Genomic DNA, 57,671 nt, shown 5'->3' on the forward strand with positions numbered 1-57,671 from the left:
CCCCGGCCGGCCGCCAGCTCGTGGAAGCGGTCTTTCGTCTGTACCGAAATGGCGTCGCCGCGGTGGACTACGTTATATTTCACTATGGGCTCTCCCCTTCACCTTGTGGGGTTTCTCTAAACACATAGTCTCATCATAATCAATTCCGCCTCAAGACACAATGGGACAAGTCATGCCAATTGGGGAATCGGGACCCGTGAATTTGGGCGAACGCTACCGCTCGGGGGGCCCGAGCATGCGGGAGACGCCCCGGAACACAGGTCGCACAAAAGCGTACAGCAGCCTAATCACCAGGAGCGCCAGCAGCAAGAGCCATGGAAGCACAAGCGGCGAGGCTATGAACCACGGCGCCAGCTCGCCAGCTAATTCATGCCCGCCGACCAAGTCTCCGCTAATCCCTCCTGCTTGATTTCCAGTGTCTCCGGCAACGTGACCCGCAACCTTCTCCGCACCCACTGGGAATCCCAGAGAGACGCTCACGTTCAGCATCGTGTGCCGCAGGGGCTGAAGCGGCGTCCACAGCATGTAGACGAGCAAGGTGGCGAGAATCGCATGAATAGCCCGCGAAGCGACAAAGGGGCCGTAGCGCAAATTCGTGCGGTTCAGGAGGCTGACGATTTGCGCATGGACGCAGAGGCCGCCCCACGACAAGATGAACGCGGCCGCCGCCACCTTGTGCGGCAAGAGCACGTGTGCGCCGGCGTCGGCCGCCGAACGGGCTCCGAGCGTCACCTCGGCCAAGCCGTTTATGAACGGCTGGGCGAGCTCGCGAGGGAGACCGACGCCGCGCAGCAGCCAGGCGATCGCATCGGCAAGACGGCTCATTACGTGCGTGATGCTCATCATCTCCAGGATGACGCAAAAGAACACGACCAAGCCGCCGACTACGAGAATGAGCCGCAGCGATGACTGCACCGCATCCGTCAGCATAATGCCGAAGGCGCGCCCGTCGCGAATGCGGGCTTGATGCATAGCGGCCAGCGCCCGCCAGGTCAGGCCCGGCCCGGCCTTGCCCTTGAGCGGCTGCAGTGGCGCTACGAACGACTGCCGGCTGCCGTGGAACCGCATCAGGAAACCGATGACGAGCGAAGCGCCATAATGGGCGACCCCGAGGATGACGGCCAAGCTTACATCGTGGAAAAACCCGACGGACACGGCGCCGATCAGGAAGATCGGGTCCGACGAGGTGGTGAACGCGACGAGCCGTTCGCCCTCGTCGCGCGTGACGAGCCGCTGGTCCCACAGCTGGGAGGTCAACCGGGCGCCGACCGGATAGCCGGAGGCGAACCCCATCGCCAAGACGAAGCCGCCTATGCCGGGCACACGGAACAGAGGGCGCATCAGCGGATCGAGTAGGGTGCCGAAGAAATGCACGATCCCGAAGCCGAGCATCAGCTCCGAGATGACGAAGAACGGGAACAAGGCCGGGAACAGGATGTCCCACCAGATGGAGACGCCTTCCATCGCCGCCTTCCACCCCTCGCCGGGATAGATCAGCATCAGACCGAATAGGGCGGCGAACAGAGCCGCGACGAGCGTTGTCGACCAGTGCCGTAGCGTTAGCATGGAATGTCCTCCCGGAAAAACGAAATCGTTGGACTACCTCCTTAACATATATGTGGGCAAGCCCGGCGTCATGCGGACAAACGGTCAATGAAAACGAATACAAAATATTGGGCATTTGCTGAATTTTCGGTTCATTTGTGGTACAATATAAGTAGCTCCTCTCGACGGAAGTCGAAGAAGCGGATTCATCGTTTGAGGCAGGTTTTTATGCCGATTCAGCAGCCCTTTTTCAAGAAGGTAACCCGTTCTGAATCTGTAAAAAAAAGCCGACGGAGTGATGCCTATGATGAGCGTGGTAGCGGGGTTAATCGTATGTGCCTTCGTTTTTGTCATTAAGGAAACATTGATGAGCTCAGCGGAGGAGGATATGGAGAACTAAGGATGATCGCCTATCCGGCCATCACATGCATGCGGTGCTGTCTTTTCGCGAGAAAGGATAGCATCGTTTTATTTTTCTATTGTATAATGATGGGTAGAACAGACTAACAGGCAGGAGCAAGGAACTATGACATCCGAACAGCATGACTTAACGATATATGAAGCGATAGGCGGCGCGGAAGGCGTGCGCAAGCTGGTCGAGGCGTTTTACCCCGAGGTGAAGGCGCATCCTGGCATCGGACCGCTCTTCCCCGAGGACATCACCCCGGTCATGGAGAAGCAATATATGTTCCTGACCCAATTCTTCGGGGGACCCTCGCTATACTCGGATCAATTCGGCCACCCCATGATGCGGGCCCGGCACATGCCGTTCCCGATCACCCCGGAGCGGGCGGAAGCGTGGCTCTCCTGCATGGAGAAGGCGCTTCGAACCATCGGACTCGAGGAGGACCTGCAGAAGGTCGTGCTGACGCGGCTGAGCGGGCCGGCGCATCATTTTGTGAATACGTACTAGAGGCGCCCGGCGTCGTCAATCTGTACGTGAAAGGAAGGCTTCTTTCGTGGAAATCGCCCCCCTGTATCAGATCAAGGTCAAGTGCATTTGCTGCGAGCAAGAGTTCCAAACCTCGCGCGTGCGGCCCAGCTTCAAGAAATCCAAAGGGACGGATACGGATTTTTGCGTCCATTACAAGGAGATCAATCCGGAGTATTATGTCGTGCGGGTGTGCCCGTACTGCGGGTTCTCGTCGACCGAGAACTTCTCGGATCGGATGACGCCGAAGCAGAAGGAAGAGTACTACGACCGCTTCGGCAAAAATTGGTCCGCCCGCGAGTTCGGCGGGGATCGGGATTGGGCGACGGCGATGCAAACGTTCAAGCTCGCGCTCCTGTCCGCTCAGGTGAAAAACGAACGGAGCCGGATCATTGCGGGCCTGCTGCATCATATCGCCTGGTTGTACCGGGAGAAGGGCGACAGGGAGCAGGAGAACCGCTTCCTCGAGCATGCGCTCGACGCCTACGTGCGCGTGTTCGAAGGCGAAGAGGACAACATGAACAACGCCCGCCTCATGTACTTGATGGGTGAGCTGAACCGGAGGTTGAAGCGGTATGGCGAAGCGATTCGCTGGTTCGGCCGCGTTATCAACGACAAGAAGATTATGGACGCGGCTATGATTCGCGCTTGCCGCGAACAGTGGGTCGTGACCCGCGAAGACATGCTGGCCGACAAGATGGAGCTGCCGGACGAAATGAAGGAAAAGCCCAAAGGATGATTGCATCCTTTGGGCTTTTCCTTCACCGGGCCGAGGTAGCGGTCTCGGCCGGCAGCTCATAGAACGTGTAGCGGTTTTTCCCGCTGCGCTTGGAGGCGTAGAGCGCCTGATCCGCCTTCGACAGCAGGCGCATCAGGTCGTCGCCCGGCGTGCCGGCGATCGAGACGCCGATAGAGATCGAGATTGTCCCGCTCGGCTGGCATTCCCGGCCCTCGAACGGATACTCCTCCACCGCGCGGCAGAGCCGCTGGGCGAGGAAGGCGATCATACGGAAGTCGGTGGAGTGGCACATCACGACGAATTCCTCGCCGCCGTAGCGGGCCACGTAATCCTGCTCGCCGACGGACTGGCGCAGCAGCTGGCCGACTTCCCGCAGGAGACGGTCGCCCTGCAGATGGCCAAGCGTGTCGTTGTAGTTCTTGAAGTTGTCGATGTCGATCATGAGCACGCTGATGGGCCGCTTTTGCAGCATGCTGGAGGCGATCTCCGTGAATCCGCGCAGATTCGGGAGCATCGTCAGCCGGTCCTGGTTGGCCTCGAGCTCCAGCTGGCGGTGCTGCAGCCACCGGTTGTGCTCGTCGTTGTACATTAGGATGAGCACGGCGACACACGTGACGCTGATGCAGAGCATATAGGCATTCATGGCTATGAAGCCCCACATAGGGATGGTGGAGACCAGGGAGCCGGCCGTCAGCTTGAAGACGAACAAGATCAAACAAGCCTGCAAACCGCGGACGAGGGAGATGTGCGCGTTCGCCATCAGTTCGTCCTTCCGGTGCAGCAATCCGCTGATCAGCGCAGGCAAGAGCAAGCCGTCCAGCAGCTCATAGGCCAAGTAAGGGCCGTGCAGCCAGAGGGCGTAAAGTGCAGGCAAGATGGCGGACAGCAGCGCTAGCGGCCAGCCGAAGCGCAGCCCCGTCATCATGATGGGAATGAAGCGCAAATCTTTTATAATCAAGTCGGTTGGCAAAGGGATCAGCATCATCAGGATCGACGATAAGCCGGTCAGAACCGGGACGGCCAGCCATTCCATCGCCCCGTCGAGGATGCGGTTCCGTATTTTCAACGCGATATAACTTAATGTAACGAGCGTGCAAGCGTTCGTGACCGGGATCACATAATCATCCATAAGTTCATTCGCTCCTGAAACGAGGACCTAACTGTGTTCGCAAAAGGATGATATTCGACACGATGGGTCTTTTTTCCTCTTTTTCTTTTCCCGGCCGGGACAAAAGACACGGGCAGTGGGTCTCTCGCTATGGAGCAGCCTGCCGCAGAGGGCGGTCTGCCAGCAAATAATCCGCATCCGCATCGATCGCGGTGATCTTCTCATGGCAGCAGGGGAAGACGATCAACCATTTGCGACCGTCTCGAATCGTTTGCAGGTGCTTGGTCTTCAGGGGCAGCAGGACATTGGATTGGCCGCAGAACGGGCATTCATGGACGTAGATGTCGCCCCGGACCGTCTCGTAAGGCCACGTGTTCCGGAAGGGGATCATGATTCCGGCTTCCCTTCCGGGTCGGGCGACTGCAGCTCGGGCTTCGCCTGCTCGCGGACGGCCTGCTCCTCCTGGGCCAGCTCGGCCAGCTTCCGCATCAGAATATGCTGCGGCATATGCATCAGATGCTCTATCGGCATATGGAGCCGCTTGGCCAGCTTGACGGCCGTTTCCGCGGAGATAGGCAATGGTTTCATACGATTAGGCCTCCAATCATAAAACTACAGAATACTATAGTTATACACTACTTTAGAGGGAAGTCCAACTTCAGTTCACGTACCGCAATATTTGAAATCGAACGGAAGTGTGGTTTAATGAAAAGGTACATAAGCCGCACAAGGAAAGGTGAGATTCTATGAAGCAACCGCTCAGTCTCGTATGGGACCTGGATGTGATTTTCCCGGGAGGTAGCGGCTCCCCGTCGTTCGCGCAGTTCCTCGACCGGCTCGAGCAACAGATGACGGAGTTTCTCGCCGGCCTGGAGCAGCTGCCTCAGCCGATCGAGGATCCGGAGCGTACGCTGGCTGGGATCGCGGAGTCGCTGCAAACGATCCTGCTGGGCATTCGGGAAGCCGATTCCTTCGTCTCCTGCCTCACGGCAGAAAATCAAAACGATAAAAAAGCGATTCAGCTGAACGGCCGCGTCGCCATGATGGGCGCTCAATTCAGCTCGGTTATGACCCGTTTCGAGCAAGTGCTGCTGAACATTCCGAACGAGGCGTGGACGGACTTGCTGCAGCGGGACGCGTTCCGCCCCGTAGCGTATCCGCTCGAGGAGCGCCGCCAGCTGGCGCAGGAGAAGCTGCCTCCGGAGCAAGAGACATTGCTGAACGACTTGGCCGTGGACGGGTATCACGGTTGGGGGGAGCTGTACAATACGGCGGTCAGCAAGTTCAAAATTCCGTTCGAAGAGGGCGGGAAGACGGTCGAGCTGTCGGCCGGGCAAGCCCACAACAAGCTGTCCAACCCGGATCGCGCCGTGAGAGCGGACGTATTCCGGAAGTGGGAGGACAAGTGGGGCGAGCTGGGCGATTTTTGCGCGGATGCGCTGAACCGACTGGCCGGCTTCCGCCTCCAGACATACAAGCATCGGGGCTGGGGCGCCGTCCTGAAGGAGCCTCTCGACATCAACCGCATGAGCGACCGCACGCTGCAAGTGATGTGGGACGTGATTGAGCGCAATAAGCCGGTCTTCGTCGACTATCTGAAGCGCAAGGCGCAGCTGCTCGGCCTGGAATCGCTCGCTTGGTACGATGTCGAAGCGCCGCTCGGCTCGACGACGAAGCCATATCCGTTCGACGAAGCGGCCACCCTGATCGTGGAGCAGTTCCGCAAATTCAGTCCGAAGATGGCCGACTTCGCCGCCATGGCGTTCGAGAAGCGCTGGATCGAGGCGGAAGACCGGAGCGGCAAGCGTCCCGGAGGGTTTTGCACTTCGTTCCCGATCAGCGAACAGACGCGGATCTTCATGACGTACGCCAATACGGCCGACAACGTCTCGACGCTCGCTCACGAGCTCGGTCATGCGTACCACCAGCACGTCATGAACGACATTCCGGCGCTCGCCCAGGAATATGCGATGAACGTGGCGGAGACCGCCTCGACGTTCGCCGAGATGATCGTCTCCGATGCGGCCGTGAAGCAGGCCGCGAACGAGGAGGAGCGGCTGTCGCTCCTGGAGGACAAGATCGGGCGCTCGATCGCGTTCTTCATGAACATTCACGCCCGGTTCCTGTTCGAGACCGAGTTCTATGAGAAGCGGCGCGCCGGGCTGCTCAGCGTCGAAGAGCTGAACGAGCTTATGGTCAGCGCCCAGCGGCGGGCGTTCAAGGACACGCTGAGCGAGTACCATCCTCACTTCTGGGCGTCCAAGCTGCATTTCTATATCACGTCTGTGCCATTCTACAATTTCCCGTACACGTTCGGCTACCTCTTCAGCGCCGGCATCTACGCGCACGCACTCAAGGAAGGCGCGGGGTTCGAGGACGCGTACATCGCCCTGCTCCGGGATACGGGCAGCATGACGGTGGAGCAGCTCGCGCAGAAGCACCTCGGCGTCGACCTGACCGCGCCGGACTTCTGGCAGAACGCCGTCGACCTGGCGGTCGCCGACGTGCAGGAGTTCCTGAAGCTGACGGAATCGAAGGTATAGGCATCTAAAGTTTCCATACGTATAAGGAAAGGCAGCCGAGACATTCGGCTGCCTTTTTGCTACTACGGCACATGGGAGAATGGAATTGACATCGCACGAATGAGGGGACACGCTTAATCGACGCTCGTTCCACTTCCTCCTGAACTTTGATTAAATGAATTTTTTTCATCTATTTTGATTGAAGGGCTCCAGAGGCGTACATCAGCTCAGGTCCGACGCATATAGGCGCGTACCGTGAGAGGAGCGAATATTAACACGATGACAGCCGCACCGATAAGGGAGATCGTGAGATCCCAGCCTACGGTACCCGAATTGGTTAAATCCCGAACGGCGGTAATGAGGTGCGAGATCGGATTGATCTTCACAAACCACTGGAGCCAGTGGGGCATGGTGTCGACCGGTACGAACGCATTGGACAGGAACGTGAGCGGGAACAAAACGAGCATCGAGATCCCCTGCACACTCGAGGCGGTACGGGCGATTACTCCGAAGAAAGCGAAGATCCAGCTGATGGCCCAGGAGCAAACAATCACAAGAACCGCTGCGAGGAGGACTTGATCCAGACCTCCGTCCGGTCGATACCCCATGATATAGCCCATCGTAAAGGTGAGCGTAGTGGCAATGGCATACCGAATCGTGTCGGCCAGGAGGGCGCCCGCCAATGGCGCGATCCGGGCGATAGGCAGGGACTTGAAGCGGTCAAATACCCCTTTATCCATATCCTCGCGCAGCTGGACACCCGTGACGATGGAGGTCGTAATGACAGTCTGTACAAGGATTCCGGGAATGATGACCGGCAGATAGTTTTGTACATCACCGGAGATGGCGCCGCCGAAGATGTAAGTGAACATCAGGGTGAAGATGATCGGTTGCAGGGTCACGTCGAACAATTGCTCCGGGGTGCGGCGTATCTTCAGAAGCCCTCGATAGGCCATCGTTAACGAATGGCGTACCGCTTGGCCGAAGCTTGTATGGTTTTTCAATTTGCGTCGAATGGGGGTCTTCGTCATGGCATGACTCATAGAGCAGCCTCCTTTACTAGGTTCGATGCATCGGAGGCCTGTGTCGCGTTGTCCTTCACACCATGACCGGTGATCGTTAAAAACACTTCGTCGAGGGTCGGTTTCTGCACACTGATCTCTGACAAGGGAATGCCCGCTTCGCGCAGGGCGATCAGCAGATCGGTGACCCGGTCCGCATTCGCCATCGGCGCATTGAGCTTCCCGGCTTCCGACGACACATTGGACGGAACCTGGAGCACACGTTCGATGATCTGCCGGGCAACCGCGAGATCCTGCATGTTGTGGATCCTCAGGTGCAAGGAGGAAGTACCGACTGACGCCTTCAATTCATCCACGGTTCCTTCGGCCACGACATGTCCGCGATCGATCACCGCAATCCGGTCAGCCAATTGGTCGGCCTCATCGAGGTACTGTGTCGTAAGGACGACGGTAGACCCCGTCTTGACCAGCCGGCGGATCGTATCCCACATCTGTCCGCGGGTGCGCGGGTCGAGTCCGGTCGTCGGTTCATCCAGGAAGATCAGCGGAGGCTGGGCAATGAGGCTCGCCGCCAGATCCAGCCGGCGACGCATGCCGCCGGAGAAGTTTTTGAGGGGCCGCTTCGCCGCCTCGGTCAAGCCGAATTCCTCCAGAAGCTGCGCGGCCTTTTGCCGAGATTCTGCGCGTCCTAGCCCGAGCAGCCGGGAGAAGATCACCAGGTTCTCCGTCGCACTGAGCGACTCATCGACCGAGGCGTACTGACCGGTCACGCCGATCAACTGACGGACAATCTGCGATTCCTTTTCCACGTCGTAGCCGAAGATTTTGGCCGAACCTGCGTCGGGTCGAAGCAAGGTCGCCAGCATCCGGATGGTAGTCGTCTTGCCTGCTCCGTTCGGACCTAGCACCCCGTAGATTGTCCCGGCGCGGACATTTAGATTCACGCCATCTACGGCCCGATTGTCGCCGAACACTTTGACAAGTCCGTGCGCTTCCACAGCCCATTCCCTCGAGTGAGGCTCTCGTTCATTTCTGTTTCGATTACTCATGGTCATTCCTCCTAGTCGTTCTACAAAAGGAATGGTACCTTTCCAATATGAACTGAATGTGAACAATAGGAACAAGAAGGCCAGGACGTCACCGCTGCGGGGTGAGTTCCTGGCCTTTCGTTAACACAATTCGTTCTTATTTGCTTATTGAAGCCGGAAAATCTGGATCGTGCGCTGCAGCTGGCCGACCGATTGGGCCAATTGCTCGGATTGTCCGACCATCGCTTCCACGGCGGCGATCTGCTCGTTCATGGCTGAGGAGACCTTCTCCGTGCCGGCGGCGGACTGGATCGTGATGGCGGCGATGTTGTCCATCGTCGTCGAGATCATTCTCGCGCTGTCTAGCATCCGCTCGCTCTCGGAGGCGAACTGCCCGATCTGCTCGGTAATGAACTGGATGCTGTCTACGATCCGCGCGAACACCGCCTCGGTCTCCCGGATGAGGCTCGTCTGCGTCTGCACGATCCGCTCGTTCTCGTTGATCTGCTTCAGCGCATTGTCGATCCCTTGTCCGATGCTGCGGACCAGCGTGAACACCGCCTTCGTCGACGTCGCCGACTCCTCGGCGAGCTTGCGCACCTCCTGGGCGACGACGGCGAAGCCTTTGCCCTGCTCGCCCGCGCGGGCCGCCTCGATAGAGGCGTTCAGCGAGAGCAGGTTCGTCTGCTCGGCGATCTCGGAGATCGTCTGGGTAATCTTCGAGATGCCGTTCGCTTCCTTGGCCAGCTGATCGATCGTCTGGGCCAGCGTGGAGGTCGCTTCCACGTTCCGCTCCATACCGGCGCTCTGGCTCTCCACCGCCGTGCGGCCCTGGTGGATCAAGACCAGCATCGACTCCGACTTCGTGTTCATTTCTTTGGTTGAATCCGTGTATGTAGACACCTTCAGCTCGATTTCCTTAATGGCAGTAGCCATGCGCTCGATCTCTGCGGCGATCTGCTGGGAGCCGGAGGCCAGCTCGCTCGCGCTGTAGGTCACTTGCCCCATCACTTGCTTCAAATTCTGGTTCTTGCTGCTGCTGTCCCGCGAATTCTCGGCGACGCTGCGTGCGATGCCCGTCGTTTCGTTCAGAATATCGCGAAGCTTGTCGATCATCTTGTTGAAGGACCGGCCGAGCTCGCCCAGCGCGTCGTTGCTCGTCGCGTCGACCTTAATGGAGAAGTCGCCCTTCGAGATGTTAAGCGCCACCCGGGACATGTTGTCGATCGGGTCTGTAAGCGCTCTCTCCAACCAGCTGATGAAAGGATAGCTGGCCCCGATCAAGAGCACCGCGACAATGACGGACAAGAGGCCGGGCGCGAGCACCAAGAGAGCGGCGGCGAATACGGCCACAAGCGTGTAGCAGCCGATCTGCAGCTTATGTTTGAACGATAAGGCCTGAAACCAAGACATGATATGACCCCTTTTCCAGAAGTAGGATGCGAACCGGAATAGGTAAATTATAGCATGTCGAAAGAAATCGGTCTACGTAGGAGTAGGTCTTGTCCGTTAGGCCTCAAGTCCCTACCAACCGGGATAGGAAAATGCCTATAATGGAAGTAGAGTTGCCCCCTAAAACTTGTCTGGAGATACGAATGGTATCTCGAAACGGTTTTTTCATTCCATGCCGAACGGTGTCATCCCCGCGATCAAGATGGACCGCCCCGTTTAGGTCAGAAATGAGGGATTCCCAATATGCCCACATTAGCGAATTGCAAGGGCTGCGGCAAGCTCTACGTGCAGCAGAGAGCGGAATATTGCCACGACTGCCAGGCGCAGAACAATCGGTATTTTATGAAAATACGGGAGTTTCTTAAATCCAATCCGAAGAGCACGGTGATGGAGATCAACGCCAAAACCGGCATTCCGGTGTCCAAAATACTGGAGCTGCGCAACTCCGAATTTGTCCCGTTCGGTTCTTAGATTGACCGGCATACATAGCCCGAGATAGGCCCAACGTCCCCCTTTGGACGGATGGGCCTTTTGTATGAACTTTACAGGGGAGATAGTCATAATATGTAAAACTATGTGGAATAAGGAAGAATCCGTTTCTATACTTGGCCTTAGACTTCAAGATCCGACATCCGTCTCTATCATTCTACGAAAGGAGGTCGTACATGGTCATACCGCAATTACCCCTAGCCCGGCAGTTGGACATCGTGTTTCAACAACTCCGCAATGAGCTGTCCTTGCACCCTTCCGGGACCGTCTTTATCCAAATCCGCAACAACCTTATCGGCAAATTCGGCGTTCGCCATCTTCCGTTCGAAGCGAAGGACGGCAAGTTCGAGCAGCAGCATCAAAAGGGACTGTCCGGTACGCAAATTTCCTCGTTCCTGCGAGTGGCCAAAGAATCATTGGCGTACAAGGCCCATTGGACGCACGGCGAGATCTACATGGACTATACCGTCCGCCAGAGCATGCTATGTGCCAGCGTCATGTTCGAGTCGAATTACAATATGGCTCATCTGATGCCTGTCGATTAACCATTCATCCGTATTTCTTCCGTTATTGCACTCATTAGATTTCTGAAAAAAGGTTGTCCCGGCAATTGCATGCTTGCAATTGCAGAGGACAACCTTTTCTTATAACACAGAATTTATTTCTTACTGCGCGGCTTGATTGCGCTGCTTGGTGGGGAGTGCTGTGTCCCGCGTGATCGAGAAGCGGGGGAGCTTGAGCAACACGGCGATGATCAGCAGCACGGCGCCCGTGATGGCGAAGACGACCGGAATCGGTACCTGCGTGGCGGTGAAGCCTCCGATAAGCGGACCGAGCAGCAGACCCATCTGGTTGGACGACTGGTTCAGGCTGAACGCGCGGCTGCGGAACGCCGGGTCCGTCCGCTCGGCGATGAACGCGTTGAGCGCCGGATATACGGCGGCGAAGAACAGGCCGTAGCCGAAGCGAAGCGAGCCGAAGCCGATCAGGCTGTGGAAGAACATCTGCAGAATATTCCCGATCCCGCCGCCCAGGAGGCCGATGAACAATACTTTCTCATAGCCGACCCTAGTGCCGTACTTGCCCCACCAAGGCGCTGCGATCAATGTGGCGACCCCGACCGAGGAGAAGATGATGCCGGAGTACAAGGAAGCGGACGACGCGTCCGAGCCGATCTTCTGCACGTAAATCGTGAGCAGCGGCTCCAGCACCATGACGGACGTCGTCGTGACGAACACGACTACGAAGGCGATCATCAGGCTGCGGTTGGAGGCCGCTTCCTTCAGATCCTTCACGACCGAGGACCGTTTCGCCGTCGTTTTGTTGAAGGAAGGCTCCTTCACCCAGAACAGGCAAATCAGGAACGCGATGAACACCATGGTTCCCGCCAGTGCGAACGTATCGCGGGGTCCGACAACATGGCTCACGATGCCTCCGATCAGCGGACCGATAATCGACGCCGCGGCGCTCGACGTGGAGATTACCCCTAGCGCATACCCCATCTGCTTTTCCGGGGTGTTGGTGGCGATCAGCGCGATCGCGGAAGGGATATAGCCGGCGAGCAGCCCTTCCAGGATGCGGGCGCCGATCAATTGATAAGGACCCTCGACGAGGAAATATAAAAAGTAGCAGCACGACAGGCAAATGCCGGCCCGGAGCATCATCGGCTTGCGCCCGTACTTGTCCGCGAGCGAGCCCCAGAAGGGGGCGATCAAAGCGCCGGCCAGGAAGGTAACCGCGAAGGTTACGCCGGTCCAAGCTTCCAGGTGGCTCGTCACGCCAAGATCCTCTTCCAGGAAAATCGACATGAACGGTACCGAGACGGAGTAAGCCATGCTGACCAGAAACGTGCCGATCCACAATACAATCAAATTCCGTTTCCATGAAAAAGCCAAAATCAAGCACTTCCCTGCGTTAGTTTAAAGGACAATTCCCCTTGCCCATCATACCACTTCGCGCCTTCCGTGCCCGATAAAGGATTGTTATGGTCCGATAGAAAGTGTTGATGGAGGCGGATACATGCAAGCGCCGGCAGGGAAGCGGTCCGAACCGCATGGAACGTGGGAAAATAGGGAAATGTATTAACCGATCTCAAACTTACGTTCAGGCGGACTTTCTACTATGCGCAACATGTTTACCATCTATAAAACCGATTGGCGGAATCTCTTCAAAGCCCCGATGAGCCTGCTGCTGCTCGCGGCGCTCGCCGTCCTGCCTTCCTTATACGCGTGGATCAATCTGGAGGCGATGTGGGATCCGTACGGCAACACCTCGGGCATCCGGGTTGCCGTGACTAGTCAAGACATCGGGGCGACCGTGCGGGGTCAGGCGTTCAATATCGGCGAGGAGGTGGTCGCGAGTCTTCGCGACAACCGGCAGCTGGGATGGACGATCGTCGATGCGGACGAAGCGCGGCGCGGGGTCGAGGAGGGCGATTACTATGCCAGCTTGCTCATACCGGCTTCGTTCTCCAGCCAAATGGCCACGGTCGTAGAAGGCTCGCTGCAGAAGCCGGAGCTGCTCTATACGGTGAACGAAAAGATCAGCGCCATCGCGCCCAAAATTACGGCCAAAGGTGCGGCCGGCGTCACGGAAACGATCAGCCAGTCGTTCATCCGCACCGTCAGCGAGACGGTGCTGAACCGGCTGAAGGAGCTGGGGTACGCCTACGAGCAGCAGCTTCCCAAAATCCGCATGCTCGAAGCCAAGGTGCTGGACCTCGAGCAGCATCTCGGCCAGCTCGAGGCGATCGGGCGCGACACGGTCGCCCTGGAGCAAAAGCTGCCGGAGCTGAAGGCGAAGGGCGACCGGCTCGTGCAGCTGGAAGCGCGCCTGCCGGAGCTCGATCAGGCCGGCGGCACGATCCTGAAGCTGGAGGAGCGTTGGCCGCGCATCGAGGAGGCTGCCCGTGAGGCGCTGGCTGTTCGCGACCGGCTGCCGGACTTCCAGCAGGCGGCGGCTCTCGCGGCGGCGATGGAGGAGACGCTCGGCCGGGTAGAGGCCGCGCTCGCCGGGCCCCTCGCCCTGGTCGGGCAGGCGGACACCGCCGTACGGGACGTGCTGCAGGCGCTGCCGAGCCTCGAGGCGCTCGCCGCGACGGGCGGCGCGTACGCCGACCGGCTGCCGCCGTTCCTGGCGCAGCAGGAGGCCGCCTTCCAGGCGCTGCCGCCGGTGCTGCGGCTGAACGCGCAGCTCGCGCGGCAGGCCGCGGAGGCGGTCGCGCTCGCCGCGGCCGCACTGCCGCCGGCGGGCGGCGCCTCCGGCGCCCCGGCCGCGCTGGCGGCGCCTGCCGCGGCGGCGACGGCGCTGGCCGCGAGCGCGGAGCGGCTCGGCCCGGCCGCCGACGCGCTCGGCCACGCGCGCGAGCTGCTCGCGGCGCTGCGCGCCGATGCGGCCGCCGGCGCGCTCGAGCCGGCGCTGCGCCGCTTGGCGGCGGCCGAGGCCGCGCTGCGCGAGCAGGGCGAGGCCGCCCGCGCCGTAGCCGCGCCGCTCGCGCGGGGGGCCGCCCCCGCGAGCGGCGCGCAGGCGCGCTTGGACGCCGCGTCGCGCGAGGCGTCCCGCACGCTCTCGGCCGTGTCGGAGGACTTCGACACGGCGGTTGCGCCCGCCCTGGCGGGCGGGCTGCAGGCGGCGCAAGCGGCGGCGCGCGACGCTTCCGGCAGCCTGCAACAGCTGAAACCGCAGCTGCCGGAGCTGCAGGCGCTCGCTCAGAGCGCCCGGGGGGCGGTCGAATACGCCCGGTCCCGGTTCGGCGCGATGCAGGCGGAGCTGCCGCAAATTCACAGCCGAGTGCAGGGCGCGGCGCGACGGCTGCAGGACAAGCTGGGCGCATTCGTGAACGTGATGAACGAGGCTGGGCCGTTCCTGCAGAACGACCTTCCCTGCGTCGGGCAGAGAGTGCACGAGGCCGCCGACTTCGTCCGGAACGACTGGCCGACGACCGAGCAGGAGCTGCGGCGCCTCGCCGACCTGTACCGCACGAAGCTGCCCGACGTGGAGAACGCGGTCCATCAGGCGGCCGACTTCGTGCGCACCGATTTTCCCGCCTTCGAGACGGCGGTGCGCAACGCGGCCGATGCCGTGCGCCGTTACCAAGGCGATGCGTCGATCGCGGAGCTGCTCGCTTTTCTGCATCGGGACATCCAGCAGGAGAGCGACTTTCTGGCGAATCCGGTCGTACTGAAGGAGCAGACGCTGTACCCGATTCCGAACTACGGGTCGGCGATGTCGCCTTTTTATACGACGCTGGCTTTATGGGTGGGCGCAATGCTGCTCGTCTCTCTGTTGAAGATGGAGGTGGACGAGGGAGCAGAGGCGTCGCTTGCTCCTGCGCCCAGGGCTTACAAAAGCCACGAGGTGTATTTTGGCCGGATGGGGATTTTCCTGACGGTGGGGCTGCTGCAGGCGTTGATCGTGACGCTCGGAAATTATTTTATTCTAGGCACTTATGTCGTGCATAAAGGCTGGTTCCTGCTGTTCGCTCTGCTCATCAGCTTCGTGTTCGTGACGATTACGTACACGCTGGTCTCCGTATTCGGCAATATCGGGAAAGGGCTCGCGATCGTCTTCCTTGTCCTGCAGTTCTCCAGCTCGGGCGGGACGTTCCCGGTCACCACCGCGTCGCCGTTTTTCCAAAAGCTGAATCCGTTCGTGCCGTTCACTTATGCGGTGAGCGCTCTGCGGGAAGCAGTGGGCGGCATACTGGCGAAAACCGTCGTGCGGGACATCAGCTTCCTGCTGTTAAGCGTGATCGTATGCTACATCGCAGCGCTGGTGCTGAAGGAGCCGCTCTCCCGCTATACGCGGCGTATGGCCGAGGCGGCGGAGAAGTCGAAGCTGTTCTAGCCGGATGGGGACGTGGCGTAAAGCCGTGCAAAAAAAGGATTGACAGTTGGCATCGTATCCTCTACTATGTAAATGAATGAACCATTCATTCACTAATATGAACTGCATATACAGGAGGAATCCATCCATGAATAATTCCATGCAAAACGTTAAGACCCCATCCACCGAGAAGTGGACAGTGAACGGCAAATATGTGATCATTACAGGTGCAACCAGCGGCATCGGGCTTTCGGCGGCGAAGGAGCTGGCGGCCCGCGGGGCGGATTTGGGCTTGATTGCCCGCAACCGGGCGAAGGCGGAGCAAGTGGCGTCCGAGCTACGCTCGATTGGGGGCGGGCGTACGAGAGTAGATATTTTCCTCGCCGACATGTCTTCGCTCGCTTCCGTCCGTCAAGTAGCGGAAATCATTTTAGCCCAATGCCCGAGAATCGATATTCTGATCAACAACGCCGGCGCCATGTTCGATACGCGTCAAACGACTGTGGACGGGCTCGAGATGACATGGGCGGTCAACCAGGTGGCTCCGTTCCTGCTGACCCACCTGCTCTTGGATCGGCTGCAGGCGAGCGGAACGGCTCGCATTATCAACACCGCCTCCCACGGCCACAAGATGGCGAAGCAAGGGATCCGGTTCGACGATCCGGGCGCCGAAGGTCTGTATCGGTTTCCTCAGTCCCTGATGGGCGGGGCCACGATCCGCTATGCGGAGACGAAGCTGGCGAACATTATGTTCACCTCGGAGCTCGCGCAACGGCTGGAAGGCACTGGAGTCCACACGTATTGCTTCGATCCGGGTCTTGTGGCGACGAATTTTAACCAAAACAACGGCCTGATGGCCCGGCTGACCATGGCGGCCATGAAGCTGTTCTCCCGCACGCCGGAGAAAGGGGCCGAGACGCTCGTGTGGCTGTCCGATTCCGATGCCGTGACCGGACAGAGCGGCCTTTATTATACGGATATGAACGTCTCGACGCCCTCTTCGCCTGCACGGGACCGGGACGCCGCCCGGCGGCTGTGGGACCTGAACGTACGGCAAGCTTCGATTTCATCTTGATTTAAATAGGGAGAGTGTATGGCATGACCGAGTCGTTGGACGCTGCCTTAGATGAACGCCGGGAGCAGATTAAGAAAGCCGCCTTGAAAGTATTCGCGGAGCGAGGCATCTCCGGTGCGAAGATGAGCTTGATCGCCGAGGAGGCCGGCATCAGTCAAGGCTTGTCCTACAGATATTTTCGTTCGAAGGAGGAGCTGTTCACGCTGCTTGTGCAGGAAGCCGTCGAAGAGTCACAATCCGCCATTCGGAGCTTGCGCGAGCAGCCGGGCACGGCTGTGGAACGGCTTGCTCATTTCACCCGAAGGATGATGGACGAGAGTCACCGGCACATATTCCTGCTGCTGCAGCACGCTCAGCGGTCGGACGACGTGCCGGAGCCGGCCAAAGTCTGGGTGAACCGTTATTCGCCTCAGGATGTGCTGGAACAATTGGTGCCGATTTTCATCGAGGGCCAGCAGGCCGGGGACTTCCGGGAAGGCGACCCTCGGGCGCATTTGCTGCTTTATTTTTCCGTCGTCACCGGATTAATGCTGCAGGAAGCGCCGACCGCACAAGGCTGGCTGCCCGAGGTGGACAATTTGCTGCGGTTGATTCGGCGGCTGTAAGATTTGCTTGTTTGTTCGCCCGTCCGGAGGTAAGATGAGGGAAAACGAGACGGTTGCGCGTGGTTCGGTGCTTTGCATTCGGGTGTTAGGCCCGGGGCTTTGGCCCTGTCGCAACGGATCGCGATGGATCGGCGGTGGATGGCCCCATGCAAGCGCAAGTATCGGCAGGCAATGTGCATTATCGGATTCCTTTATTTTGTTTCGTGACGATGCTGTTCTGGTTTTCCATGTACACGTGCGTCCCGATCCTGACCGCTTATGTAATGGATTTGGGGGCTTCGAGCAAAATGGCGGGGCTTATCGTCGGGATGTACGGACTGAGCCAGATGCTGCTGCGTATTCCCGTGGGCGTCGTGTCGGACCGGATTCACAAGCGTAAAATGTTCATCATCCTCGGCATGGTGTTCTCCATCTTCGCCGGCGCGGGTATTCTACTGACCCAGCACTTAACCTGGATCTTGCTGCTGCGCGTGCTGGCCGGTGCGGCGGCGGCGACTTGGGTCGATTTCACGATCTTGTTCGCGAGCTACTATCCGCGTCACGAGACGACTCAAGCGATGGGGACAATCTCGTTCTACAACAACATCGGCCAGATGCTCGGCATTCTCAGTGGCGGCTGGATGGCCGATCTGTACGGCTGGGAGTCGGCTTTCCTGATCGGCGCGGTGGTCGGGGTGCTGGGGATGGCCGGGTCGTTGTGGATCGTGGAGAAATACGAGGAGGGCCAGCAAAAAATTACGCTGCAAGGCGTACGGGAAGTGGCGGGGGACCGGACCTTGCTGACCGTGTCGTTTCTGTCGATCTTGTTCCAGGTGCTGACCTTCGCCACGGTGTTCGGCTTCACGCCGGTGTTCGCCGGGTCGCTCGGCGCGAGCAAATTCGATATGGGGCTGCTTACGTTCTGCTCCACGTTCCCGACCGCGCTCGCCGCCTGGTTCGGGGGCCGGTACATGTCCAGGTGGATGCCGGAGCGGAGCATCATTATCCTCGGGTTTATTCTGAGCGGGCTATTCACGATCGCGATCCCGTTCACGCACACACTCTGGCTGCTGATTGCGACGCAGACGGTCGCGGGCTTCGGGCGCGGGTTCACCTCGCCGGTGCTCATGTCGCTCAGCATCAAGCACATGGAGCCGGGCAAGCGGGCGACCGCAATGGGCTTCTATCAAGCGATCTATGGACTTGGGATGTTCGCGGGGCCGCTGTTCATGGGGCTGGCGGGGGACTTCCTGACCCTCGAGGAAGGGTTCGTCATGGTCGGGGCGCTCGGCTGTATCACGGCCGCGCTCGCCTTCCTCCTGCTTCGGAAGCGGCCGCTTCCATCGCCCGGCGCCTCAGGGCAAACGGTCAGCCGGTAAGGGTGGGGGAGCTTGTCGTGGGGGTCCAATCCGAGTTAGCGGGAAAAACCATCAAACTCGCCTCCGGACCCTCGGTCACGAGCCGAATTAGCGCGAAAAACCATTCTAACTCCCCACCGACTGTCCGGTCACGAGCCGAATTAGCGGGAAAAACCGCTTAACTCGCCTCGGACTGTCCTACCACGAGCCGAATTAGCGGGAAAAAGTGACTGTCAATTTATTGTGGATGGCTCATCGAACCGTTACAAACGCACTCTAGTTTGATTTCACCAACTTACAGAAGGCTAGATTTCATTTGGACGAGCTCTAGTTCGATTTCGCCGAATTGGAGCGCACGTTTAGAACGCGGACCTTGGAATCCCGCCATTTAGTTAGGCAAAATCGAACTGCATAGCGCAGACTTCCCAAAATACCGACTCTAATTGGGCAAAATCGAACTACACCTCATTTGGAACCACGATAAGGCTTCATATTCTCGATATTAAACGATCCGCAATTAATCGACAGCCTCTAAACCATCTAACTCGCTACCGACTGTCCGAACACGAGACGAATTAACGGGAAAAACCACTTAACTCGCCTCCGACTGTCCTACCATGAGCCGAATTAGCGGAAAAAGCCAACTAACTCCCCACCGACTGTCCGACCACGAGCCGAATTAGCAGGCATTCGACCAACCGGTAATGCGCTAAATTAACGCGAAAAACCATCTAACTCCCCACCGAACCCCCGATCACGCGCCGTATCAGCGGAAAATCTCATAACTCTCCACCTTCTACTGAATCGCGAGCGTCGAATTAGTCGACGAAACCGACTAACTACTCAACCAGGGCGCGCCAAGCAAAAAAATAAGCCAACAAGATCGATTTTTTCTTGTTCCAGCCGAAAGACGCTTGTATAATTAAAGGAACATATGTTCGATAAAGGAGCGATCAAGATGCCCTACGTTCAGGTGAAGGATTTGGACATGTTCTATGAAAAGATGGGCTACGGGGATCCCGTAATATTCCTGCACAGCGGCTATTCGCGGGGGATTTTGGCGTTTGCCAGCCAGCTGCTGGATTTTCAGAAGGCGCCGTATACGTGCTACTACCCGGACTTTCGCGGGCACGGCCGAACGCGCTGCGAGAGCCTGGTCTGGAGCTCGCCTCAGCTCGCGGACGACATGCTGGAATTCATGAACCGCCTGAACCTGAAGCGGGCACACTTGATCGGCTACAGCTTGGGCGCGAGTGTGGGTCAGTACATGGCCATCCGCTGCCCGGAGCGCGTTGCAACATTGACGACAATCGGAAGCTGCGGGTTCGCGGATCCGACCGGTGTCGAGGAATTCGAGCCGGAATGGCTGATCGAGCACGGGAAGACGGAGACGATCCGGCACAATCAGGAGCGGCACGAGGAAGCGCATCGCGGCGATTGGCAGCAGTTCATGCGGCAGAGCGCGATCGACTGGCGGCTATACCCGGATCATACCGAGGACGAGCTGCGCAGCATCCGGTGTCCGTCGCTCTTCATCGCCGGCGAGCACGATCCGTTCGCGGATGAGCCGCGGATGCGGCGGTTGGGCGACCTCGTCGAAGGCTCGCAGGTGTGGATCGTGCCCGGAGGCAGCCACAGGCCGCACATGCTGCGCGAGAGCCCGGTACTCGTCAACGATACGATCCTCGAGTTTTTAAGACGCCATCCGCTGAGCGCAGATGTCGAAACGCCCTGATTATGACGAAAGAGTAAAACGATCTAGGACAAAAGTACCAATTTGTTAGAGTAGGTGGTCAATTTAAGGGCCACCTTTTATAATTTAATTACAACTTACATACATGTCACATTTCTGAGCCTGAATACCCTTTTGAAGGAGGTGAACTTTGCGAGAGTGAACGTTAGCCGATTCTGATTAAGGATATGGAGGAAGGGAATGGTTCATTTGAAACGTAAAGCGCTTTCTGCACTTTTAAGTGCGGTCATGGTCTTGTCTTTCTTGCAACCCATCCTATTAAAAACGGACACCGCTTCGGCGGAAGGAATAGGGGAACCGTTCGTCATGCCGGATACGACGGTATACCAGTTCCGCACTCAACCCGGGGACCACATTGTTTCGCCGGTAGGCGACCCGAACGCGGCTCCCAAAGTGACGCAGACGACGAATGGCTTGACCGTGCAGACCACGACGGCCAATCCGTCCCGTACGTTCGAATTTACGGTGGCCGAGTCGGGGACCTACATCGTGAAGCTCGGCGGCATGACCGCGACGAACGGCGGAACGGCGCAGGTAAGCGTCGATGACGCGGTATATGCGGATTACAGCTTCTACAGCATTAACGGACAGTATCCGCGCCCCGACCTCTACGTGGAGCAATTGCCTCTCACGGCTGGGCGGCATACGCTCACGCTCAAATTGAAGGCGCCGGGGAATGGCGCAGGCAACGGCACGGGCACGACCCTGCTGCCAAGCCGACTCACCCTCACGAACATCGCGGCCGTCACGAACAGCAAAACGCGAGCCACGTACTATACGCCTGCCAAAGTAGCCGCGGCGAGACAAAACGTTCAGCAGTACGACTGGGCCACAGCATTGAAGACAAGCGTCATGGCGAAAGCCGACGAATATGTCGCACTGGGCTTCGAAGGAATCTGGAATCTCGTGCCGACGCAGGCAATTCCCCGCAGCTACAACACGAACCAGCTGACGGGCAACTTTAGTCCGGTCTCGGGCGATTTGAAGGCTTACGGCAATTACCCGTGGAAGGCGGATCCGCTGAATGACCCGTGGAAGATCGTCGACCCGGCGAGCGGATACAAGTTCCCGACGAACGATTTTGCCGCCTATTACAGAAGCGGGCTCGACGCTCATGGGAATTTCAACCCGTCTCTTGCGGATCGCAGCTTGCTGGTGAATACGCTGTACCCGGAGAAAGGGCCGACCTGGGGCGTCGACGACGGATACGGATGGGTCGATCCTGCGACCAACAAGCGCTATACATTCGTGGCGTATTACGCCCACTGGTTCGCCTGGTACAGCAGCGGCGTCGTGAACAACGCCATGAGCGTGCTGCAGAACGCGTATGTCTATACCGGGGATGAGAAATACGCCCGGGCGGGAGCGGTGCTGCTCGATCGGATCGCCGACGTGTACCCGGCTATGGATACCGCGCAGTTCGATCGCAACATCTATGTCAATTCCCATGGCGGGACGGGCGACGGCAAGGCAGTAGGCTCGATCTGGGAAACCGGACTGGTCAAAACGTTCATCAGCGCCTATGACGCCTTCTTCCAGACGTACGACGATCCGGGGGTCATCGCCTTCCTGGCGTCGAAGGGCGCGCAATTCGACCTGCCGCTCAAGGCATCCGGATCCCAGATTCGACGGAATATCGAAGACGGCATCCTGCGGCAAATTATGCCCGGCATGTACTGGGATCAAATCCGCGGGAACAACGGATTCCACCAGAGCACGCTTGCAATGGCTGCGGTCGTGCACGACACGATGCCGGAGACGAAGACATGGCTCGACTACACCTTCCAGCCGGGGGCGTTCATCAACTCAATCCCGCGCCGGATTACCGGGGGCAACATCCTGTTCAGCATGGTGAACGACGTCGACCGGGACGGCAACGGGAACGAAGCGGGTCCGGGCTACAATCGCCTGTGGCTGAACACATATGCCGTCGTGGCCGATGTGCTGGAAGGCTACGACAAGTACCCGGCCGCAGACTTGTATAACAATGTGAAGTACCAATCCATGTACCGGGCGATCTACCCGCTCGTCATGCTGGGCAAGTATACGCCTTCCATCGGCGACAGCGGTACGACCGGCCAACCTGGCGTGCTGGTGGACTTGGCCCAGTCGGTCAAAGCGTTCGAGAAGTACGGCGACCCCATCTATGCGCAGCTGGCCTATATGCTGAACGGGAATAAGACGGACGGTCTTCATTCGAATGTATTCACCCCGAATCCGGAGAAGGTCGCCGACGACATCAAGACTGTCATCGACACCCATGGACCGCTCGACTTGGGCAGCGTGAACATGACGGGCTACGGCTTCGCCGGCTTGCGCGACGGCTCGCCTGCCAACAGCGCGCTGGGTACAGCCGAAACCCGCAGGGGCACTTGGCTGTACTACGGCCGCACGAGCGGCCACGGCCACCGGGATATGCTGAATCTCGGCTTCTACGGATTCGGACTCGACCTGCTGCCGGACCTCGGGTATCCGGAGCAAGCGAATGCCACCGACGTGAACCGCTTCGAGTGGGTGAACAATACGATCAGCCACAATACGGTCGTCGTCGACAAGTCCAAGCAGCTCCCGATCTGGGACGGCAAGCCGAAGCATTACGACGACAGCTCCATGGTGAAGCTGATCGACGTGAATGCGCCGGAAGCGTACGGCAACACCCAGCTCTACAATCGGACCTCCGCGATGGTGCGGGTGGACGAGGCGAATTCTTATGTAGTCGACTTCTTCCGCGTTCAGGGCGGGAACGACCATCACTTCAGCTTCCATGCCGCCGAGGGACCGGTTACGGCCGAGGGGCTGTCGCTGACGGCGCAGCCGACCGGGACGTATGCCGGACCGGATGTGGAATTTGGCAAGCGGCCCGCGAACGACAGCGTGACGGGCAGCGGGTATATGGGTCCCGGATTCCATTGGCTCAAAAATGTGGAGCACGATGACAACCCAGGCAACAAGTTCAGCGTAGACTGGGATGTCGTCGACACATGGCGTGTACTGCCACAGCCGCAAGACATCCATGTGAAGCTGACGATGCTGGGCGACGTCGACGATGTCGCGCTGGCGGATGGAGTGCCGCCTCAGAACAAGCCGGGCAATCCGAAGAGCGTGAAGTATATGATCGCCCATCGGACGGGAACGAATCTGTCCAGCACGTTCACTTCAATCGTGGAGCCGTACAAGGACAATCCGCTCATCCGGCAAATCTCGGAAGCGACGGTTGCCGCAGCCGACAACGGCGTTGTAGACGCGAACCGGGTTCGCGCGGTCAAGGTGGAGCTCGTGAACGGCCGCACCGACTACGTCGTAAGCTCACTGGATCCGAACGCCGCTTATATCGTGGATGGGCAAATTCGGTTCCAGGGCGCATTCGGGATTTATTCGGAGAAGGATGGATTGCCGGTCTACACATATGTCCACGACGGAGCTTATATCGGCAAACTCGGGACGACTTACCAGAGTGAGGGAGCCGGCCGTCTGCAAGGGACGGTAGAGAGCTTCATGCAGGATCTGTCCCTCGACAACAAGCTGACCGTGCGCATGAACCTTCAGGGAGTTGACCCGGCAAGCCTGATTGGGACTATGGTGGATGTGCAAAACGACGGCAAGCGCAATGCGGCCTACACGATCCAAGGGGTTCGGGAAGTCGGCAGCGGCTTGTACGAGCTCGATCTGGGCGACAAAACGTTAATCCGTTCTTATGCGAGTACGACAGACTTGAACCAAGGCTTCATCTACGACGTGTCCGTCGGAGCAGCCGTCACGATCCCGCTGACGCGCCAGCAGCAGTGGCTGGCCGATGTGAAGATCGTCTCGCCGAAGACGGAGCTTAGCAAGAATGAGACGGCCAATCTAGTCGTGCAAGCTTTGTATGCGGACGGCACGCCGATCGATCTGAGCGGTTACGAGTACGAGATCGAGAGCGAGCGTCCGAACATTGCGAATGTGAATGACGAGGATCGCCTGAAGGCGCACAATACCGGCACGACTACGCTGTCGGTGAGCATCACTTGGAACGGCATAACCCGAGAGGGCCGGCTGCCGATTACCGTGAAATAGACGAGTTGTCAAAAGCCTGGGACCACGCTCCCAGGCTTTTTTTCTTCCGCACCGGAGGGGATGCCGTTCTAAACCATAGGAATCGTGCTATAATGGAATTGCGCTACATACTACAGCGGTCGCCGGAAGGGAGGGAGTTTGGACGGAAAGCAGTTTCGAAAGCAGCAGGTAGGATAGCAATACGGAAAGCAATACGGAAAGCAGTACGTTTTGCAGCTAGGCCAGGACATAAGAAACAACAATGCGGTCATCACGGCAATCGGCACCCAGAATAAGCCTGCACACATTTGATTATGAGTGGGAGGTTTTTTTTGTGTCCAATTCTAAACCGGTAAAACACATGTATATTCGGATCGTACTGACAGCTGTGCTCGTTCTCGCCTTAATCGTCCCGATGCTGCTGTTCCCCGCCCCGAGCGAAGCGGGCGACGCGTCCAAGGTGACGATCGCGAACAGCGGCTTCGAGACGGGGTCGCCTCCCTCGAACTGGTCCGTATTCGGGGGGACTTGGGGAACCCAGCAGACGATCTCTACGGTAAGAAGCATCGACGGGACGAAAAGTCTCAAAATCAACGACACCTCCAATGCTGCCGCCTATGGCATGGTTAGCGACCGCATGGCGGCCCACCCGTATTCCACGTACGAAACGTATGTCTCGGTATACGCAGAATCCGGCACCGGGCAAGTGTATCTGGAGTTCTGGGACAGCTCGAACACCCGGATCGGCGTGCAGCTCGCTTCTACGTCGACGACCGGCGCCTGGGAATATGTGAAGGTGAGCGGTCAAGCGCCGGCCGGTACGGCGACGGTCAGCGTTATGATGTACACGAACAAGACGAACGTCGGCGCCGCGTACTTCGATGCCGTGTCGATCCGGCGAATTGACGAAGTGGGCAGCGTGCTGAACCCGAGCTTCGAGAGCGCGGACGGCTCCAACCTGCCTGTAGATTGGACCACCTATTCGCCCGGCACATACGCGGTCAGCTCGGATTTCGCGCACAGCGGCACCAAGAGCTTGAAGATCGTGGACAGCAGCACGAGCGCCGGCTACGGGATGAAGTCGGTGAAGCTGCCAGCGTCTGCCGGCTCCACGTATGAGGCGACTGGGTGGGTCCGCAATACGTCGGGTGGCGGGCAGCTGTACTTGGAGTTCTGGCAGAGCACGGTCGGGAACGCCTCCGACACCCGCGTCGGCGTCCAGTTCATCGGCAGCACGACAACGGGGACGTGGGAGAAGCTGACCGTGTCCGGCGTGGCTCCGGCGAATACCGACTACCTCGTGCTCATGGCGTACACGACGGTTGCCGGTACAGCAACCTCATACTTTGACGACTTCTCGGTCCGGCAAAAATACGCCGCCCCCTCCACCCCCTTTACGCCCATCGTGACCGGGCATCCGCGGCTGTATTTTACCGCTAGCGATGTACCTGGCTTGAGGGCCAAGGCGCTTGACACGTCTCCGAACCAATATGGAGAATCGTACGCCTCGATCTGGAGCAAGGTGCAGGCGCAAGCGGACGCTTATCTGACCGAAACGTCGTTCACTGTGAGTAATTACGCCGGAGGCGTCTCCGTCACGTATCCGCTCCCGCCGGTGCAGCCGATTCCGCATGAGAATCCCCCGGGCTACACGTCCGGCCATTATCCGTTCTGGTCCGCGGTAGGGGGGCAAATTCAAGGCCGGCTCGAGACGCTGGCGCTCGCTTATGTCGTCACGAACAACCCGGTATACGGGCAAAAGGCACGAGACTATGCGCTCAGCCTGGCCGATTGGGACGTCTGGAGCGATCCCGCATATCCGTGTCTCGGGGGCGGCAGCGGCTTCTCCTGCCTCGACTCGAACTATATCACCCGCGGGGTCGCAACGGCGTACGATATGATCTACGATCTGCTGACCCCGGCGGAGCGGGAGAAGCTGCTCACCGCGATGTACGAGAAGGGCATCCGGCCCATGAAGAAAGACCTGGAGACAGCCGTAGATCAGAACATTTACTACGCCGTCTCGGGCGCTATGGCGACAGCGGCCGTCGTTGCGCTCGGCGAGCGGGACTCCTATGATTCGTTCCTCAATCAAGCGTACCAGATCCATCTCAACTACTTGAATACGCTGAACAACTCCGGGGAATCCGAAGGGTTCCTCTACACGGGCGTCGCCCTGAACAGCATTTTCGCCGCGGACGATTTCATCCGGCGGGTGACCGGAGTGGACGATGCGTTCACGCATCCGTTCATTTCCGACCGGTTGTCGAAGTGGCTCGTCTATTTCAACGGTCCGCAAGGCACGGGCAACAGCAACTTCAGCGACTCCGACACAGCGGGCAATATCGGCACCCCGGCGTTGATCCTCGCGAACAACGGCGATGGATTGGCCGGCTGGTATGTGAAGGAGCAGCTGTCGGATTCCGCCAACTGGGGCCGTTTCATCTATCTGAGCAACTCAGGGTCGATCACGCCGCCCGATACGGCAGGCCTGCCGACATCCGCCCAATTCCAGAACATCGGGTATCAAGCGTTCCGCACGGGCTGGGGGGAGAATGACGAGCTGCTGGCGTTTTACTCGGACGATAGCGATCATGGGCACAATCATCAGGACGACAACAGCTTCATCTTGAATGCGGGCGGCGAGTGGCTGCTGACGGACCCGGGCTATGGCGACACCAGCAGTGCGGCCACTACGGCCATGACGACCGGAAGCGTAGGCCATAATGTGATGCTGGTGAACGGAAGCGGGCAGACGATCAAATCAGGCGGCGAGGCCGTAGGCTTCTTCGTCTCCCCGGTGTTCGAGCTCGGGATCGGCGACGCGTCCCTCTCTTATGCGACAACGCCGGACGTTAGCCAATGGAAACGGCGCGTCATCAACGTGAAGCCGGATTACCATCTGATCGTGGACAATGTGGCACTCGCCTCCGCCGGCACGCCGGAGATGCTGTTCCACACGGACAAAGGCGGCACATTCACGTCAGGCGGCACGCCGCTTACGATTGGCTCGACCCTGCCGACCTCGTTCCTGATCGAGAAGGCTAAGGCTTCGGCTTCGGTACAGCTGCTGCGGCCTACGAGCTCGACCCGGCTGTATACCCAGTATACAGGTGCGGAGAAATACGGCACGTGGGGCAGCATCAAGCCGTCCTCCACGGTTACCTCCGAATCGTTCGTCACGCTGATTCGCTCGAAGGTCGACCGCCAAGGCATCATCGAAGGCGAGACGCTGCTGCCGGCCGCCGCTAGCGGAGGCAGCCCGAATTACGCGGGGATGCTCAAATTTTATCGGGCGGTCACATATGCCGCTTCGGCGGTCAACGATTCGGTCACATATAACATCACAGTACCGTCCACCGGCAACTATGATCTGCGGCTCGGCTTCATCAAGACGCCGTCAGCCGGTACGATCAAGGCGGAGCTCGACGGCACGACCTTGAGCACCGGCGTCGACTTGTACGATGTGTATTATGATCCTACCGAGCTGACCTACTTGAACCGCTCGCTCACGGCCGGGACGCATACGCTGAAGCTGACGGCTACCGGCAAGAACGCGTCCAGCAGCGGGTATACGATCTCGCTGGACTACGCCCGGTTGACCGCCGCCGGGACGGTAATCGCCAAGGCCGCGCCGTACCCTGTCAGCACGGCGACCAATGGCCTCGCCACCGGTCTCGTCGTGACCTTGACCGGGGCTTCGGATCAGGTGTTCGTCAATCCGACGAACGCCGCCGTTACGACCGCGAGCAACCTGACGATCGGATGCTCGGCTACGCAATGCATGGCCCGCAAATTGACGGGCGGCGGGTATGACCAGTATGCGGCCGTCAACGCTTCGGCGACCGGCACGGTACTGTCCGACGGCGCACAGGTGCTCGTCAGCATGACGGCCGGCGGCGGCGCGGCGCTCGGCAAGACGTCGGCGACCCAATGGACGGGGACGGTTACTTTGACGACCGCCGGCTCGCCGCAGCTGTACGTCCCCTCCGTCACGTCGGTGAAGGTGGACGGAGTTACGCTCACCGCGGGGCAATATTCGTACAACGCGGCTACGAAGATGCTGACGATAGGCAGCATGACGGCGGCCACGCATCAGGTGGAGATTACATTGTAGAGCCGTCATCGCGGCCAATCGACAAGCGGCTTGTCCTTCTGGACAGCCGCTTGTTTTGCTGAACGGACAGGCGCGTATCGGTTGACCGGCGGCGAGGGATAACGTATGATGAGGGTGCTTATTCACGGGAATAGGAGGTGGGGACTCATGCTCTCCCACGGGATGGCCGGGGAACCGAAGCGCGCGATGTGCTCACTCATTTCGGAAACGGTTCATGAGAATCTAGGGGGGACGGCGGCGAATGTCGCGTATTACGTCTTCGTAGAGGCGGGGGTCCCATGGGCCGACGACGCCCTCGAGTCCAGACATGTTCCGGCCGGGCTGAAGGAGCGGTTGAAGCAGCTTTCCGCCAAGGGGCATTCCTGCAAGACGCTCATTTTCACGTCCGACACGAACCGATCGCCGGCCGGCACCCATCGGGTTCTGCTATATCGGAAACCGGCCGCTCCGCTAGTGCAATTCGATAAACAAGAGTACGTAGTACCCGCCGAGCAGGTGGGAGACCTCATCCAAGCTTATATAGAACGTCGGTCGATGGAGGAGTTCCAGCCTTACGAGCAGATGACCGGGCACGTGCGCGACCTGTTCGTCTGCACGCATGGCAGCCACGACGCGTGCTGCGGCAAGTTCGGCTACGGCGCCTATCGGGAGCTGGAGCGGTATGCCGGTCAGTCCGGCGGCGAACTCCGGGCCTGGAGGGTGAGCCACATCGGCGGCCACCGGTTCGCACCTACGGCGATTGATCTCCCCGAAGGCCGCTACTGGGGCCGGCTTACGGCGGGTGCGATAGAAGCGATCGTCTCCCGGCAAGAACCTGCGGCGGAGGTGCTTCGTTTCGTAAGAGGCTGGGGCGCGATGAATACGGCGGAACAGCTCGTGGAACGGGAGATTTTCGCGAAGGAAGGATGGGCATGGACGACGTATCTTCGATCGGCGGAATCCGAGGGGCTGGAAGACGGCAGTACGCGCGTTCATATTAAGTATAGGACGGCAGACGGTTCGGTCTCGGGTGCCTATACGGCGGTCGTGCGGGAGACGGCCAGCATCGAAGTATACGGTTGCGAGTACGAGGCACCCAGGGCCTATCCGCAATATAACGTGGAGGCTTTCAGTAAATCTACATGACGGGTCGCACGACTCGTCTTTTTTGTTCCCGGTTTTTTATGCATGAAAAGCGTGCGGAAGGAGATGCTAGGAGACGTTATGCGAATTTTACCCATGCAGGAGGAATCCCGAATGTGCAAAATGGCGATCGTCTACTACAGCTCCACCGGCACGAACTATAAATTATGCCAAGCCGCCGCGGAAGGCGCGAAGGAAGCCGGAGCCGAGGTTCGCCTGGCCCGAGTAGCCGAGCTGGCCCCGGAAGCGGCCATCGCTTCGAATCCCGCCTGGAAGGCTCACATGGAAGCCACGAAGGACGTCCCTGTGGTGAAGCTGGAGGACTTGGAGTGGGCGGACGCGATCCTGTTCAGCACGCCTACCCGGTTCGGCAATATGGCGGCCCAGATGAAGCAGTTCCTGGACACGACCGGCGGCTTGTGGTTCCAGGGCAAGCTGGCGAACAAGGTCGTCTCCGCCATGACTTCCGCGAGCAATCCGCACGGCGGCCACGAGGCGACGATCCTGTCCCTATACACGACGATGTATCATTGGGGAGCGATTGTTGTAGCGCCGGGTTATACCGATCCGATTCTCTTCCAGAGCGGAGGCAACCCGTACGGGACGAGCGTCACCGCGAAGGACAACGGCGAGATCGACGACACTGTATTGGCGGCCGCGCGGCATCAAGCGAAGCGGATGGTGACCATTGCGAAGAAGTTGAACGGTTAAAGCGATTGATGGGTGGTAAAAAGAGGGTGCGGAGCTCGAAGTTCCGTACCCTCTTTCCATTAATTGTGCGGTTCTCGATAAGCTCGTTGGTGAAAGCGGGTGATGGTGCGGAACAAGAGCCGCCCATCGACGGGCAGAGGATCTTCCTCACGGAAGCTGAGCGCCAACGCCCGATACGGCTCCGGCACCCAAATATAATGATGGACGTAGTCCGTGAGCCGGAACCCGTTCCTCTCCCAAAAGTAAATACGGCGTTCGTTCGCCGGGGTCGGTTCGGCTTCGGCTTCCACGACAATCCCTTTGCAGCCTGGCACCTTCTTCGCCCAATCGATGATGTAGTTCAAGAGCGAGGTGCCGTAACCCTGGCTGCGAAGGTCGGGAAGAACGGCCAAATAATCGATGATCACCGCCTGAGCGGCACGATCGATGCCGCTCAGGGCCATAGCTGCAGGACGGCCGGAAGGCTCCGACGCGATGTGAAGCTGGCAGAGGCCGCGGTCGAACATCCGTCGGATGATCGCGACCGGCTTTCTCCCGTGCTCCGGGAAGGCTTGGTTGTAGATCGGCTCCGCCTGCTGCCAGACAGCTTCCTGCCAGACGGACGTTGTGTAGTAGTTCATAGCGGCACCCTCCGTTTTCATCATACCAGAATAGCGGGGACAACACACGGGATCGATTCGGGGGATCGAGGCCATGCCGGATTTCTATCCCTTGATCAGGCACCAACGCTCATTTTTACTAAAACAGGTCAAGGGACCTAACACGAATCTAGCAATCTTCGCATTCTCTATTAGGAATTCATAGAGAAGGAGAAGATGCACATGTTCATCAACGATCCCACCGTACCTCGTCCGATCGATGTGGTGACGATCCGCACCGAGACCCACTCCGAGTCCAATCCGCTATTGCGGCGCCGGACGATTAATGGCTATAACGTCATCGGAAGCGCGTCTCCCTGCGACCGCTTCCTCGTGAACGGGGAGCGGGTCGCGCCGGCACTCCGCTGCTTGCGGCGGAACGGCTTCAAGCTCGTCTGCGAGCGCCGCGATCTGCTGGTGCTCCGGCGCGTGCCCTAGCCGACGCGGTATTGAACGAGAAGAAGGCTGCCGATATGGCGGTCTTCTTCCCGTTTGGCCATTGTTTTAGCTATACTGAAAAAAATAAGCATGCTGTATGTTTCGAGCGCCGGAAATCGTTTTATAGGATGAAGTCCAATTTTAGGAGGAGATCCGTTATGACCGCACACCTCGTTCCGCGAATTGCATGCATCGAGATTCCAGTGTCCAACTTGAAAGCCTCAGTGGAGTGGTACACCCGCGTTCTCGGGTTGAGCCTAATGGGGGAGCTGCAGGAGTCCTGGAAAGAAGCAATGCTCCATTTCCCGGGCAATCCGACGGGAGTTCCAGCCGTGTACCTCGTTCAAACCGGCTCGCCGGACCGGCTTAAGTTCTACAATACGAATTACGGCTACACCCAAAGCATCATCGACTTTTATACGGCGGACCTGGCCGGGTTCCATCGGCATCTGACGGAGCATGGAGTGGCCACCAATCGGGAGAAGCTGGAACTGAAGCCGGGCGAGACAAGCGGATTCGGGTTCATGGACCCGGACGGCAATTCCTTGGGCGCGACGAACGCCGTTCTCACTCAGCCGAAGAAAACGAAAGGGAAGGCGAACGCCGCAGTGGTGTGAGCGCACCACGCCACGTACGAAAGGCCTGGTAAGAAGACCGTCCGGATGGATCCGGACGGTCTTGTCACATTTTTCAGTTCTTCATCTATTTTCCAAGCAGTCCTAAAAGGATGAAACAGTGAAAAATACGTTGATTTAATAATGCTATGATTGCGTTTACATTGAAGCTAGATCACCGAAAGGAGGCTATTGAAGCATTAGCTGGGAAACGATCAAAAATCTATAGACGAGGTGAAGAAAATGTTAAGAATGAACAAACTCGTCAGCCTAGTTGTTGCTATCGTACTGTGTCTTACGTTGTTTCCGGTCGCATCCTATGCAGCCCTTCAGCCTTATCACGCGCCGGCCGAAACGTCGGGAAGCATTACCGTCAAACTGCATCCGACGGAAAATGTGGCAACCGGATCGAATCAGCTGGTTACGTTCGGCGTTCCGTTCCCGCGGGGTTCCGTTACGGCGGCTAATTTGAGCAAAATCCGAGTGCTGAAGAACGGGGTGGAAATTCCCGCCTATGTGGAGCAGCAGACGCCTTGGCGGCACTTGACCAATGCCGGAATCGACGGCCAGTCCGTACGCGTGGCGCGCATCCAAATTCACTATACGTTCTCCGTCAGCTACCCTAATTACGAGACGATTACCGTGGAGTGGGGGACGACTGCGAGAAGCCAGAACGTGACCAGCTTCGAAGAACCGCGCAACGGCTGGCATCAAGTGACGTCCGGTACGTTCGTCGCCGCCGATAACGTATTCGAGCCGAACGTATACGCCGTGCTGCCGCCGGAGCATCTGTCCAAAGGCATGCTGAGGGCGCGAATGGATCCGTTCGTCAGCGGCATCTCCGATACGCGGGACAATCCGACCGTGATGGCGGCCACGGAGCATTATCCCGGATACAGCGAATACGACTACTCCTCCAAGAACTTCTTCTATACGATCATTAACGAAGACGATCCGGGCGTCAGCGCCAACAATTTGAATCCTTACAAATCGGATTATGAGCCCTGGCTGTATGACCGCTCGTCGGCCATGTACGTCTTGTATATGCGGAGCGGCTCGTTCAAAGCACTGCGCGAAGCGGTTCGGGCGACCGACTTTTACAAAAACCATATTCGTCCGGACGGTTCCTTCGACCTAAACTCCTTTGATCCGAAATACAGCTACGACGAGAGCATGGCATATACGTACTGGCTGACCGGGGACAACAACGTCTTGTCCAAGATTCCGCTGATCGTGAGCGCGTATCAAAACGTCGCCACTCGTTGGACCCCGACGCTGAATATGTTCACCGAGCGGCATGTCGGGTTCAAGCTGCTGGCGAACGTGGTCGCTTACGAAGTGTTGGGCGATACAGCGTACAAGAACAAGGTAACGGAGATTGTGGGCGACTTCATTTGGCATCAGAACGGGGCCGGGGGGCAAATGCCCGCGAACCGGATCGACGGCGGGCTGTACCATACGGGTAAACAGCATACGGAAGGCTCGAGGAACGCCTATCTGGCCTCGCCCTGGATGTCCGCACTGCTCGTCGATGCGATGGTACGGGCTTACGGGGTTTCCGAGGATCCGGGCACGGCCGATTTCATCAAGCGGATGGGCAATATGGTGAAGGCCGCTTCGCGATCCGACAGCGCTCATCAATACGATACGTATTCCGGAGCCTTGATGTACCCCGACTATCTCATGAAGGCCGACGGTACGAAGGACATGCGCTCCAACTCGGACGTCCAGCATGCCATCGACGTGGGATCCATAGCGGCTTGGGCGTATTATTTCTCGCTCGTTCAGGGGACGCCGGACACGACCTTGAAACAACTGGCCAACGATCTGTACTTTACATTCGACATCGGCGTCAATTATTGGACGCGACCGACCGCGCCCGCGTCGGGAAATACGGCATTCCGGGTATCGCCGCCGCGCAAGTACGGATGGGAGTATCGAACTTCAGGCAGCTTCTCCTGGCTCGTTACCCAGTAATATAGGCGTGCAGCGAAACCATGGCTTAGCGGCCATGGTTTTTCGTTGTTCTACCGGAGAGATTTGTTAAAATCGTATAAGGATTGCATAAAATCCAACCATTTTTGCGTAAGGGGACGTGCTACGATGAGATGCGAAGTCAGATCCCGCTATGGAAGGAGGCACTTTATTATGAAAGCGTTGTCACGGATAAATAAATAAGTGGATTTTGCAGGTGGATGAAGTCGGGTTAGCAAGAAAATCGAACGAAAGGAACGAACGCTCATGCGGAAAAAAATCAAAGCGCTCTTACTCTTGTGCCTCATCCTGGCGATGGCGGCGCCATTGGGTACGTACATCGGATTAGATCCCGCTCATGCAGAAACGTTGCCGTACAAGACCATCATCATCGATGACGGCAGCCTCACCGTCGACGGGACTGTCACTCCCGATCCGACGAATGCGAGCAACGGGTATTCGGCCCCTAATTGGAATGTCACCACGAATGTCAAAGGATATAACAATTCCAGCTCGGCATGGACGGATACGGTGGGGAGAACCATTACGTGGAACCCGAAATTGGCGGCAGGAACAGCGCGAATATCGTTTTACAAGCTGAATTGGGCGGATAAAGCGGACAGCAATGTGAAAATCGAAATTGTGCATAACGGAACGACAGACGTTTTGTTCTTGGATCTGCGACCGTCGTCCGGGCCTGCTGCGGGTTGGGTAGATTTGGGAGAGTACACTTTTTCCGGCGCTGGCGACGAATATGTCAGGCTGACCCGCATGACCAGCTCGACCAGCACGATCCTTACCCGGGCCGATGCCGTTAAATTCGAGGGGAATATCGCGCAAAAACCGCCTTTTAAATCGATCGTTGTCGATGACGGCAGTATCACGATTGACGGCGTCGTCACCAATGACCCGAGCAATGCGAGCACCGGCTTTTCCGCCTCAAGCGGCTGGAAAATGTCCGCCGGCGTGAAGGGGGATAACAATAGCAGCACCCGATATACCGATACCGTGAATGAAACGATCACCTGGAACCCGCGGCTTGCGGCCGGCAGGGCGCGAATTTTTTTTAACAAGCTTAACTGGGCGACGAATGCGGACAGCAATGTGAAAATCGAAATCGTGCACAACGGGACGACCGATGTCCAGTTTTTGGACTTGAGACCTTCATCGGGACCGGCGTCCGGGTGGGTAGATTTGGGGGAGTACGATTTTACCGGTGTTGGTGCCGAGTTTGTCAGATTGACGCGCGTTCAACCGTCCACCGGCAATATATTGACAAGGGCGGACGCCGTCAAATTCGAAGGCAATATCAAGCAAAAAGAACCACCGCTTCCACCGTTGCGCAGCCGCAACTTGCCGAACTTGAGTTACACGGAGAAAGGCAGCATTCAGAACGAAACCTACAAGGCGACGTTCTATGAAGCGGCGTGGGATGGCGGCAAGTCGATCGTCCGCGACCTGTTCTACAAAGATAGCGTTACCGGGAGTTGGGTGCCGGTCAACACGCCGGCGGAAAGACTCGAGGAGCAATGGGTGTTGCTCGACGGCGACGCAGGGCAGCGCACCAACTATTACGCGACGATGAACACGAGCTGGATTACGTTCGACCGGATCGAGTTCCTTGACGGGCAAACCGCCGTATTGACCGATTCAGCGCATGCAAGCGAATACGATCTGCAAGTGAACTGGTCGCTGGCGAAGATGACGCCGGAAGTATCCTTTAGCTTCACCCCTCGACGGACCGGCAATTATGTGGTCGGCTATCAGTCTTTTACGACCGAGTCCGTCGCCGGCGTCAACGAGGTGTTGAGCGGCTTCCGCTCGCATGCGAAAATGGTCGGCACGGTGGAATCGACCGGCTTGTGGGAACTGACCGCGCCGATGAGTCTGGTGGAGAAAGCGGGCGATGGCGGAGCCGCCTTAACGTATGGGGTATTCGCGCCGTCCCAGGAGCTGCCGCTTGTATTTGAACCGGCGGGGGGCCCCGCGAATCAGCGGCTCGGGATGAGCCTTGTCAACAACGAGGGCAGCGTGCAGCCGATTGTGTATGCGCCGCAGCTCGGGACGCATTCGCTGATGACCGCTGAAAGCACGTACCGGTTTCGTATCGGGCTTGTGGCGCAGCAAAGCAGTCTGTACAGCGCTTACCGGGACATTCTCCGCAGCGAATACGGCTATTCCGACTATCGGGAAAATGCAGCCGGCCAGTCGCTGACGGACGCGATGTTCAACATGATCGATCTGCTCAAAATGGAGCCGCAAGCGGACGACTCGGTCGATTTTGTGCCGTCGCCGAGCGGCTGGTGGAGCCGCGCCAAAGGCTTCATGGATATCGAAAATGAGGATACGGTTCGTACGACCTCGAACGCCGTGCTGCTAGGGGCCTACTATTTGACCGGCGACGATCGACTGTACGATACGAGGGCGCTGCCGTCCGTCGAGTACGGCGTTTCGCGCAACGGCATCGGCTGGTCGCCGAAGATGAAGCCGGTGTACAGCGTTCCTTCGTTGTGGAAAATGACGTCCTTGCCGTTCGATGTGACAACCGCAGCGGCCGTCTATCAAATGACGGGCGGGACGGCGGGCATTTATGCGCTCGGGCAGGAGGAATACCGGTTCCGGAACCCGAACCAGAGCGACAGAGGGCCTGTCATCCAGCCATTGATGATGTACCGCATGACCGGCAATGCGCAATATTTGCAGGAAGCAAAAGCGGCGGCGGACCTTTATATCGCCCAGAAAATCGATACGCCGGAAACGGTGAACGTCGCCCAGACCGAATTTGCCTATAATTTCGGCAAGTTGTGGATGGAAATTCTGGAGCTGTACGAGGAGACTAACGATTCCAAATACTTGAACGCCGCGTACAAGGAAGCGAAACGGTACGCCACCATATTCGTGGCCCGTCCGGTGCCGGAGGGCACCGCAACGATCACGCCGCCGGCAGCGCCGCTGACCGAATCGTTCCATTGGCCGGCAAGCGCCAAATACGATTACCCGCGTGACGTGCTGCCTGAACACGAACCCGGAGGAGCGCAGACGGACAGCTGGCTCGTCTCACCGAACGGTCTGACCTATGAGGCGGGAAGCACATCCGCGTATTATCGGATGAATGCGCAGGAAGCGCCGTTTTTGCTGCGGCTCGCGTTATACACAGGCGACAAAATGCTGCAGGATATCGCGCATAATGCGGTCATCGGGCGGTATGCCAGCTATCCGGGCTACTATTACAAGGGATTCACAGTCAGTCAGCTCTCGGCGGATTATCCGCTGCTAGGTCCGAGCGAGGCGACTTCCATCTATTTTCACCATATGCCGGCGCAACTCGGCCAAACGATGGATTACCTGATTACCGAGCAGGCGGTGAAATCGAACGGGAATATTTCGTTCCCTGCCGTATTCGAAACCGATTTTTTATGGTTCAAATATCATCTGTACGGGAATAAGCCGGGGACGTTCTACGGCAACTCCGATGTCTGGCTGTGGATGCCCAAAGGGATTATCGCCACGAACAACCCGCAGTTGAACTGGATTACGGCGGAGAGCGGCGACAAGTTCTACATCGGGCTCAGCAATGAATCCGCCGATGCGCAGCAGGCGAACATCGCCTTGAATCCGCAGCTGATCGGGTTCGATCCGACGAAGGACTACACCGTCACGATCATCCGCGACAACGGTGCGCCCGAGCAAGCGGTGTTGAGGAACGGAAGCATAAGCGTCACCGTATCCGGTAAAGGCATTACGGCTGTCATCGTGCAAGGGATGAACATTCATGTGCCGCTTCATAAGACGAGAGCCGCTGCCGATACGTCCGAGGCGAGCTATTTCTTCGACACGCACAGCCCGATCGACGCCGTCAAAAGCATGCTGATCGTCAAGCCGGACGAAACGTCCTATAACGCCTTTGTGCAAGCAAAGACGACGAAGGCGGCGACGCTCCGTTACTCGCTCGACGGCGGGCACACGTACACGGCCGTTCCGGACGCGATCTATCCGATGGAGTGGTCGATTCAGGTGAACGATTTGTCGCGGACGTTCACTTACTACGTGGAGTCGGAAGGGAAGCGGACGCGTGCGCGTACGCTGTATTTGCCCGACCGCGTTGCGGTTCCTCCGGTTCAACCGGAATGGCAGCCAGGACCGTCCATCGTCGTAGACAATGGCGAGGCGGAAACGGATGGCGTCTGGATCCGCGATACGTCGGCGAATCAGTACTACTATGATAATTACGTCTATGCGGCCGCGACGACCGGCGCAGCGACAAGCAGCATTCGCTGGCGGCCGAATTTGACAGAGAGCGTCACCTACAGCGTGTATTACCGGATTCCGCAAAACGTCGTCGCGAGTGAAAACTGGGCGACAAACGCCGCCTTTACCGTTTATTACAGCGGGGGAACGAACACGGTTACGGTCGATGAGAAAGCGGCGGATGGAACGTGGGTGTTTCTTGGGGCATATCCATTCGCGGCGGGCAGCGGGTACGTCGAGTTAACGAACAAGGCGAACAATTCGCGGGTCGTTGCCGATGCCGTCATGTGGCTTAGCGAAAATGCCCGGCCGCAATTAGAGTCGGTTGTTCTCGCCTCGGACCGAACGGAGCTGCAGATGACGCAAACCGCCCGGCTAAGCGTGACCGGCTATATGAATACAGGGTTGATCGCCGATTTGCGCAACGCGGAGGTGCAATACCGCGTCGACAGACCGGATCTCGCCACCGTTGACGGAAGCGGATTATTGACTCTCAATCGCATCGACGGGATAACGGATCATATCGAGCTGCGGGCGACGGTCATCATTGACGGAATCTCCGTGGAGACGGCGCCTCTTTCCATTGCGATCAAAGATTTGACCGTTATTGTCGACAGCACGAATACGGAAGGACTCTATATCGCGGAAGGCTCCTGGAGCCAGAGCAATCTGTCCGGCTACAAAATCGGGGTCAAATCCCGCTACACCACGGTAGAAGGATCGTCCGCGACATGGTTGGCCAAGTTTCCGGAAGGAAAGTATACCGTTTCCCTGTACAATATCGTGCACACGTCAGGTCAAGACAAACAGATCAAAGTGGAAGTGAAGCACAAATCGGTTACCGAAACGACGTATATCGATCAGTCGACCAACCCGGGTTGGATCGATCTCGGGACGTTCGATTTTACCGGCGACGGCAGCGAATTTGTTCGCTTGACCCGAGTGACGCCGACGACGGTCAGTCCGCCGACCCCATCTGCCGACATGATCTATACGCGGGCGGATGCCGTCAAGTTCGAACGGCATTCCACCAGTCCGGGCGTGCTTCTGACGGCGGATACGAGCGCTAATGTGGTGGGCATGCCGATAGAGGTGACGTTCGCCGACGACGCGGCATGGCGAGGCGCGATACGCACCATACAAGTGGACGGCCAAACGGTGAGCGAAGCTGTATACAGCGTAAGCGAGGGCAAGCTGACCCTATCGGCGTCGCTATTCCCGCAAGTGAAGAGCTATACGGTCACCGTTATCGCTGACGGTTATTTCGCGTCCACAGTCACCCAGCCGATCGGCGCACCGCCGTCGCAACCGCCACAATCGCTCGTCCCACCTGCGCTCGTGGAGGATCGCAGCAACAATGTCGTGGGCAAACCGGTCAAAATGAAGTTCGCCGACGACCCGGCATGGCGCGGCGCGATACGCAGCGTTAAGGTCGACGGCCAAACCGTGAGCGAAGCGGTGTACAGCATGGTACCGGGGAAGCTGACATTGGCGGCAGCATTATTTCCGGCGGCGAAGAGCTACGTGATCACGATAAGCGCGGACCACTATGCGGATACCGCCGTCACGCAAACGATCCGTCCGGCGCATGCCAAGGACGATGAGAAGGTCGAGGACGAAGAGGAACGAGAAGACGAAGCAGACTAAGCAGACGCATGCCAAATCGCCGAAGTGCAACTGCTCAGTCTTGGTATTCTGAGCTAACGGAAACTATAGTTCAATATTAGTAGGCCGCCGACATCAATCGGCGGCCTTTTGTACTTGTCAGGGCTGATATTCATAAACCGCTCGTATATCATCCAATGTGACACCTTTAGATAGCAGCAACGCCAAGGCTTCCTTTACCTCATCGTCCTCTAATATTAATGGGATTTCTATAACGGATACCTCTTCCTGTGAGTGAATTTCCACCTGATTTTCGCTTCTGCTTCTTGACGATGTATTAGGATCGATTGTAATTTCGTCTCCGGTTGTGAAGTCGAACCCTTCCAATAGCATTTGATCGAAGAAGTCTCTGTCAGCTTGACTAAAATCTTGAAAATCCGCCCAAAGGCGAGCAATATTGGAACCGGCGTGGAATACGACGGTACCTTGATTATTCAAGCTATCCGGATCATTTTGGTCTACTGCCCGCATAATTCTTCCTACGTACTGAACAAACGGCGAAAGCTCTTTAAATATGCTGAAGACAGCTGCAACGCTAAGTAACGGGTGATCGAAGCCCTCGCCTAATTTTTTTACTTGGACAATTACATCCAATTGATGATTCTTTAATCGGTCGAGAACCCGATCGTTTTCATTTTCGTCTTGCAAACTGTGAACATAACCAGCCCGTAATCCTCTCGCACGATATGCCTCCATAACCTGTATACAGTGTTCATGGTTTAGCGCGGAAGCAATAATTTTATGATATGAGTTGCCCGACTGCTGCCGTATACGATTTAGGGCACGAATCGAAGCGTCTACAATCGTGTAAAGCGTTTCTTCTGAGGTTACGATACTTCGTCTAAAATCGGCATCTGTTTCGCCGAGCAATTTAACTTCATCTAAATCAACTTCGATCTGACGTCCACCTTCTCGCCGGACGTATTTCAGTGTTCTTGGATTTAGGACTACTGCTTTTAAGCGCTTGACGTAGCCTTCTTCAATGGCTCTAACTATAGGGAACGTATAAATGATTTGTCCAGTCATAATTTGTTCATCCGCACGTCGTGGAGTCGCGCTGTAATTGACTATCTTTGCTTGAGGGAAAGATTGTTTAAGCATGGTCCAGCTATCCGCTACATTGTGATGTGCTTCATCGACTAAAATAAGGTCAAAATAATCCTCTGGCAGCGTTTGTAACCAACGATTATTAGCGCCTTGAAGTTGTTGTATATTAGTTACTACCACTTCAGCATCGTCAAGATCAGAACGGTTGGTAGTATTGCCGCGTATTTCAGCAGTTTCTGGATACGGAAGTCCGGATAATACGTTATATTTGGAATAAAACATGTCGTCTTGCGTTGGATCAAAATTTTTATACAATTGCGAAGCTATATTCACGCCTGGCGCGATGACTAAGACTCTTTGTGCTTTAACTGCAAATGGGGTCAAGGTAATTAAACCTGACTTTCCACAGCCAACGGGGAGAATAATTGCAGTTTCTCTTTCACTGTTAGGATCGGCATAGTGCTCTTTTATGCTTTGGAAGGCTTCTATCTGAGGAATCCTAAGTCGGTCATTTTCGGAAATATTTGGTTCTCTGGTCTCGAATACGCTAGGCACTAGGTATCACTCCTTAGCAAATATATATTTAAATTTTTTCCTGGAAGACTATAAATATACAAGAAGGACCAAAAGGGCAGGCATTTCAACAGCGGTCGGAACCCTCTGCCTGCCCGCCCCACGCGCCTAACTGAACGCTACGACCAAGGACCTGAGGCAGAGCCTCAGGTTTTTCGTATGCCCAGCATAGGCATCATCTCCAGGGTGAAAGCTGCCCTATTGAACGCGCACTGATTGACGCCGACGACGGTTATTCCACCTACCCCGCTCGCTGCTGAAGATCTTATCAGAAATTCATAAAATCATAGAAAAATGCCTGTTCGCGCGATGCTACGATATAGAAAAATAACAAACAGGTGATGACATGCGAACCAAATCGGCGGCGCGAGCCGTCCCCCTGCCCAGTCACCGGAATTCGGTCTTGAGCGCAATACGCAAGTATAAAGTGATGTACGCGCTTTTGTTCCCGGCCCTGCTCTATTTCGCCGTGTTCAAGTATATTCCGATGGCGGGAATCGTGATCGCTTTCAAAAACTACAACATGGCGCTCGGGCTGTGGGACAGTCCTTGGGTAGGGCTGAGAAACTTCAAGGAGTTCATCCAAGGCGTCTATTTTTGGGACATCATGGCGAATACGATCATCATCTCGCTGTATAAGCTGCTGTTCGGCTTCTCCGCTCCCATTCTCCTGGCTTTGCTGCTGAATGAGGTTTCCGTCTCATGGTTTAAGAAAGCCGTACAGACGGTCACCTATTTGCCTCATTTTTTGTCGTGGGTTATCGTGTACGGACTGCTGGTCGCTCTTCTTGCGCCTGGCGACGGTCTGGTCAATCACCTGTTGAAGGATAACGGGCTTCAGGCCGTCTCCTTTCTGACGGAGCCCGCATGGAGCAGACCGCTCGTCATCTTGTCCGAAATCTGGAAGGATATCGGCTGGGGGGCGATTCTGTACCTTGCGGCGCTCGCGGGGGTCGACCCCAGCTTATATGAAGCGGCTAGAATGGACGGCGCCTCCAAATGGCGGCAGCTGTGGCACGTGACACTTCCAGGTATTCGGGGTGTCATCATCCTGATGCTGATTCTGAAGCTCAGCCATATTCTCGATGCCGGCTTCGACCAAATCTTCATGTTCGCCAACGCCTTCAACAAAGAAAAGATCGATATCATCGACACTTGGGTCTACCGCGAAGGCCTGGAACGGCTCAGGGTCGGGCTCGCTACCGCTGTCGGGCTGTTTAAGGCCGTGATCGGATTCGTTTTGGTGCTCGCGGCCAACAAGCTTGCCAAAAAATTCGACGGCCAAATCTGGTGAGGTGACAGACACACATGATAAACCTGACATTTTGGGAAAAAGTAGGGCAGGCCGCCATATACGCATTCCTGATCCTGCTGTCCGCGCTATGTCTCTTCCCCTTTCTTTATGTCGTCGCTGTCTCGGTAACGCCGGAATCGGAGGTGCTTCGCAGAGGCGTCGTCATCATTCCGGAATCCGTAACGCTCGCCGCCTACAAAGAGGTGTTTACGGCGCACGGCATCGGACAGGCGTACAAAATTACGTTGTTCCGGACGATCGTCGGCACCGCGCTCAACATGTTGTTCACGGTCATTGCCGCCTATCCGTTATCGAAAAAATATTTGCCCGGGCGAAGCCCGTTCCTGCTGTTCATTATTTTTACGATGATGTTCGGAGGCGGCCTCATTCCCACTTATTTGCTGATCCGTTCGCTAGGGCTGCTCAACAGTCCGTGGGTGCTCATTATTCCGCATCTGATCAGCGCGTTCAACCTAGTCATCGTCAAAGGCTTCTTCGAGCAGTTGCCGTCCGAAATCGAAGAGTCGGCAAGGGTGGACGGAGCAAGCGAAATCCAGACGCTATGGAGAATCGTGCTGCCTCTCTCCTTGCCCGTACTTGCAACAGTTTCCTTGTTTTACGCGGTTGCGCACTGGAACAGCTATTTCGATGCGATCGTGTACATCAACGATACGAGGCTCATGCCGCTGCAGGTGGTGCTGCGTAACATTTTGCTGAATGTCCAAGCGCAGAGCGCCGAGTCGCTCGCGAATACGGAGTACGTAAGCAGCTTCGCCGTGCAGATGGCCGCCATCGTCGCAACGACGCTGCCCATTTTGTTCGTTTATCCGTTTTTGCAGAAGCATTTTACGAAAGGCGTGCTCCTGGGATCCGTGAAAGGTTGAAGTGCGAATGTTTCCCTTGATTGTTGCGGTACTCAACCGTAATAATAAAAACACATAAGGAGAGGTCAGCATGCAACGCAAAAAAGCAATGTTCTCCGTCCTGACGGCCGTGCTGGGATTCGGCACGATTCTGTCAGGCTGCAGCGGTAAAAATGAACCCGCGTCGGGGGCTTCCCCCACAGCCTCAGCGACCGCCACACCGAAATTCGAGAAGAAGCTGAAAATTACGATGTTCAATCAAGGCACCTTCAACGCAGCGGCTCCCGTGCCGCCCCGCGAGGAAGACGTTCAGCGCCAGATGCTGGAGAAAGCCGTGAATATCGATCTGGACATGATCATCCCGCAAGCGGGGCAAGCGACGACCAAGCTCAACACGCTCATTGCCGGCGGAGACATTCCCGATCTGATTTTCATGAAGAGCCGGGCGGATCTCGCGCAATATTACGACCAGGGTATTATCACCGATCTTACCCCTTATCTGGACCAATTTCCTGAGCTCAAGAAACGCTTCAGCAAGGATTCGTGGGATGCGATGAACTATAACGGGAAGACGATCGGCGTTCCGGGCTATGACAACGTAAACGGGATCGTCGGCAGCCTCTACATTCGCAACGATTGGCTGAAGAAGCTGAATTTGAAAGTGCCGACGACCCCCGACGAGCTGTTCGAGGTGATGAAGGCCTTTACGGAAAAAGATCCGGACGGGAACGGCAAAAACGATACGTACGGCTTTATCGGCGGCATGAACAAGGAAGGAAACCTGCAAACGTACGGCTTCGACACCTTGATGTGGATGTTCGGCGTCAACCCGCCTTCGGCAATCGAGGTGAAAGACAATAAGCCGGTATTCCTGTTCACGGATCCGAAGATGAAAGAGGCGCTCGCGTACATTAACAAAATGATGCAGGCTAATGTTGTGGATCCCGACTGGGTCACGATGAACACGCCGGATCTGCTCGACCAGAAGTTTTTTAAGGGGAAGGTCGGCTTCATGGTCCGCGATGCCCGCAGGCTAGAGCCTTCCGACCAGCAGAAGATGAAGGAAGTCGGTGGAGAGGTGCCGGATTGGATCATCATTCCGCCGATGAAAGGGCCTTACGGCGATCAAATCCTGGAGAGAAAGACGTTCCAGGGCAATTCTTGGGCCATCTCCAAGAAGGCGGACAAAGAAAAGGTGCTCCGGGCCTTGGCTATGCTGGAATATTGGTTTACGGACAAAGAAGCGTACCCTTATTTCGCCTACGGGTTGAAGGGAATTCACTGGGATATGGTGGACGGCAAGCCCAAAAACAAAACCCCGGATTTGTCGAAGGAAATCAAGGATAAATATAACTGGGTAGACCACTATAAAGCGAATCGCCGGGGAGATGACGCCGAATATTTCAGCTTTAAAAATCCGAATGTGGCGGAAGCGTTCACGAATAACCAGAAATATGTAGCGCCTACGCTGCCCGGTAATTTCCTGACTCCGGATCCGAGCGATACGCTGGCTGCCGACCGCATTCGCTTCATCAACGAAAGCCTGGTCAAATTTATGAGCGGTAAAGATCCACTTTCCAATTGGGATAATTTCCTCAAGACGCTCGACTCCAAGTTTGACATGCAGAAATATAAGGACACGGCAACGAAGCAGCTGAAGGACGCAGGATTAATCAAATAAAGGCCGGAGAGGGGCAAGTTATTGTCCCTCTCTTTTGTCGCACTATGGTATCGTTTGGGTATACGGAATATAAGGGAAGATGAAACGATGCTAAGAAATGTCAGCCTGCCCGTCAAATTGTTCCTCATATGCTTCGCGTTCGTGTTGAGCTGCATCGTGCTGATCAGCCAGCTTTCCTACCGCTTTATTCAAAAAGAGATCCGGGCGAACGACACTTATTACACAACTCAGATTTTGGATAAAGTCGATCAGTATTTGTCGGTCAATTTCTCCTCGTTCCAGACGATTCTGTTCTCGGCTGAAACATCGGTGCGGGCGAATCTCGACAATCCGGACGTGATCAAAACGCAGCTGAGAGAGCTGTATACGCTGAACAGCAGCTATGTAAGCAACGTTTACCTGATCAAAAGCGACATGTCGATTGTCGGCGGCAGCGTGCCGACCCGGATTTTCGACGAGCCGCAGCCGGAACGGCAGCCGCTGTTCGATGCGGCGGCGAAAGCCCGGCTGACAACCTTCGTCAGCGAGCCGTACAAATCGCGCTATTCCGGCTGGACGGTGACGATGGTCCGCTATTTGACCAATTCCCCGACTCCGGCCGCGATTGCGGTGGATTTGGACCTTCATTCGATTGAGGATGCCTTGTTCAAAATCAACAGGGATGAGCAAATGAACCTGGCCTTGATCACCTCCGCAGGCAGCATTGTTGCCGGCTTTACCGATACGCACGGTTATCCGGATGTGGAGAACCGTTCGTTTTCTATTGGCACCACGAGGGCAGAGCAAATAATTAAAGCAAGCGGGGCGAGCCTTAAACTTCAGACTTCGGCTGGAAAGCTGGTCACCGTTCTCAATCGTCCCACGGGAAAATTCAATTGGTTCATCGTCTCCATCAACGACGAATCGCGCTTGAATACCGCCTTGAAAAGGCTGGAAACTTACTATCTGGTTCTTTTGCTAGCAGGGCTGCTGCTCAGCTCGCTCATCTCCTACCTGATAGCCAAGTATATACGCAAGCCGCTCTACTACCTTAAAACAAAAATGAACCTTGTCGAGCAGGGCGATCTCGGCATTAAGATATCCATCAACCGCACCGACGAATTTGGCGATCTGTCCAGAGCGTTCGACCGGATGCTGCGGCAGATCGTCGAGCTGATCCGGCGTCTCGAAATCAATAGCGAGCTGCAGCGGAAGCTGGAAATTCAAGTGCTGCAATCGCAAATCAATCCGCATTTTCTGTACAATACGCTCGGCTCTATAAGCAATGTGATCCGCCTGGGCCAGCTGGAAAAGGTCGACGTCGTCATTTATTCGCTCATTTCCTTATTGGAATACGGCATATCGGACGCCTCGGAGCAAGTTGCGCTGCGACAGGAGCTGGACAACGTAGCGGATTACCTTGCGATACAAAATATCCGATATAACCGGCACTTCGAGCTGGTGAAGCGGATCGAGGACGGATTGCTGGATTTTCCCGTATTTCGCATGCTGCTGCAGCCGTTGGTGGAGAACAGCTTGTTTCACGGCTATAACGGAGGACAAATTGAGGGCCCCATCATGATTCATGCGTTCAGGGAAGGTCCCTTCGTTATTGTGGAGGTCATCGATCAAGGCGAAGGAATCGACGACGACCGGATCGGGCAGCTCCTGCATGCGGACCCGAAGCCGTCGGAGGGCGGAAGGCCGCGAATCGGCTTGAACAATATTCATGGGCGGATCCGGCTTCATTACGGGGAACAATACGGCTTGCAAATCCTCAGTGTTCCGAAGCGGGAAACGCGAATCCGCGCCTTATTCCCGGCAAGTTCTATAAAGGAGATTCACAGCAATGAGAACCTACACATGCTTCATCGTGGATGACGAAGATTTGATCGTGCAAAGATTGGAGCTGTTTTTCCAAGAGCTGGCGGGCGTGGATCTACGGTTCCGCTTGGTCGGCAAAGCATACGGCGGCATAACAGGCGCGGAGGAAGCGCTGCAGCTGAAGCCGGACATCGTCATCTCCGACATCGTCATGCCGAAGCTGGACGGAATTACCATGATCGAGCGGCTGAAGCCTGCGCTCCCGAATACCCAATTCATCCTGCTCACGGCATATTCTTCGTTCGAGTATGCGCAGCGGGCGATCGGCGTGAGCGTCTTGGATTATATCGTTAAAGTTCCTCTAAAGGAAGAAGCCGTAAGGCGGGCTTTGGATAAAGCGGCCGGTGTATTGGATGAAATCAGAAGCAAGGACGAAGAAATTCATTCCTTGCACGCCTCCGTTCTGGAAAATAAGCACCGGGTGCGCAAGCAGTTGTTCGGCGAATTGATCCGGGGCGAAATTCCTTCCCGCCTTGCGCCGGATTTTGCAAATCGGCAGCAGGTACGTTTTTTTGACCAGTTCTATTGTTGCTTCATCGTCGAAATGAACCATTACGGAAGCTTTCGAAGCGAGTATTCGGCGGCCGACCAAAGCATCCTGAAATACGCCATGACCAACGTCATCGAAGAGACGGTGATGAATTTCGGAACGGGTGCGGCTTCCGATTTGTACGACAATCGGTTTATTGGTTTTATTTCTTGGGAGAAAAGCCGAAGCGACATGGACACGGAGCAAGCATGTCAAACGCTCGGCCGCCAGCTTGTGAGCCATCTGAGCCGCTATCTGAATCAGCCGGTATCCGTCGCGTTCGGCGGGCCGCACCGGGGGTGGGAATCGATCCGGCAGTCGTATGGGGAAGCCGTGGCGGCGTGCGACGATTTTTATTATCTGGAGGACCATGCGGTTCAAACCGCGCTTCACCGATTCCGATATAATCACGACGGCAAGGCCGAGCTTCAGCGGAAGCTGGAGGAGCTGACCCGGCGGGTTGACGGGGAGACGGCGAAGGATGAGCTTGAAAAGCAACTCGTTTCGCTGCAACGATTTATCACGGATAACAAAATTCATAAGTCCGTCATGGCGCCGTTGCTTCGGGATTTTTGCCGGGATATCGCGATGAAGCTCAAAGCCGGGACCGACCAGCCTGACGCGGAGCAGTTCCCGCTTCAATTCGTGACCGTCAGGGAGCAGCTGCGGTATATTCGCGATTTAGCCATTGCCTGTTCACAGGACGGCAGTTCGCACTACCGGACGGAAATCATTAGGGCTAAACGATTTATCGAGCAAAATCTGAAGCAGCGTCTCACGCTGCAGGCGATCGCCGAGCACGTCAATTTAGCCCCGTCTTACTTCAGCAGCCTGTTTAAGAAAACGATGAATGAAGGTGTCGTCGATTACATCAACCGGCGGAAAATCGAGTTGGCGCTTGAGCTGTTGAAGGTCCGGGATTATTCGAATTTGGAATTGTGCGAGGAGGTTGGCGTCGTAAACGAAGGGTATTTCTGCAAATTGTTCAGACAATATACGGAAACCACTCCGAAGCAATACAGAAAAAAGTTGTACGGGAACAAATAAGGCAGTCGGGCGATCGCAATATCGTATGAATTTTTCTCGAAATCCTGTAAAAAAAGAAGATGGCGGACAACTACCATGATAAGTGTATCTTACCGTGGAGGTTAGTCTAATGGAGCTAATAAATGCAGATGTCACGGTTGTCGGCGGAGGGATAGCCGGGGTATGCGCCGCAATCGCCGCCGCGCGGCATGGCCTGACCGTATCGCTGATCAATGACCGGCCGGTGCTCGGGGGGAACGCCAGCAGCGAAGTCAGAGTCCATATAAACGGATCGGCGTATTTGGGCAACAGCCCGTCTTATTACGCCCGAGAGGGCGGGTTGGTGGACGAGCTGAAGCTGAAGATTTTTCACTATAATCCGTTATACAACAAAAAGCTTATGCTCTCGATTTCGGACACGGTATTGCTGGATATGGTCTACGGCGAGCCGAACATTTCCCTGTTTTTGAATACGTGCGTGCATGATGCAGGTGCGGAGAACGGGCCGATTCAGTGGGTGGAAGGACTGCAGCTGGCTTCCGAGCGCAAATTCCGTTTTGCGAGCCGGTATTTTATCGATTGCTCCGGCGATGGGATTGTCGGCTATCTTGCAGGCGCTCACTTCAGACGGGGAAGAGAAGCCAAGCACGAGTATCATGAAGAGCTGGCCCCGGAAACGGCGGATCATTACACGATGGGAGACACGATCCTTTTTCAAACCCGAGATGTGGGGACCCCTGTGCCGTTCCGAAGACCCGAATTTGCGTACGATATCACAAAGCTGAGCTTTTTCGAAAGCCTTCGGAAGGGCTTGAATCATCGCGTTTTTCCCCGCAAGGTCAGTGGTCTCGGCGGTTTGTGGTGGCTGGAATACGGCGGGCATTTGGACATCATCCACAATAACGAGGATATCGCTTTGGAGCTGCGCAAATTGGTGTATGGCATCTGGGACTATATTAAAAACAGCGGTGAATTCGACAACGTGGACAATCTGATTCTGGATTACGTATGCCCGATTCCGGGGAAGCGGGAATCCAGACGATTTATCGGACCACACATGCTGTCTCAGAACGACTTGACGGATAAGCCCCATTTTGAAGATGCGGTGGCTGTCGGGGGGTGGGCGATGGACCTGCACGCGAACAAGGGTATCTATGACGAAGGGCCGGCTACAGCCTGGAATTTCGTTCCCGGTCTGTACAACATCCCTTTCCGGAGCTTGTACTCCAGCAATGTTCCCAATCTGATGATGGCGGGCCGAAACATAAGCGCCACCCATGTGGCGTTCGGTTCGACAAGGGTCATGGCCACGTGCGGTTGCATGGGTCAGGCGGTTGGAACGGCAGCCTCTCTATGTGTCAAATACAGCGAGGATCCTTCCGATGTCTACAAGAACCGGATGGGAGAGCTGCAGTCGAGGCTTCTCAAGGATGGGCAAACGATCGTCGGCCTTAAGGAAGAGCTGGATCCCTATTTCGCGGACGGATTAAGCATTCGGGCCTCTTCTGAGCGAAGCTATTGCAACGACACTCCGGAGGAGAGAATTCCGCTGGATCAAGCGCTTTGCCTGGCGCTGCCGGTCGCCACAGGCTTTGCAGACCGCGTTCGGATCAAAATCAGGAACGGATCCCTGCAGACAGAAGCTTTGTGCGTGAAACTGTTCGGAGGCAAACGGAAGGAAACGTATATTCCCGACGTCGAGATCGGCAGCTTCGCCATCGATATTGCGGCAGGCTTTGACGATTGGGTAACGGTAGAGCTACGCTGCAAAACAGCCGACGACGATAAGCTATACATTGTGCTGGAAGGAAGCGCGGATTTGGCGGCATACTGCAATGACGAGCGTCTGACGGGCGCGGTCAGCTTCCATTACCGGCCGGAGGAGCCGGCCAAGCTGAAGAAGCTGAACAAAAGCATTTGCTTCAAGGACTTGCAGCCCGCTCAACCAATGTATGTTCCCGGCAATGTGGTGAACGGCTATTCCAGACCTTACGGACTTCCTAACCTATGGATATCCGATCGGACGGAAGGTAGGGAGTGGCTGGAATTTGCCTTTGGAGCTCCCAAAGATGTGGAGGAAATCCACCTCGCTTTCCATGCGAGGCTTGAGCTGGAGCATTTCGACGATCCGATTGAAACGTTGGTCAAGGATTACGATGTCATTCTGACTCATGAGGACGGACGCCAGACGAGAATGGAAGCGAAAGGCAATTATTTGTCCCTCAATAAGATTAGGGCCAATGCGAAGGGCGTCGTCCGCATCCGACTGGAATTCGGCGCTACGTACGGATCGCCCTATTATGAAGTTTTTGCTGTAAAACTGTATGCTCCGGCGCGGTCCGACAACTGATCAGGAAGGCCCCCTTCTGCCTGCACGCCACCGCTAAACAGACTCGATGGAGAGGGTGCCGGTGCTCGGGTCCCGCAGCACCAGCTTGCCTTCGGCGGGCCGGCCGTCGCGGCCGGTCAGCTTTAGCTTGCCGGTCTGACCTTTCTCGATCAGGCTGCGCGCCATGGCGACGGTCAAGGACTTGCCGAAGGCGTCCTTCCAGATGACGAACTTGCAGCCCTCGCGGAAGCGGGAGCAGCCGTAGCCCTTGTGGCCGACGATCACGTCGCCGCCGCAGCCGGGCCGCGGGCATGCCGCCACGCGCTCGCGCAGCGCCGCGGCGCTGCCGGCGCCCGCGGCCGCGCTGCGGCGTGTGCCCGCGCGAGCGGCTGTGCCGCCCGCCGCGTCGCCGGCCGCGTCGCCGCTGGCGGCGCCAGCGCCGCGTGCCGCGCGCCCGCGGCTGCGCGCGGCTCCGCCGGCGTCGGCGCCGGCCCGGCTGCCCCGCCCGCGCCCGCGGCCCGCGGCGGCCGGACTCGCCGCCTCGAAGGCGGCCTTGTCCGCCTGCGGCTGCACGCGGACCTTGTCCACGATGGACCGCGTGAACTTCTTCACGTTGTCCATGAAGGTAACATCGGACGCCTGGCCGCGCGAGATTTCATTCAGCCGACGCTCCCAATGCCCCGTCATCTCCGGCGAAGCGAGCAGCTCCACACCCGCGCCGCGGATGAGTTCGATCGCCGCCCGGCCTTTGCCGGTGATCAAGATGCGCTTGCCCTGCATCTCGAGATAGCCGACCTGCTTCAGCCGCTCGATGATCGAGGCGCGGGTCGCCGGCGTGCCGAGGCCGGAGTCCTTCATCGCGTCCCGCAGCGCCTCGTCTTCCATCTGCCGGCCGGCGCTCTCCATCGCCTTGAGCAGCGTGCCCTCGGTATAGGCCTTAGGCGGCTGGGTCTCCTTATCCTTGGACACCGCCTCCGTACAGAGCACAGGCAGGTTCGGATCAAGGGCGAAGGGTGCCTCGACGAGCAGCTCCTCGGCCTCTCCGCCGGCTCCGCCTTCCGCCGACGCGCCTTCCGCATCGCCGGAAGCCCCGTCTTTGTCGGCCCTCCCTTTCCCGCCGCCGCGCTTGCCGCGGCCCGAACCGGAATCCTCGTCGCCGGCATAGACGACCTTCCAGCCCAAGCTCAGCACCTGCTTGACGATCGTCTTGAACCGCTCCCGCTCCACTTCGGTGATGACCGTATGTATCTTGTATTCCGCCGGCGGGTAGAAGTGGGACAAGAACCGCTTCACGACGAGGTCGTACAGCTTCTGCTCGTCGGGGGACAGCGTTGCCGCCCGCTTGCCGGTCGGCAGGATCGCATGGTGATCCTCAACCTTCTCCGGATTGCAGACGCTGCGGTTGTTCACATGGACGAACCGCTTGTCTGCGCCCTGCGCGAGCTCCGCATAAGCGGTCCCCCGCAACGAGTCGAGCGTCCGGTGCATCTCGGGAATGTTTTGCTCGTTCACATAGTTCGAGTTCGTCCGCGGGTAGGAGATCACCTTGTGCTTCTCGTACAACGCCTGCGCCACATCGAGCGTCTTCTTCGCCGAGAAGGAGAACTTCGCGTTCGCTTCCCGCTGCAGGAGGGTCAAGTCGTACAGCTTCATCGGATATTCCCGCGTATCCTTTACCTCGAACTCCGCTACATGCCCAGGTTTCCCCTTCACCCGGTCGACGATTGCCGCCGCCTTCTCCGGGTCGGTGATCCGGTCGCCCTGCCACAGTCCCTTGTACGTCAGCTTGCCGGCATCGCCGTCTCCCGCTTGATCGAACCACGCCTCGACTTCATAAAACTTTAATGAAGAGAACGCTTCGATCTGCTTCGTCCGGTCGTACACAAGCGCGAGGACGGGAGTCTGGACGCGCCCGACGGACAACAGCTCCCGGTGCTTGATCGTGAAGGCGCGCGAGCCGTTCATCCCGATGAGCCAGTCCGCTTCGCTGCGGGCCCGGGCGGCTCGGGTCAGGTTGTCGTACTCCGCCCCGTCCTTCAGCGTCTCGAACCCGCGGCGGATCGTCTCTGGCGTCAAATCCGAGATCCACAGCCGTTTCACCGGCTGGCGCAGGCGCAAATGCTGCTGGATGTAGGCGAAAATGAGCTGCCCTTCCCGCCCGGCGTCGCAAGCGTTCACGATCGCATCGCAATCGGCCGCAAGCGTTTTGATCACCTGCAGCTGGTCCTTCGTCTTGAAGTTCGGCAGCAGCTTGAACGTGTCCGGGATAATGGGCAAATCCTGAAAGTTCCACTTCTTATATTTCTCGTCGTATTTGTCCGGCTCCGCCAAGCCGATCAAGTGGCCGATGGCCCAAGTGATCACGTATTGCGCTCCTTCGAGGTGGGTACGCTTGTTAACAGCCCTCGGCTCGATAGCGGCCGCAATGTTGCGCCCCATGTCCGGCTTTTCTGCGATAATTAAAGTTTTCACACCATTCTCCCCATGTTAGGAATCGTTCGCCCGCATGGCGGTTTCCCATTGATCTTACCATAGACTTGTACCTTTTTGTCGAATAGAATAGAAGCTGGAGTCGAAAAGACGGAGGGAAGCAGTATGATTGAATTTCGCAACGTATCCAAAATCTACCCCAACGGGACAGTCGGTCTCAATAACTTGAACCTGACGATCCAGCCTGGGGAGTTCGTCGTGATCGTAGGTTTGTCCGGCGCGGGCAAATCGACGATGCTACGATCCATCAACCGTCTGCACGACATCACGCAAGGAGAAATTATCATTAACGGACAGTCGATCACCGCGGCTCGAGGAGAGCAGCTTCGCCAGATGCGGCGCGGAATCGGCATGATCTTCCAGAACTTCAATCTCGTGAAGCGGTCTTCCGTCATCCGCAACGTACTGTCCGGGCGTGTCGGCTATCATCCGACATGGCGTACGCTGCTCGGGCTGTTCCCGAAGCAGGACGTCCAGCTGGCGATGGAGGCACTGAGCCGCGTTAATATTCTAGAGAAGGCCTACATACGGGCCGATCAGCTCTCGGGCGGCCAGCAGCAGCGCGTGTCGATCGCGCGGGCGCTGGCGCAGGAAGCGAAGATCATCCTGGCCGACGAGCCGGTCGCTTCGCTCGACCCGCTCACGACCCGCCAGGTGATGGACGACCTGAAGCGGATCAACCAGGAGCTGGGCATCACCACGATCGTGAACCTGCACTTCATCGACTTGGCCCGGGAATATGCGACCCGGATCATCGGCTTGCGCGCGGGAGAGCTCGTCTTCGACGGACCGGTAGCGGAAGCGACCGACGAAGTGTTCTCCTCGATCTATGGGCGCGCGATCAAAAAGGACGAGCTGTTGGGAGGAACCGAAGCATGAGCGACTCGAAGTCCACCCCCACCGCGAGCTCGGGCGCCCCTTGGCCGGCGAGGCCGCCCAAGACGAAGGCGATCGTCACCACCGTGCTCGTCATCGCGTTGCTGGTCGCGAGCTCAATTAAGACGGAGGCAACGCCGCTTAAGCTGCTGATCGGCATCCCCGAGATGTGGAGCCTGATCGTGGAGATGTTCCCGCCGGATCTATCCTATCTAGATGTCGTCTGGGATCCGATGCTGCAGACGATCCGAATGGCCGTCATCGGGACGACGATCGGCGGTCTGCTGGCGATTCCGGTCGCCGTATTCGCCGCGCGCAATGTGACGCGAACTCCGTGGCTGAACGTCCCGGCCCGCTTCATCTTGAACCTGGTGCGGACGATTCCGGATTTGCTGTTCGCTTCCGTCTTCGTCGCCGTGTTCGGCATTGGACCGGTCGCCGGTATCCTGGCCCTCATCTTCTTCTCCTTCGGCCTCGTCGCCAAGCTTACGTACGAATCGATCGAATCGATCGACCCGGGTCCGCTCGAAGCCATGACCGCGGTAGGCGCGAGCAAAATCCAATGGATCCATTTCGGCGTAGTCCCTCAAGTGACCGCCTCCTTCATGGCGTATTTCCTCTATACGTTCGAGGTGAACGTCCGCGCGGCGGCCGTCCTAGGGCTTGTCGGGGCAGGGGGGATCGGGCTGTACCTGGAGCGCTCGCTCAATCAGCTGCGGTATGACCGGGCTTCGACGATTATTCTGCTGACACTGGCGGTCGTATTGGTGATCGATTACGTGAGTACGAAGGTACGGGGGAAACTGCTATGAGAACCGCGATGCCTGTTAAACCGAAGGGGGCGCGCATCCGCTTTTGGCTCGTCGCCGTCTTCATCCTCATCGTCTACATCTGGTCGTTCGCCGGCATTCCGTTCGAAGGGATCAAGGAACAGGCGGCCACCGTCTCCAAAGCGATCGGCAAAGGCTTCCTCCACCCGGACTGGGGCTTTGTTTATTTGAAGGAAGGCGAGGACCTGCTGCGCGGGCTGCTCGATACGCTCGCCATCTCGGTGCTCGGGACGTTCATCTCCGCTGTACTGTGCGTACCCTTCGCCTTCTGGGCGGCGAACAACATGTCGAAGCGAAAGGCGGTCACCGCGAGCGGCAAAGTCGTGCTCAGCATCATCCGCACGATCCCGGAGATCGTCATGGCGATTCTGTTCATCAAGGCGGTCGGTCCGGGCGCGTTCGCCGGGGTGTTGGCATTAGGCCTGCACTCCATCGGAATGCTAGGCAAGCTGTATTCCGAGGCGATCGAGAACCTCGACCTCGGGCCGGCCGAAGCGCTCACCGCGAGCGGAGCCAACCGGCTGCAAGTGCTATGGTTCGGGGTACTCCCGCAGGTGCTGCCGGACTTCATGTCCTTTACGCTGTATCGGTTCGAGATCAACGTCCGCTCGGCGGCGATTCTCGGGATCATCGGCGCGGGCGGGATCGGCACGCCGCTCATCTTCGCCCTCGAGGCGCGGAGCTGGCCGCGGGTGGCGATCATTCTGTACGGCATCATCATTATGGTGACGCTGATCGACTGGATCTCCGGCTATATTCGCCGTCGGCTTGTGTAGGCACATAAAATAGTGGCATGGGTTCGAACAACGGAGCGGCTGCATTGGACGTGAAATATAGTCCGAGACGGCCGCTCCCTTTATCTTCACCAATATGTAATCCTTCCTTAAACAATCCGACACATACGGCTGATTGACCCGCTCCGGAATGGTTTATACTTGGGGTATCACCCCAGATTGAATTCACTATTGAGTACTAGGAAGGTGGGGGAACCTGTGAAATCTTCGAATTCCAATGATCCGGGACAGCGGATCGCCAAACAGGAGCGGCGGCTCATTCTGCTGTGCATCGGGGTTGCCGCCATCATGCTCCTTGCCATCATTCGCCATTTCTTGGACTAAGTCGGATTGAAGCGACGATACGGTCGTCCTATTGGAGGAGGAAGCTATGTTGACCAGTTACGATCCCGTTATGTTTAGCCGCATGTTGACTTCCTTAACTCTTGGGTTTCATATTATATTCGCCACGATCGGGGTCGGAGTCCCGCTCATGATCGCGCTTGCCGAGTGGATCGGCATCAAGCGGGGCGACGCGCATTATTTGCTGCTCGCCCGCCGATGGGCGCGCGGCTTCGTTATTACCGTGGCCGTGGGCGTGGTCACGGGGACGGCGATCGGGCTCCAGCTCAGTCTGCTCTGGCCCAGCTTCATGCGGGTTGCGGGGCAAGCGATCGCGCTGCCGCTCTTCTTGGAGACGTTCGCCTTCTTCTTCGAGGCGATTTTTCTCGGCATTTACTTGTATACCTGGGACCGCTTCAAGAGCCGGACGGCCCATTTCTGGCTGCTCGTTCCGGTTGTGATCGGCTCGTCGGCCTCGGCCTTCTTCATTACCATTGTGAATGCGTTCATGAACTATCCGGTGGGGTTTACGTATACCGACGGGAAGATCACCGACGTCAATCCGATCGCCGCGATGCTCAGTCCCGCCATGCCGACCAAGGTTGCCCATGTGCTCTCCTCCGCTTATTTGACATGCGCTCTGGTGCTGGCGGCCGTCTCGGCCTGGTCGCTGCTTAAGGGACGCGATCATGTGTACTACAAAAAGGCGCTGAAGCTGACAATGGTGAGCGCTTTCGTGTTCCTCGTCTCTACGGCGGTCATCGGAGACTTGTCAGGGAAGTACTTGGCCAAGTACCAGCCGGAGAAGCTCGCCGCCATGGAATGGCATTTCGAGACGCAATCTCATGCCCCTCTCGTGTTCGGAGGCGTGCTGGACGAGAACAATGAAGTCCGGTACGGGCTGCACCTGCCGAACGCACTCAGCGTCTTGGCCCACGGCTATCCATCCGCGACCGTCATCGGCCTGAACGACATTCCGAAGGATGAGCATCCGCCGCTGTATATTCATTACTTGTTCGATATCAAGATGGGGTATGTCGGCTATATGACCCTCGTGGTGCTGCTGTTTCTAATTGCTATGAGGCTGCGGAGAGGGAATCCGTATGCGAAATGGCTGCTCCGGCTCATTATTGTCGCGGCGCCTGTGGCGATGCTCACGATCGAAC

40 protein-coding genes (1 of these 40 running past the window's edge) are annotated in these 57,671 nt (G+C 57.2%); 29 read left to right on the plus strand and 11 right to left on the minus strand.

The window, feature by feature from the left end; genetic code table 11:
- Positions 1-213: 213 nt before the first annotated feature.
- Positions 214-1,566, minus strand: a complete 1,353-nt coding sequence (gene ylbJ / locus ACI5FR_RS22175) for a sporulation integral membrane protein YlbJ (protein ID WP_405458383.1) — start codon at positions 1,564-1,566, stop codon at positions 214-216.
- A 505-nt stretch (positions 1,567-2,071) separates the two neighbouring features.
- On the opposite strand from ylbJ, the gene ACI5FR_RS22180 reads away from it, so the two are divergent.
- Positions 2,072-2,458: a globin domain-containing protein gene (locus tag ACI5FR_RS22180; protein WP_405458385.1), complete on the plus strand. Its 387-nt coding sequence runs from the start codon at positions 2,072-2,074 to the stop codon at positions 2,456-2,458.
- Positions 2,459-2,504: 46 nt separating this feature from the next.
- Positions 2,505-3,215: a DUF2225 domain-containing protein gene (locus tag ACI5FR_RS22185; protein ID WP_405458388.1), complete on the plus strand. Its 711-nt coding sequence runs from the start codon at positions 2,505-2,507 to the stop codon at positions 3,213-3,215.
- A gap of 22 nt (positions 3,216-3,237) precedes the next feature.
- Here the strand turns inward: ACI5FR_RS22185 and ACI5FR_RS22190 are convergent, their stop codons facing one another.
- The 3 genes from ACI5FR_RS22190 to ACI5FR_RS22200 form a co-directional block, all read right to left on the minus strand.
- Positions 3,238-4,344 carry a diguanylate cyclase gene (locus tag ACI5FR_RS22190; protein WP_405458389.1) on the minus strand — a complete coding sequence of 369 codons (1,107 nt, stop codon included), beginning with the start codon at positions 4,342-4,344 and terminating at the stop codon, positions 3,238-3,240.
- Between the two features lie 127 nt (positions 4,345-4,471).
- A complete protein-coding gene (locus ACI5FR_RS22195; protein WP_405458391.1) occupies positions 4,472-4,714 on the minus strand; it encodes a hypothetical protein in 243 nt (80 codons plus the stop codon).
- Entirely contained in the window at positions 4,711-4,911 is a 201-nt protein-coding gene (locus ACI5FR_RS22200; RefSeq protein WP_405458393.1) for a YycC family protein, read from the minus strand. Before ACI5FR_RS22200 ends, ACI5FR_RS22195 begins: the two co-directional genes overlap by 4 nt.
- 158 nt (positions 4,912-5,069) lie before the next feature.
- Between ACI5FR_RS22200 and ACI5FR_RS22205 the strand changes: the two genes are divergently transcribed.
- Positions 5,070-6,866: a M3 family oligoendopeptidase gene (locus tag ACI5FR_RS22205; protein WP_405458394.1), complete on the plus strand. Its 1,797-nt coding sequence runs from the start codon at positions 5,070-5,072 to the stop codon at positions 6,864-6,866.
- A 206-nt stretch (positions 6,867-7,072) separates the two neighbouring features.
- Here ACI5FR_RS22205 and ACI5FR_RS22210 read toward each other — a convergent pair whose 3' ends face one another.
- From ACI5FR_RS22210 to ACI5FR_RS22220, 3 genes are all read right to left on the minus strand, one after another.
- Positions 7,073-7,888 carry an ABC transporter permease gene (locus ACI5FR_RS22210; RefSeq protein ID WP_405458396.1) on the minus strand — a complete coding sequence of 272 codons (816 nt, stop codon included), beginning with the start codon at positions 7,886-7,888 and terminating at the stop codon, positions 7,073-7,075.
- Positions 7,885-8,916, minus strand: a complete 1,032-nt coding sequence (locus ACI5FR_RS22215; RefSeq protein ID WP_405458397.1) for an ATP-binding cassette domain-containing protein — start codon at positions 8,914-8,916, stop codon at positions 7,885-7,887. Before ACI5FR_RS22215 ends, ACI5FR_RS22210 begins: the two co-directional genes overlap by 4 nt.
- Before the next feature lie 144 nt (positions 8,917-9,060).
- The gene (locus ACI5FR_RS22220; RefSeq protein ID WP_405458399.1) at positions 9,061-10,308 is read right to left on the minus strand and encodes a methyl-accepting chemotaxis protein; all 1,248 of its coding nucleotides are present in this window, start codon (positions 10,306-10,308) and stop codon (positions 9,061-9,063) included.
- A gap of 282 nt (positions 10,309-10,590) precedes the next feature.
- Here ACI5FR_RS22220 and ACI5FR_RS22225 point away from each other — a divergent pair, with 282 nt between their 5' ends.
- The gene (locus ACI5FR_RS22225; protein WP_405458401.1) at positions 10,591-10,818 is read left to right on the plus strand and encodes a hypothetical protein; all 228 of its coding nucleotides are present in this window, start codon (positions 10,591-10,593) and stop codon (positions 10,816-10,818) included.
- Positions 10,819-11,012: 194 nt separating this feature from the next.
- Entirely contained in the window at positions 11,013-11,381 is a 369-nt protein-coding gene (locus tag ACI5FR_RS22230; RefSeq protein WP_405458402.1) for an O-methyltransferase, read from the plus strand.
- Between the two features lie 120 nt (positions 11,382-11,501).
- Here ACI5FR_RS22230 and ACI5FR_RS22235 read toward each other — a convergent pair whose 3' ends face one another.
- Complete coding sequence (locus ACI5FR_RS22235) at positions 11,502-12,731, minus strand: MFS transporter (protein ID WP_405458403.1); 1,230 nt, start codon at positions 12,729-12,731, stop codon at positions 11,502-11,504.
- 226 nt (positions 12,732-12,957) lie between these two features.
- On the opposite strand from ACI5FR_RS22235, the gene ACI5FR_RS22240 reads away from it, so the two are divergent.
- The 9 genes from ACI5FR_RS22240 (at position 12,958) to wrbA (ending at position 30,412) form a co-directional block, all read left to right on the plus strand.
- On the plus strand, positions 12,958-15,681 hold the full coding sequence (locus tag ACI5FR_RS22240; RefSeq protein WP_405458406.1) for a YhgE/Pip domain-containing protein: 2,724 nt from the start codon (positions 12,958-12,960) through the stop codon (positions 15,679-15,681).
- A gap of 127 nt (positions 15,682-15,808) precedes the next feature.
- On the plus strand, positions 15,809-16,735 hold the full coding sequence (locus ACI5FR_RS22245) for an SDR family oxidoreductase (protein ID WP_405458407.1): 927 nt from the start codon (positions 15,809-15,811) through the stop codon (positions 16,733-16,735).
- 23 nt (positions 16,736-16,758) lie between these two features.
- On the plus strand, positions 16,759-17,340 hold the full coding sequence (locus tag ACI5FR_RS22250; RefSeq protein ID WP_405458409.1) for a TetR/AcrR family transcriptional regulator: 582 nt from the start codon (positions 16,759-16,761) through the stop codon (positions 17,338-17,340).
- 146 nt (positions 17,341-17,486) lie between these two features.
- Complete coding sequence (locus tag ACI5FR_RS22255; protein ID WP_405458410.1) at positions 17,487-18,698, plus strand: MFS transporter; 1,212 nt, start codon at positions 17,487-17,489, stop codon at positions 18,696-18,698.
- Between the two features lie 937 nt (positions 18,699-19,635).
- Positions 19,636-20,412 carry an alpha/beta fold hydrolase gene (locus ACI5FR_RS22260; RefSeq protein WP_405458413.1) on the plus strand — a complete coding sequence of 259 codons (777 nt, stop codon included), beginning with the start codon at positions 19,636-19,638 and terminating at the stop codon, positions 20,410-20,412.
- 198 nt (positions 20,413-20,610) lie between these two features.
- The gene (locus ACI5FR_RS22265; protein WP_405458415.1) at positions 20,611-24,483 is read left to right on the plus strand and encodes a heparinase II/III domain-containing protein; all 3,873 of its coding nucleotides are present in this window, start codon (positions 20,611-20,613) and stop codon (positions 24,481-24,483) included.
- Between the two features lie 313 nt (positions 24,484-24,796).
- Positions 24,797-28,579, plus strand: coding sequence for a heparinase II/III domain-containing protein (locus ACI5FR_RS22270; protein WP_405458418.1), 3,783 nt, complete (start codon positions 24,797-24,799; stop codon positions 28,577-28,579).
- 147 nt (positions 28,580-28,726) lie between these two features.
- A complete protein-coding gene (locus tag ACI5FR_RS22275) occupies positions 28,727-29,704 on the plus strand; it encodes a ferredoxin family protein (RefSeq protein WP_405458420.1) in 978 nt (325 codons plus the stop codon).
- A gap of 111 nt (positions 29,705-29,815) precedes the next feature.
- Positions 29,816-30,412, plus strand: a complete 597-nt coding sequence (gene wrbA, locus ACI5FR_RS22280) for an NAD(P)H:quinone oxidoreductase (protein ID WP_405458422.1) — start codon at positions 29,816-29,818, stop codon at positions 30,410-30,412.
- 59 nt (positions 30,413-30,471) lie between these two features.
- On the opposite strand, the gene ACI5FR_RS22285 is transcribed toward wrbA, so the two are convergent.
- Complete coding sequence (locus tag ACI5FR_RS22285) at positions 30,472-31,032, minus strand: GNAT family N-acetyltransferase (protein WP_405458423.1); 561 nt, start codon at positions 31,030-31,032, stop codon at positions 30,472-30,474.
- Between the two features lie 201 nt (positions 31,033-31,233).
- Here ACI5FR_RS22285 and ACI5FR_RS22290 point away from each other — a divergent pair, with 201 nt between their 5' ends.
- From ACI5FR_RS22290 to ACI5FR_RS22305, 4 genes are all read left to right on the plus strand, one after another.
- Positions 31,234-31,488, plus strand: a complete 255-nt coding sequence (locus ACI5FR_RS22290; protein WP_405458424.1) for a hypothetical protein — start codon at positions 31,234-31,236, stop codon at positions 31,486-31,488.
- A gap of 158 nt (positions 31,489-31,646) precedes the next feature.
- Positions 31,647-32,105, plus strand: coding sequence for a VOC family protein (locus tag ACI5FR_RS22295; RefSeq protein ID WP_405458425.1), 459 nt, complete (start codon positions 31,647-31,649; stop codon positions 32,103-32,105).
- Positions 32,106-32,345: 240 nt separating this feature from the next.
- Complete coding sequence (locus ACI5FR_RS22300) at positions 32,346-34,079, plus strand: hypothetical protein (protein ID WP_405458426.1); 1,734 nt, start codon at positions 32,346-32,348, stop codon at positions 34,077-34,079.
- 264 nt (positions 34,080-34,343) lie between these two features.
- Positions 34,344-39,971 carry a golvesin C-terminal-like domain-containing protein gene (locus ACI5FR_RS22305; protein ID WP_405458427.1) on the plus strand — a complete coding sequence of 1,876 codons (5,628 nt, stop codon included), beginning with the start codon at positions 34,344-34,346 and terminating at the stop codon, positions 39,969-39,971.
- Between the two features lie 117 nt (positions 39,972-40,088).
- Here the strand turns inward: ACI5FR_RS22305 and ACI5FR_RS22310 are convergent, their stop codons facing one another.
- Positions 40,089-41,591, minus strand: a complete 1,503-nt coding sequence (locus ACI5FR_RS22310; RefSeq protein ID WP_405458428.1) for a DEAD/DEAH box helicase — start codon at positions 41,589-41,591, stop codon at positions 40,089-40,091.
- A gap of 364 nt (positions 41,592-41,955) precedes the next feature.
- Between ACI5FR_RS22310 and ACI5FR_RS22315 the strand changes: the two genes are divergently transcribed.
- The 6 genes from ACI5FR_RS22315 to ACI5FR_RS22340 all read left to right on the plus strand — a co-directional run bounded on the left by ACI5FR_RS22315 (position 41,956) and on the right by ACI5FR_RS22340 (position 51,215).
- Complete coding sequence (locus ACI5FR_RS22315; RefSeq protein ID WP_405458430.1) at positions 41,956-42,903, plus strand: ABC transporter permease; 948 nt, start codon at positions 41,956-41,958, stop codon at positions 42,901-42,903.
- Between the two features lie 14 nt (positions 42,904-42,917).
- Entirely contained in the window at positions 42,918-43,787 is an 870-nt protein-coding gene (locus ACI5FR_RS22320) for a carbohydrate ABC transporter permease (RefSeq protein ID WP_405458431.1), read from the plus strand.
- 70 nt (positions 43,788-43,857) lie between these two features.
- Positions 43,858-45,447, plus strand: coding sequence for a type 2 periplasmic-binding domain-containing protein (locus tag ACI5FR_RS22325; RefSeq protein WP_405458433.1), 1,590 nt, complete (start codon positions 43,858-43,860; stop codon positions 45,445-45,447).
- An 87-nt stretch (positions 45,448-45,534) separates the two neighbouring features.
- The gene (locus ACI5FR_RS22330; protein ID WP_405458435.1) at positions 45,535-47,307 is read left to right on the plus strand and encodes a cache domain-containing sensor histidine kinase; all 1,773 of its coding nucleotides are present in this window, start codon (positions 45,535-45,537) and stop codon (positions 47,305-47,307) included.
- On the plus strand, positions 47,276-48,886 hold the full coding sequence (locus tag ACI5FR_RS22335) for an AraC family transcriptional regulator (protein WP_405458436.1): 1,611 nt from the start codon (positions 47,276-47,278) through the stop codon (positions 48,884-48,886). Before ACI5FR_RS22330 ends, ACI5FR_RS22335 begins: the two co-directional genes overlap by 32 nt.
- A 109-nt stretch (positions 48,887-48,995) precedes the next feature.
- Positions 48,996-51,215 (plus strand): FAD-dependent oxidoreductase, encoded by a 2,220-nt coding sequence (locus tag ACI5FR_RS22340; protein ID WP_405458439.1) that lies wholly within the window; start codon positions 48,996-48,998, stop codon positions 51,213-51,215.
- Positions 51,216-51,248: 33 nt separating this feature from the next.
- Here the strand turns inward: ACI5FR_RS22340 and ACI5FR_RS22345 are convergent, their stop codons facing one another.
- A complete protein-coding gene (locus ACI5FR_RS22345) occupies positions 51,249-53,666 on the minus strand; it encodes a type IA DNA topoisomerase (RefSeq protein WP_405458441.1) in 2,418 nt (805 codons plus the stop codon).
- A 123-nt stretch (positions 53,667-53,789) separates the two neighbouring features.
- Between ACI5FR_RS22345 and phnC the strand changes: the two genes are divergently transcribed.
- From phnC to ACI5FR_RS22370, 5 genes are all read left to right on the plus strand, one after another.
- Complete coding sequence (gene phnC, locus ACI5FR_RS22350; RefSeq protein ID WP_405458444.1) at positions 53,790-54,563, plus strand: phosphonate ABC transporter ATP-binding protein; 774 nt, start codon at positions 53,790-53,792, stop codon at positions 54,561-54,563.
- Positions 54,560-55,372: a phosphonate ABC transporter, permease protein PhnE gene (gene phnE / locus ACI5FR_RS22355; protein ID WP_405458446.1), complete on the plus strand. Its 813-nt coding sequence runs from the start codon at positions 54,560-54,562 to the stop codon at positions 55,370-55,372. Before phnC ends, phnE (ACI5FR_RS22355) begins: the two co-directional genes overlap by 4 nt.
- Entirely contained in the window at positions 55,369-56,166 is a 798-nt protein-coding gene (phnE, locus tag ACI5FR_RS22360; RefSeq protein ID WP_405458448.1) for a phosphonate ABC transporter, permease protein PhnE, read from the plus strand. The genes phnE (ACI5FR_RS22355) and phnE (ACI5FR_RS22360) overlap by 4 nt, the downstream gene beginning before the upstream one ends.
- 216 nt (positions 56,167-56,382) lie before the next feature.
- Positions 56,383-56,508, plus strand: a complete 126-nt coding sequence (locus ACI5FR_RS22365; RefSeq protein WP_405458450.1) for a hypothetical protein — start codon at positions 56,383-56,385, stop codon at positions 56,506-56,508.
- Positions 56,509-56,557: 49 nt separating this feature from the next.
- On the plus strand, positions 56,558-57,671 hold the 5' portion of the coding sequence (locus ACI5FR_RS22370; RefSeq protein ID WP_405458589.1) for a cytochrome ubiquinol oxidase subunit I. 242 nt of this gene lie beyond the right edge of the window; only the first 1,114 of its 1,356 coding nucleotides appear in the window; the start codon lies at positions 56,558-56,560; the stop codon falls past the right edge of the window.

Source organism: Paenibacillus sp. HJGM_3, assembly GCF_045062745.1.
Classification (GTDB): domain Bacteria; phylum Bacillota; class Bacilli; order Paenibacillales; family NBRC-103111; genus Paenibacillus_AA.

Excerpts from the sequence above, each read along its gene's own strand:
- ylbJ (WP_405458383.1), bottom strand. The coding sequence starts at position 1,566 with ATGCTAACGCTACGGCACTGGTCGACAACGCTCGTCGCGGCTCTGTTC.
- ACI5FR_RS22180 (WP_405458385.1), top strand. The coding sequence starts at position 2,072 with ATGACATCCGAACAGCATGACTTAACGATATATGAAGCGATAGGCGGC.
- ACI5FR_RS22190 (WP_405458389.1), bottom strand. The coding sequence starts at position 4,344 with ATGGATGATTATGTGATCCCGGTCACGAACGCTTGCACGCTCGTTACA.
- ACI5FR_RS22195 (WP_405458391.1), bottom strand. The coding sequence starts at position 4,714 with ATGATCCCCTTCCGGAACACGTGGCCTTACGAGACGGTCCGGGGCGAC.
- ACI5FR_RS22200 (WP_405458393.1), bottom strand. The coding sequence starts at position 4,911 with ATGAAACCATTGCCTATCTCCGCGGAAACGGCCGTCAAGCTGGCCAAG.
- ACI5FR_RS22205 (WP_405458394.1), top strand. The coding sequence starts at position 5,070 with ATGAAGCAACCGCTCAGTCTCGTATGGGACCTGGATGTGATTTTCCCG.
- ACI5FR_RS22210 (WP_405458396.1), bottom strand. The coding sequence starts at position 7,888 with ATGAGTCATGCCATGACGAAGACCCCCATTCGACGCAAATTGAAAAAC.
- ACI5FR_RS22215 (WP_405458397.1), bottom strand. The coding sequence starts at position 8,916 with ATGAGTAATCGAAACAGAAATGAACGAGAGCCTCACTCGAGGGAATGG.
- ACI5FR_RS22220 (WP_405458399.1), bottom strand. The coding sequence starts at position 10,308 with ATGTCTTGGTTTCAGGCCTTATCGTTCAAACATAAGCTGCAGATCGGC.
- ACI5FR_RS22225 (WP_405458401.1), top strand. The coding sequence starts at position 10,591 with ATGCCCACATTAGCGAATTGCAAGGGCTGCGGCAAGCTCTACGTGCAG.
- ACI5FR_RS22230 (WP_405458402.1), top strand. The coding sequence starts at position 11,013 with ATGGTCATACCGCAATTACCCCTAGCCCGGCAGTTGGACATCGTGTTT.
- ACI5FR_RS22240 (WP_405458406.1), top strand. The coding sequence starts at position 12,958 with ATGCGCAACATGTTTACCATCTATAAAACCGATTGGCGGAATCTCTTC.
- ACI5FR_RS22245 (WP_405458407.1), top strand. The coding sequence starts at position 15,809 with ATGAATAATTCCATGCAAAACGTTAAGACCCCATCCACCGAGAAGTGG.
- ACI5FR_RS22250 (WP_405458409.1), top strand. The coding sequence starts at position 16,759 with ATGACCGAGTCGTTGGACGCTGCCTTAGATGAACGCCGGGAGCAGATT.
- ACI5FR_RS22255 (WP_405458410.1), top strand. The coding sequence starts at position 17,487 with ATGCAAGCGCAAGTATCGGCAGGCAATGTGCATTATCGGATTCCTTTA.
- ACI5FR_RS22260 (WP_405458413.1), top strand. The coding sequence starts at position 19,636 with ATGCCCTACGTTCAGGTGAAGGATTTGGACATGTTCTATGAAAAGATG.
- ACI5FR_RS22265 (WP_405458415.1), top strand. The coding sequence starts at position 20,611 with ATGGTTCATTTGAAACGTAAAGCGCTTTCTGCACTTTTAAGTGCGGTC.
- ACI5FR_RS22275 (WP_405458420.1), top strand. The coding sequence starts at position 28,727 with ATGCTCTCCCACGGGATGGCCGGGGAACCGAAGCGCGCGATGTGCTCA.
- wrbA (WP_405458422.1), top strand. The coding sequence starts at position 29,816 with ATGTGCAAAATGGCGATCGTCTACTACAGCTCCACCGGCACGAACTAT.
- ACI5FR_RS22285 (WP_405458423.1), bottom strand. The coding sequence starts at position 31,032 with ATGAACTACTACACAACGTCCGTCTGGCAGGAAGCTGTCTGGCAGCAG.
- ACI5FR_RS22290 (WP_405458424.1), top strand. The coding sequence starts at position 31,234 with ATGTTCATCAACGATCCCACCGTACCTCGTCCGATCGATGTGGTGACG.
- ACI5FR_RS22295 (WP_405458425.1), top strand. The coding sequence starts at position 31,647 with ATGACCGCACACCTCGTTCCGCGAATTGCATGCATCGAGATTCCAGTG.
- ACI5FR_RS22300 (WP_405458426.1), top strand. The coding sequence starts at position 32,346 with ATGTTAAGAATGAACAAACTCGTCAGCCTAGTTGTTGCTATCGTACTG.
- ACI5FR_RS22305 (WP_405458427.1), top strand. The coding sequence starts at position 34,344 with ATGCGGAAAAAAATCAAAGCGCTCTTACTCTTGTGCCTCATCCTGGCG.
- ACI5FR_RS22315 (WP_405458430.1), top strand. The coding sequence starts at position 41,956 with ATGCGAACCAAATCGGCGGCGCGAGCCGTCCCCCTGCCCAGTCACCGG.
- ACI5FR_RS22320 (WP_405458431.1), top strand. The coding sequence starts at position 42,918 with ATGATAAACCTGACATTTTGGGAAAAAGTAGGGCAGGCCGCCATATAC.
- ACI5FR_RS22325 (WP_405458433.1), top strand. The coding sequence starts at position 43,858 with ATGCAACGCAAAAAAGCAATGTTCTCCGTCCTGACGGCCGTGCTGGGA.
- ACI5FR_RS22330 (WP_405458435.1), top strand. The coding sequence starts at position 45,535 with ATGCTAAGAAATGTCAGCCTGCCCGTCAAATTGTTCCTCATATGCTTC.
- ACI5FR_RS22335 (WP_405458436.1), top strand. The coding sequence starts at position 47,276 with ATGAGAACCTACACATGCTTCATCGTGGATGACGAAGATTTGATCGTG.
- ACI5FR_RS22340 (WP_405458439.1), top strand. The coding sequence starts at position 48,996 with ATGGAGCTAATAAATGCAGATGTCACGGTTGTCGGCGGAGGGATAGCC.
- phnC (WP_405458444.1), top strand. The coding sequence starts at position 53,790 with ATGATTGAATTTCGCAACGTATCCAAAATCTACCCCAACGGGACAGTC.
- phnE (WP_405458446.1), top strand. The coding sequence starts at position 54,560 with ATGAGCGACTCGAAGTCCACCCCCACCGCGAGCTCGGGCGCCCCTTGG.
- phnE (WP_405458448.1), top strand. The coding sequence starts at position 55,369 with ATGAGAACCGCGATGCCTGTTAAACCGAAGGGGGCGCGCATCCGCTTT.